The 56,393-nt window shown below is 62.0% G+C and carries 52 protein-coding genes and 1 pseudogene; 23 read left to right on the top strand and 30 right to left on the bottom strand.

The annotated features are described in order from the left end of the window. Positions 1-345: 345 nt before the first annotated feature. From ACFPPB_RS01865 to ACFPPB_RS01855, 3 genes are all read right to left on the bottom strand, one after another. A complete protein-coding gene (locus ACFPPB_RS01865; RefSeq protein ID WP_377323813.1) occupies positions 346-807 on the bottom strand; it encodes a DNA-binding transcriptional response regulator in 462 nt (153 codons plus the stop codon). A gap of 124 nt (positions 808-931) precedes the next feature. Beyond that, a complete protein-coding gene (gene galE / locus ACFPPB_RS01860) occupies positions 932-1,945 on the bottom strand; it encodes a UDP-glucose 4-epimerase GalE (RefSeq protein WP_377323811.1) in 1,014 nt (337 codons plus the stop codon). A 12-nt stretch (positions 1,946-1,957) separates the two neighbouring features. After that, on the bottom strand, positions 1,958-3,034 hold the full coding sequence (locus ACFPPB_RS01855; protein ID WP_377323810.1) for an alkaline phosphatase family protein: 1,077 nt from the start codon (positions 3,032-3,034) through the stop codon (positions 1,958-1,960). Positions 3,035-3,083: 49 nt separating this feature from the next. On the opposite strand from ACFPPB_RS01855, the gene ACFPPB_RS01850 reads away from it, so the two are divergent. The 15 genes from ACFPPB_RS01850 to ACFPPB_RS01780 all read left to right on the top strand — a co-directional run bounded on the left by ACFPPB_RS01850 (position 3,084) and on the right by ACFPPB_RS01780 (position 21,788). Beyond that, on the top strand, positions 3,084-3,521 hold the full coding sequence (locus ACFPPB_RS01850) for a hypothetical protein (RefSeq protein ID WP_377323808.1): 438 nt from the start codon (positions 3,084-3,086) through the stop codon (positions 3,519-3,521). Positions 3,522-3,707: 186 nt separating this feature from the next. Further along, the gene (locus ACFPPB_RS01845) at positions 3,708-4,142 is read left to right on the top strand and encodes a low molecular weight protein-tyrosine-phosphatase (RefSeq protein ID WP_377323806.1); all 435 of its coding nucleotides are present in this window, start codon (positions 3,708-3,710) and stop codon (positions 4,140-4,142) included. Positions 4,143-4,175: 33 nt separating this feature from the next. Beyond that, on the top strand, positions 4,176-6,374 hold the full coding sequence (locus ACFPPB_RS01840) for a polysaccharide biosynthesis tyrosine autokinase (RefSeq protein WP_377323804.1): 2,199 nt from the start codon (positions 4,176-4,178) through the stop codon (positions 6,372-6,374). A 189-nt stretch (positions 6,375-6,563) separates the two neighbouring features. Further along, positions 6,564-7,523: a Gfo/Idh/MocA family protein gene (locus tag ACFPPB_RS01835; RefSeq protein WP_377323802.1), complete on the top strand. Its 960-nt coding sequence runs from the start codon at positions 6,564-6,566 to the stop codon at positions 7,521-7,523. A 12-nt stretch (positions 7,524-7,535) separates the two neighbouring features. Continuing rightward, positions 7,536-8,123: a UDP-2-acetamido-3-amino-2,3-dideoxy-D-glucuronate N-acetyltransferase gene (gene wbpD, locus ACFPPB_RS01830; protein ID WP_377323800.1), complete on the top strand. Its 588-nt coding sequence runs from the start codon at positions 7,536-7,538 to the stop codon at positions 8,121-8,123. Next, positions 8,120-9,214 carry a DegT/DnrJ/EryC1/StrS family aminotransferase gene (locus tag ACFPPB_RS01825; protein WP_377323798.1) on the top strand — a complete coding sequence of 365 codons (1,095 nt, stop codon included), beginning with the start codon at positions 8,120-8,122 and terminating at the stop codon, positions 9,212-9,214. The genes wbpD and ACFPPB_RS01825 overlap by 4 nt, the downstream gene beginning before the upstream one ends. A gap of 22 nt (positions 9,215-9,236) precedes the next feature. Continuing rightward, positions 9,237-10,343: a hypothetical protein gene (locus tag ACFPPB_RS01820; RefSeq protein ID WP_377323796.1), complete on the top strand. Its 1,107-nt coding sequence runs from the start codon at positions 9,237-9,239 to the stop codon at positions 10,341-10,343. Then, entirely contained in the window at positions 10,340-11,584 is a 1,245-nt protein-coding gene (locus tag ACFPPB_RS01815; RefSeq protein WP_377323794.1) for a glycosyltransferase, read from the top strand. Before ACFPPB_RS01820 ends, ACFPPB_RS01815 begins: the two co-directional genes overlap by 4 nt. Before the next feature lie 77 nt (positions 11,585-11,661). Then, the gene (locus ACFPPB_RS01810; protein WP_377323792.1) at positions 11,662-13,119 is read left to right on the top strand and encodes a lipopolysaccharide biosynthesis protein; all 1,458 of its coding nucleotides are present in this window, start codon (positions 11,662-11,664) and stop codon (positions 13,117-13,119) included. Positions 13,120-13,261: 142 nt separating this feature from the next. Next, positions 13,262-14,524 carry a glycosyltransferase gene (locus ACFPPB_RS01805; RefSeq protein WP_377323790.1) on the top strand — a complete coding sequence of 421 codons (1,263 nt, stop codon included), beginning with the start codon at positions 13,262-13,264 and terminating at the stop codon, positions 14,522-14,524. Beyond that, on the top strand, positions 14,521-15,834 hold the full coding sequence (locus ACFPPB_RS01800; protein ID WP_377323788.1) for a hypothetical protein: 1,314 nt from the start codon (positions 14,521-14,523) through the stop codon (positions 15,832-15,834). The genes ACFPPB_RS01805 and ACFPPB_RS01800 overlap by 4 nt, the downstream gene beginning before the upstream one ends. An 11-nt stretch (positions 15,835-15,845) precedes the next feature. Then, positions 15,846-16,916: a glycosyltransferase family 4 protein gene (locus ACFPPB_RS01795; protein ID WP_377323786.1), complete on the top strand. Its 1,071-nt coding sequence runs from the start codon at positions 15,846-15,848 to the stop codon at positions 16,914-16,916. After that, positions 16,916-18,883 carry an asparagine synthase (glutamine-hydrolyzing) gene (gene asnB, locus ACFPPB_RS01790; RefSeq protein ID WP_377323784.1) on the top strand — a complete coding sequence of 656 codons (1,968 nt, stop codon included), beginning with the start codon at positions 16,916-16,918 and terminating at the stop codon, positions 18,881-18,883. Before ACFPPB_RS01795 ends, asnB begins: the two co-directional genes overlap by 1 nt. 79 nt (positions 18,884-18,962) lie before the next feature. Beyond that, positions 18,963-20,120 carry a glycosyltransferase family 4 protein gene (locus ACFPPB_RS01785; protein ID WP_377323782.1) on the top strand — a complete coding sequence of 386 codons (1,158 nt, stop codon included), beginning with the start codon at positions 18,963-18,965 and terminating at the stop codon, positions 20,118-20,120. A gap of 90 nt (positions 20,121-20,210) precedes the next feature. Then, on the top strand, positions 20,211-21,788 hold the full coding sequence (locus ACFPPB_RS01780; protein ID WP_377323780.1) for a glycosyl hydrolase family 28-related protein: 1,578 nt from the start codon (positions 20,211-20,213) through the stop codon (positions 21,786-21,788). 45 nt (positions 21,789-21,833) lie between these two features. Here the strand turns inward: ACFPPB_RS01780 and ACFPPB_RS01775 are convergent, their stop codons facing one another. Continuing rightward, positions 21,834-23,045 (bottom strand): undecaprenyl/decaprenyl-phosphate alpha-N-acetylglucosaminyl 1-phosphate transferase, encoded by a 1,212-nt coding sequence (locus ACFPPB_RS01775; protein WP_377323778.1) that lies wholly within the window; start codon positions 23,043-23,045, stop codon positions 21,834-21,836. A gap of 728 nt (positions 23,046-23,773) precedes the next feature. Beyond that, positions 23,774-24,883, bottom strand: a complete 1,110-nt coding sequence (locus ACFPPB_RS01770) for a polysaccharide biosynthesis/export family protein (RefSeq protein WP_465269339.1) — start codon at positions 24,881-24,883, stop codon at positions 23,774-23,776. A 779-nt stretch (positions 24,884-25,662) separates the two neighbouring features. Here ACFPPB_RS01770 and ACFPPB_RS01765 point away from each other — a divergent pair. The 3 genes from ACFPPB_RS01765 to ACFPPB_RS01755 all read left to right on the top strand — a co-directional run bounded on the left by ACFPPB_RS01765 (position 25,663) and on the right by ACFPPB_RS01755 (position 28,677). Beyond that, entirely contained in the window at positions 25,663-25,785 is a 123-nt protein-coding gene (locus tag ACFPPB_RS01765; RefSeq protein ID WP_377323776.1) for a hypothetical protein, read from the top strand. A gap of 590 nt (positions 25,786-26,375) precedes the next feature. Continuing rightward, positions 26,376-27,653 carry a Vi polysaccharide biosynthesis UDP-N-acetylglucosamine C-6 dehydrogenase TviB gene (gene tviB / locus ACFPPB_RS01760; protein ID WP_377323774.1) on the top strand — a complete coding sequence of 426 codons (1,278 nt, stop codon included), beginning with the start codon at positions 26,376-26,378 and terminating at the stop codon, positions 27,651-27,653. 13 nt (positions 27,654-27,666) lie between these two features. Then, positions 27,667-28,677 (top strand): NAD-dependent epimerase, encoded by a 1,011-nt coding sequence (locus tag ACFPPB_RS01755; protein WP_377323772.1) that lies wholly within the window; start codon positions 27,667-27,669, stop codon positions 28,675-28,677. 213 nt (positions 28,678-28,890) lie between these two features. On the opposite strand, the gene ACFPPB_RS01750 is transcribed toward ACFPPB_RS01755, so the two are convergent. The 7 genes and pseudogenes from ACFPPB_RS01750 to ACFPPB_RS01720 all read right to left on the bottom strand — a co-directional run bounded on the left by ACFPPB_RS01750 (position 28,891) and on the right by ACFPPB_RS01720 (position 33,993). Further along, positions 28,891-29,079 carry an efflux RND transporter permease subunit gene (locus ACFPPB_RS01750; protein ID WP_377323770.1) on the bottom strand — a complete coding sequence of 63 codons (189 nt, stop codon included), beginning with the start codon at positions 29,077-29,079 and terminating at the stop codon, positions 28,891-28,893. Continuing rightward, entirely contained in the window at positions 29,012-29,494 is a 483-nt protein-coding gene (locus ACFPPB_RS01745) for an efflux RND transporter permease subunit (RefSeq protein WP_377323768.1), read from the bottom strand. The genes ACFPPB_RS01750 and ACFPPB_RS01745 overlap by 68 nt, the downstream gene beginning before the upstream one ends. Before the next feature lie 144 nt (positions 29,495-29,638). Further along, a pseudogene (locus ACFPPB_RS01740) lies at positions 29,639-29,857 on the bottom strand (helix-turn-helix domain-containing protein); the annotation flags it as partial. A 284-nt stretch (positions 29,858-30,141) separates the two neighbouring features. Further along, positions 30,142-31,866, bottom strand: a complete 1,725-nt coding sequence (locus tag ACFPPB_RS01735; RefSeq protein WP_377323766.1) for an ATP-binding cassette domain-containing protein — start codon at positions 31,864-31,866, stop codon at positions 30,142-30,144. Between the two features lie 242 nt (positions 31,867-32,108). Then, positions 32,109-32,720: a peroxiredoxin gene (locus tag ACFPPB_RS01730; RefSeq protein WP_377323764.1), complete on the bottom strand. Its 612-nt coding sequence runs from the start codon at positions 32,718-32,720 to the stop codon at positions 32,109-32,111. Further along, positions 32,717-32,956 (bottom strand): hypothetical protein, encoded by a 240-nt coding sequence (locus ACFPPB_RS01725; RefSeq protein WP_377323762.1) that lies wholly within the window; start codon positions 32,954-32,956, stop codon positions 32,717-32,719. The genes ACFPPB_RS01730 and ACFPPB_RS01725 overlap by 4 nt, the downstream gene beginning before the upstream one ends. Next, entirely contained in the window at positions 32,947-33,993 is a 1,047-nt protein-coding gene (locus ACFPPB_RS01720; RefSeq protein ID WP_377323760.1) for a phosphoenolpyruvate carboxykinase (ATP), read from the bottom strand. Before ACFPPB_RS01720 ends, ACFPPB_RS01725 begins: the two co-directional genes overlap by 10 nt. A 307-nt stretch (positions 33,994-34,300) precedes the next feature. Between ACFPPB_RS01720 and ACFPPB_RS01715 the strand changes: the two genes are divergently transcribed. The 5 genes from ACFPPB_RS01715 to ACFPPB_RS01695 all read left to right on the top strand — a co-directional run bounded on the left by ACFPPB_RS01715 (position 34,301) and on the right by ACFPPB_RS01695 (position 39,715). Beyond that, the gene (locus ACFPPB_RS01715) at positions 34,301-35,815 is read left to right on the top strand and encodes a B12-binding domain-containing radical SAM protein (RefSeq protein ID WP_377323758.1); all 1,515 of its coding nucleotides are present in this window, start codon (positions 34,301-34,303) and stop codon (positions 35,813-35,815) included. Then, a complete protein-coding gene (locus ACFPPB_RS01710; protein WP_377323756.1) occupies positions 35,790-37,013 on the top strand; it encodes a nucleotidyltransferase family protein in 1,224 nt (407 codons plus the stop codon). The genes ACFPPB_RS01715 and ACFPPB_RS01710 overlap by 26 nt, the downstream gene beginning before the upstream one ends. Before the next feature lie 128 nt (positions 37,014-37,141). Beyond that, positions 37,142-38,008: a class I SAM-dependent methyltransferase gene (locus tag ACFPPB_RS01705; protein ID WP_377323754.1), complete on the top strand. Its 867-nt coding sequence runs from the start codon at positions 37,142-37,144 to the stop codon at positions 38,006-38,008. 83 nt (positions 38,009-38,091) lie between these two features. Beyond that, entirely contained in the window at positions 38,092-38,790 is a 699-nt protein-coding gene (locus tag ACFPPB_RS01700) for a class I SAM-dependent methyltransferase (RefSeq protein ID WP_377323752.1), read from the top strand. A gap of 1 nt (position 38,791) precedes the next feature. Further along, complete coding sequence (locus ACFPPB_RS01695; RefSeq protein ID WP_377323750.1) at positions 38,792-39,715, top strand: flavin reductase; 924 nt, start codon at positions 38,792-38,794, stop codon at positions 39,713-39,715. Between the two features lie 72 nt (positions 39,716-39,787). Here the strand turns inward: ACFPPB_RS01695 and ACFPPB_RS01690 are convergent, their stop codons facing one another. The 18 genes from ACFPPB_RS01690 to ACFPPB_RS01605 form a co-directional block, all read right to left on the bottom strand. Continuing rightward, a complete protein-coding gene (locus ACFPPB_RS01690; RefSeq protein WP_377323748.1) occupies positions 39,788-40,096 on the bottom strand; it encodes a hypothetical protein in 309 nt (102 codons plus the stop codon). Further along, positions 40,078-40,536 carry a hypothetical protein gene (locus ACFPPB_RS01685; protein WP_377323746.1) on the bottom strand — a complete coding sequence of 153 codons (459 nt, stop codon included), beginning with the start codon at positions 40,534-40,536 and terminating at the stop codon, positions 40,078-40,080. Before ACFPPB_RS01685 ends, ACFPPB_RS01690 begins: the two co-directional genes overlap by 19 nt. 158 nt (positions 40,537-40,694) lie before the next feature. After that, positions 40,695-40,934 carry an acyltransferase family protein gene (locus ACFPPB_RS01680; RefSeq protein ID WP_377323744.1) on the bottom strand — a complete coding sequence of 80 codons (240 nt, stop codon included), beginning with the start codon at positions 40,932-40,934 and terminating at the stop codon, positions 40,695-40,697. A gap of 31 nt (positions 40,935-40,965) precedes the next feature. Continuing rightward, positions 40,966-42,051 (bottom strand): glycosyltransferase family 4 protein, encoded by a 1,086-nt coding sequence (locus ACFPPB_RS01675; RefSeq protein ID WP_377323742.1) that lies wholly within the window; start codon positions 42,049-42,051, stop codon positions 40,966-40,968. After that, positions 42,048-43,184 carry a glycosyltransferase family 4 protein gene (locus tag ACFPPB_RS01670; RefSeq protein ID WP_377323740.1) on the bottom strand — a complete coding sequence of 379 codons (1,137 nt, stop codon included), beginning with the start codon at positions 43,182-43,184 and terminating at the stop codon, positions 42,048-42,050. Before ACFPPB_RS01670 ends, ACFPPB_RS01675 begins: the two co-directional genes overlap by 4 nt. Before the next feature lie 2 nt (positions 43,185-43,186). After that, the gene (locus tag ACFPPB_RS01665; RefSeq protein ID WP_377323739.1) at positions 43,187-44,698 is read right to left on the bottom strand and encodes a B12-binding domain-containing radical SAM protein; all 1,512 of its coding nucleotides are present in this window, start codon (positions 44,696-44,698) and stop codon (positions 43,187-43,189) included. 24 nt (positions 44,699-44,722) lie between these two features. Further along, positions 44,723-45,421 carry a class I SAM-dependent methyltransferase gene (locus tag ACFPPB_RS01660; RefSeq protein WP_377323737.1) on the bottom strand — a complete coding sequence of 233 codons (699 nt, stop codon included), beginning with the start codon at positions 45,419-45,421 and terminating at the stop codon, positions 44,723-44,725. Further along, the gene (locus tag ACFPPB_RS01655) at positions 45,421-46,647 is read right to left on the bottom strand and encodes an amidohydrolase family protein (RefSeq protein ID WP_377323735.1); all 1,227 of its coding nucleotides are present in this window, start codon (positions 46,645-46,647) and stop codon (positions 45,421-45,423) included. The genes ACFPPB_RS01660 and ACFPPB_RS01655 overlap by 1 nt, the downstream gene beginning before the upstream one ends. Positions 46,648-46,651: 4 nt before the next feature. After that, on the bottom strand, positions 46,652-47,455 hold the full coding sequence (locus tag ACFPPB_RS01650) for a class I SAM-dependent methyltransferase (RefSeq protein ID WP_377323846.1): 804 nt from the start codon (positions 47,453-47,455) through the stop codon (positions 46,652-46,654). Between the two features lie 322 nt (positions 47,456-47,777). Next, complete coding sequence (locus ACFPPB_RS01645; RefSeq protein WP_377323844.1) at positions 47,778-48,614, bottom strand: Wzz/FepE/Etk N-terminal domain-containing protein; 837 nt, start codon at positions 48,612-48,614, stop codon at positions 47,778-47,780. A gap of 10 nt (positions 48,615-48,624) precedes the next feature. After that, entirely contained in the window at positions 48,625-49,815 is a 1,191-nt protein-coding gene (locus tag ACFPPB_RS01640) for an O-antigen polymerase (RefSeq protein WP_377323733.1), read from the bottom strand. Continuing rightward, positions 49,812-50,762, bottom strand: coding sequence for a glycosyltransferase (locus tag ACFPPB_RS01635; protein ID WP_377323731.1), 951 nt, complete (start codon positions 50,760-50,762; stop codon positions 49,812-49,814). Before ACFPPB_RS01635 ends, ACFPPB_RS01640 begins: the two co-directional genes overlap by 4 nt. Continuing rightward, positions 50,762-52,012, bottom strand: coding sequence for an O-antigen translocase (locus ACFPPB_RS01630; RefSeq protein WP_377323729.1), 1,251 nt, complete (start codon positions 52,010-52,012; stop codon positions 50,762-50,764). Before ACFPPB_RS01630 ends, ACFPPB_RS01635 begins: the two co-directional genes overlap by 1 nt. Continuing rightward, positions 52,009-53,166: a DegT/DnrJ/EryC1/StrS family aminotransferase gene (locus ACFPPB_RS01625; protein WP_377323727.1), complete on the bottom strand. Its 1,158-nt coding sequence runs from the start codon at positions 53,164-53,166 to the stop codon at positions 52,009-52,011. Before ACFPPB_RS01625 ends, ACFPPB_RS01630 begins: the two co-directional genes overlap by 4 nt. After that, positions 53,166-54,098: a GNAT family N-acetyltransferase gene (locus ACFPPB_RS01620; protein ID WP_377323725.1), complete on the bottom strand. Its 933-nt coding sequence runs from the start codon at positions 54,096-54,098 to the stop codon at positions 53,166-53,168. The genes ACFPPB_RS01625 and ACFPPB_RS01620 overlap by 1 nt, the downstream gene beginning before the upstream one ends. After that, a complete protein-coding gene (locus tag ACFPPB_RS01615) occupies positions 54,085-55,038 on the bottom strand; it encodes a glycoside hydrolase family protein (RefSeq protein WP_377323723.1) in 954 nt (317 codons plus the stop codon). The genes ACFPPB_RS01620 and ACFPPB_RS01615 overlap by 14 nt, the downstream gene beginning before the upstream one ends. Positions 55,039-55,045: 7 nt before the next feature. Then, positions 55,046-55,711 (bottom strand): acetyltransferase, encoded by a 666-nt coding sequence (locus ACFPPB_RS01610; protein WP_377323721.1) that lies wholly within the window; start codon positions 55,709-55,711, stop codon positions 55,046-55,048. Next, positions 55,696-56,133 carry a sugar 3,4-ketoisomerase gene (locus ACFPPB_RS01605; protein ID WP_377323719.1) on the bottom strand — a complete coding sequence of 146 codons (438 nt, stop codon included), beginning with the start codon at positions 56,131-56,133 and terminating at the stop codon, positions 55,696-55,698. The genes ACFPPB_RS01610 and ACFPPB_RS01605 overlap by 16 nt, the downstream gene beginning before the upstream one ends. Between the last annotated feature and the right edge of the window lie 260 nt (positions 56,134-56,393).

Raw genomic sequence — 56,393 nt, 5'->3', positions numbered from 1 at the left:
CGGCTCCTTCATCGCGCCGGCCGTGTTCACCGTGCCGCTGCAATTGCTGGCCTATCACGTCGCCGTGCTGCGCGGCACCGACGTGGATCAGCCGCGCAATCTGGCCAAGTCGGTGACGGTGGAATAAATCCATGAAGTGATAAAAGCCGCGTTCGATACGCAGCTTGTCACTTTCCGATCAAGGCGCGACCACCGAGCCGGAAGTTTTATTGCGGGCGTACAAGGCGCATATTGACTTCCCATCAGCTAAACGATTGCCCAGACTGTCCAATAAGCGCCCTCAGGGCATTGCAGCGACAGATCGAATTGAGCCCTTTCGGCCGCCACGATTCCATTGACATGGGATTAAGGCTGGCGGCGATTCAAACAAGGATGAACAGAACGACTTATCGAACCTTTGGCGGGATTGCCGAGCGGCGGTTTTCGTTGAACCGATTTCGCTTGCGCTTTCGGGCTGATGGCTGCCAGCAATGCGTCAATGCCGAATGGCTTTACCAGGAATTGACTTCGCGCCGGAGCTCCAGCGAATTTTTCCTCGACGGAATCGGAAGTGAGGATAATGCCGATGGATGGGTGTTTCTCAATCGCATGCCGACAAAGATCGGAACTCGATCCACATCCTGCGACATGCGCATCGGTGACCAATACATCGACAATGCCGAGTAGATTCAGGGCAGCCTCCGCGACCGAGCTGTCATGCGCCACGCACACCTGGTATCCGCCATACAACTCCAGTACCTGACGAGTTACATCGAGCGCAATCACGTCACGATCGACAATGACCGCCGTTTTTATTTTTGATTTCACGGCGCTATATCCAACTGAGACCCGCCAGGATGCGTATGACATTCGCTAATTGCGTGGCGCCTTGACGTGACATCATGACGCGCTACCGACAGGACCTGGCATGTCATTCGGTCCTACCGAATCTTCAAGCCCTCGAAGCCGAGGCCAGTGGCGCGGATTTCCGTGCGAGCTGCTTTTCCCACAGCAGAGCCGTGCGGACGATGAAATCAAGATCGTCGTACTGCGGCTGCCAATCCAGGTTCTGCTTGAGACGATCGCTGCGCGCAATCAGTATCGGCGTATCACCGGCGCGACGTGGCAGCTCGACCACCGACGATGGCTGGCCGCCGACGCGCTGCACCGCATCGATGACCTCGCGCACGCTGTAGCCATGGCCGTAGCCGCAATTGAGAGTCAGCGACTCACCGCCATCGCGCAGGTGATCGAGTGCGCGCAAGTGGGCCGAGGCCAGATCGTCGACGTGGATATAGTCACGAATACCTGTTCCGTCCGGCGTGTCGTAGTCGGTGCCGAAGATCGACAAGCTGGCGCGTTTGCCGACCGCGTGCTCGCAAGCAACCCTGATCAGCAGCGTCGCATGGGGCGTGGATTGACCGATGCGGCCCAGCGGATCGCAACCGGCAACGTTGAAGTAGCGCAGGGTTATATGCCGCATCGCCCCGGTGGCGCAAAAATCGCGCAGAATCGTCTCGGACATCAGCTTCGACGCGCCATATGGGTTGATCGGCTGCGTGGGCGTGCCTTCGTCGGCGATACCGTTATCGGTCACACCATAGACCGCTGCGGCGGAGGAAAAGATGAATCGCCCCACGCCGGCCGCCGCGCAACAAGCGAGAAGTCTGTGGGTATTGCAGGTGTTGTTGCCGTAGTACTTGAGCGGGTCGCTCACCGATTCGGGCACCACGGTATGCGCAGCGAAATGCATCACCGCTTCGACATGATGTTCGCGCAGCAGACGGGCGACCAGTGCGCGATCGCCGACATTGCCGACCACCAGTTCGGCGCCACAAACCGCGTCGCGGAAACCGGTACTCAGATTATCGATGACGACGACACGCTCGCCACGCGTGACCAGTTGCTGGACAACGTGACTACCGATGTAACCGGCACCGCCGGTGACGAGGACGCTATTCTTCATCACGATGCTCCTTCACTGCCCACCGGACGACCCACGCCGAGTCCGCACGGCGCGCCCGCCGGCTGCGGTGCTTGCTGACTGGTGGGCTGTTTCCCGCGAGGCGGTAAAGACATCTTCGCCGAATGCGCGCAGTGGCGATGCGGCGGCATAGCCGAGGTGCGGCACACCGAAAATATCTTCCAATGTGCGCAACAGACTGTAGTGGTTGTAAGGCATTGAGGATACCGTGCCAGGCTTGATAAACGGTGATAGCAGCACGGTACCGACGCGACCGCCGCCAGCACCGTACATGCCAGGCGGAGGACCATTTGGCAAACCTTGCTCGCCACAACATGCCGTGGCGTCGGTGCCCTCGTCGAACGTGATGACCAGCAGACCATCCCGGCGGAATGCCGGCGCGGCGACGATACGCGGCACCCATCGGCGTAGAAACGCGTCGGCGGAAATCAAGCCTCCCGGCTCACCGCTTTTGCACGGTGCGTCATGCCCGTCGTGGCATCTGTTCGGCGTGATGAAGACGAAATTCGGCGTGGTGTCGACGTTTTGCAGATCCTTCGCCAGCTGATCGAGATTGACGACGCGTTGCGCGCAACGCGTCGGGTCGTCGATGATCGAATGAAAGTAGACAAAGGGGTTGTGCCAGGTCGCGTATTGATCCTTGGCACTGGGATCATTGGCGTGGTCTTGCGCGCCAATCGCGACATGCCCGCAGGTGGAAGACTCGCGCGTGGGATCCGCGCCCATGTCTTCCATGTAACCCTTCCAGCTGAGGCCTGCCACGTCGAGCTGATCGGCCAGGGTCTTGACCTTGGACGGATAGATGCAACCTTCGCCGAGTACCTGCCCGTTGCCGTCCAGCTCAGGTGCGGTGCTCCGGAAGTCGCTGTAGATTTTGCAGTCGCTCTGCGTAGCCGCATTCGGCGCCTGTCCGCTGATCATCGCGATGTAGTTGCCCAGGCTGTCGTGACCAATGCTGTAATACTGCGGTAGTAACGCGCCCAGTTTCGGCAGCCGGTGTGCCAGGTATGGCGCCTGCGAATGTTCGCCAAACGCGACGTCATACGGCTCGTTCTCCAGCACGATCACCACGACATGGCGTACTGGTGCGGGTACTGTTATCGCAGCAACGACGGGGCTCTTGGCGCACGCCATCAATAACGGCAGCCATGATATCCATGCCATGCCACGACGCTTTCGCGCCGACGATATGGGTCGCTCTGCACGCATGACGGCGGAGCTTCTTGGTGGCCTTGTCATCGGTGGTTCCAGAATGCAAAAAAAGATATCTCGCTGCACCGAGACATGCCCACCGATTGGATCGGCCTCGCTTGGCATCGTCAACCCGGCGAGGGCCGCAAGCTCAGGCAAGATTCATCCCATCATCTCCACGATCAAGGCAAGCTGGCGTGAATTCACATTCGCCTCACCTCCTCATGTGGATGTTGCCCTGCTGTCCGCGAGTGAATGGATCATTTCGCTGCTGTTCACTGTTGGACAATTCGAACATGCAATGATCGACCGCCGTATTTCGATGCTGCATCAGCATCTATTCGCAGCCTTTGAAACAAAAAAGTAGTATCAAGGAAAACGGTGTTCTTACTGTTATCCACCAAACCTTTTTAATTGCGAGGGTACGTGGATCGTGTTGGCGAAAGGCCTTGGACTCTCTGTGACGCGAGTTACAGAAAAAGGAAAAAGTTATCGTTATTTCTTGCGTCATTACCCGACACGTTGATTCGGGATACGGGAGCATGTCGATACCGTGTTTAAACGGATACTCATTGTCTGCATGGGCAATATCTGTCGCAGCCCAACGGCCGAATATCTGTTTCGGCAGCGTCTGGGATCGCGTGACATTGAATTCGGCAGCGCCGGACTCGGCGCGCTGGTGGGCAGTCCTATGGATGCGATTGCACTGCAGTTACTCGCCGAAAATGGCATCGACGGCACGATGCACAAGGCCCGTCAGCTTATGCCTTCCATGTTGCGCGAAGCGGACCTGGTGCTGGGTATGGAGAAAAATCATGTTGCCGCAATGATTCAACTCGCTCCCGAAGCTCGCGGCAAAGTTTATTTACTCGATAAATGGTTGCAAGGAAGTGACATCCCGGACCCTTATCGCCAGCAGCGAGCCGCATTCGAACATGTTCACGAGATAATCACGCAGGGTGTCGGTAGCTGGGAGCCCTATCTGTGATTCCCATCTTCCCTGCCATGAGCTGACCGTCCCATGACCGCCACCCAAGACCCTGTGCAGCGCGATGATGAGATTGACCTGAGCGAACTGCTCGGCACGCTCAACGATCACAAATGGCTGATTGGTACCATCACCGGCATATTTATCGTACTCAGCATTGCTTATGCGCTGCTGACCACGCCGATCTATCAGGCCACCTCGGTGGTACAGGTGGAACACGAGGTGCCGAATCTGCCGGGACTGAGCGCGCTGACCCAGACCTTGGAGGCGTCCAGCCCCGAGGCCACCACAGAGAGCGCACTGATCACCTCGCGAATGGTGATCGGTGCGGCGGTCGACCAGCTCAATCTCACGATTGAAACCCACCCGCAGCGTCTACCGCTGTTGGGCAACTTCATCGCACGTCATTACGCTTCGAAAAATCCCGACAAAGTGTCTCCTGCCCTGTTCGGCATGATTGGCTACGATTGGGGCGGCGCGAAGCTGGACATTTTCCAGCTGGACGTCCCCGACAAGCTGCTGGACAGGCCGCTCAGCCTGATTGCCGGCGAGGGGGGCGCCTATGTCCTGGTGGACGACAACGACAACGTGCTGGTCATTGGCAAGGCGGGGCAATCCGCCAGCGGCCATGGCGTAACCATCCAGGTCAAGACGCTGATTGCCAATCCGGGCACGCACTTCCTTGTATTCCGCCATCGCGAGCTGACTGTGATCAATGGCCTGCAGCGGGCCATCAATGTCACAGAGCAAGGTAAGGACTCCGGCATCCTCCAGATGACTTATGACAACGCCGATCCCCGGCTGGCCACCAACGTGCTCGAACAGGTCGGCGAGCTCTATGTGCGGCAGGACGTGGACCGCAACTCCGCGGAAGCGGCGAACAGCCTGAAGTTTGTCAGGGAGCAGCTCCCCAATGTGCGCCGCGATCTGGAGAAGGCTACCGCGGCGCTCAATGCGTACCAGATCAAGGCGCATTCGGTCGATATCAGCATGCAGACCCAGGGCTTGCTGGATCAGGAAGTCACCATCCAGACCAATATCCAGCAGTTGCGCCTGCAACAGGCAGACATGCAGCGTCAGTACACCCCCGAGCACCCGGCCTACAAGGCATTGATGCAGCAGATCGGCCAACTGGAGGCACAGAAGAACGCGATCGACAAGAAGGTGGGCGGTCTGCCGGACACTCAGCAACAGCTATTGAAGCTGACCCGCGATGTGCAGGTGAGCAATGACACCTACACCGGACTGCTCAATCAGGCTCAGCAGCTGGACATAGCCCGAGCGGGCACGGTGGGCAACGTACGCATCATCGACAAGGCGGCAGTGGACATCACGCGGCCGGTGTGGCCGAAGAAACTCATCGTGGTACTCGGCGGTGCGCTGCTCGGCGGTTTCGTGGCTCTGGTGTACGTCTTCATCCGGCAGATGCTCAATCGCGGCATCGAAGACCCCGCCGTCATCGAAAAGATTGGTCTTCCCGTGTACGCCACTATCCCGGTCAGCCTTCGGGAGCAGGCACTGCACGGCAAACGCATCCGCGGAAGCAGCAAGCAGCATCTGCTGGTCTTGGACGCGCCCGCGGACCTGGCCACCGAGGCCCTGCGAAGTTTGCGCACCAGCTTGCATTTCGCCCGCCTGGAAGCAAAAAACAATGTACTCATGATTTCCGGATCCAGCCCGGATATCGGCAAGACCTTTGTCTCCGCCAACCTCGCCGCTGTCGTCGCTCAAAGCAACCAGCGCGTGTTGCTGATTGACGGTGACATGCGCATGGGCTCGCTGCACAGGGTCGTCGGCGGCAAAGCCGAAGTCGGCCTTTCCGAACTGATTTCGGGTCAGATCGACCTGGTCGAGGCGATGCGCCAGGTCGGTCCGCTGGAAAACCTGCATTTCATCGCTCGCGGCAAGATACCGCCGAACCCTTCCGAGCTGCTGATGAACGCCCGGTTCTCCGCGTTGCTCGATCATTTCAAGCAGATGTTCGATCTGATCATCATCGACACCCCCCCGATCCTGGCTGTGACCGACGCCGCCATCATCGGTCATCACGCCGGCACCGCCTTGCTGGTGGTGCGGTTCGGAGTCAATCAAGCACGCGAGGTCGCCTTGGCGAGGCAACGCTTCGAGCAAAACAAGGTCCCGCTCAAGGGCGCCATCTTCAATGCCGTGGAAAGACGCAGCAGCGGTTACTACTCCTATGCCTATTACGGTGTCGGCAAGCCACCCAAATGAAAAAGCCTGAAGCGGGAGTAACAAGAGTGCGGATTCCGACGCAGTTCGCAGTAAGCGGCATCCAACGAAACAGGGTTGTCGCTCACCGTGAGAAGGAATGGTGCCGGCAGCAACGGCACTGCAGATCGATCGGTAGAAATGCAATCAAATGAACGTCGCCCGGAATCACGCTAGACCAGGATGAGTTCCATGCCAAGCTCGAAGAACTTCGCCCTCATCGGCGCCGCCGGCTACATTGCCCCTCGCCACATGCAGGCCATCAAGGCCACCGGCAACCAGCTGCTGGCCGCGTTCGATCCGAATGACTCGGTCGGCGTCATCGACAGTCACTTTCCCAACGCCGACTTCTTCACCGAGTTCGAGCGTTTCGATCGGCATGTCGATCTGCGCCGGCGCGCGGGAAACGGCGGTCAGATCGATTACGTTTCCATCTGCTCGCCGAATTACCTGCATGACTCGCATATGCGCTTTGCCCTGCGCTCCGGTGCCCACGCGATTTGCGAGAAACCGCTGGTGCTCAATCCCTGGAACATCGACGGATTGCTGGAAATCGAGCGGGAGACGGGCAAGAGCATCAACACCATCCTGCAGCTGCGCCTGCATCCGGCGATCATCGCCTTGCGCAACAAGGTTCAAGGCGAGCAAGGAGGCGGCAAGCACGAGGTGGACCTCGCCTACGTCACTGCGCGCGGCCACTGGTACCTGCAGAGCTGGAAGGGCGATCCTAAGAAATCCGGCGGCATCGCCACCAATATCGGCGTGCACTTCTTCGACATGCTGCATTACGTCTTCGGCGCGCTGCAGATCAATGTGATGCACCTGTCCAGCGACACCAAGGCGGCCGGCTATCTGGAGTACGAGAATGCTCGCGTGCGCTGGTTTCTGTCGGTGGATGTCGAGGATGTGCCCGCCGCGCAACGCGAAAGCGGCCAGCGCACCTATCGGTCGATCACCGTGGATGGCGAGGGAATCGAGTTTTCCGGCGGCTTCGCCGACCTGCACAACCGCAGCTACGAGGAAATACTCGCCGGCCGCGGTTTCCGCCTGGAAGAAAACCGCACCGCCATCGAAACCGTGGCGGCGATCCGCAATGGCAAGGCCGTTCCCTTCACGGACGACGGTCATCCATTCCTGAAACGACAAGCCTGAAGAGCGAACAGCATGGACTACTACCAACACCCCTCCGCCATCGTCGATGAGGGCGCCCGGATCGGCGCAGGCTCCCGCGTATGGCACTTCGTGCATGTCTGCGGCGGTGCCCGCATCGGCAGGGAGGTCTCGCTCGGACAGAACGTGTTTGTCGGCAACAAGGTCCTCATAGGGGATCGCTGCAAGATTCAGAACAACGTGTCGGTGTACGACAACGTGACGCTGGAGGAAGGGGTCTTCTGTGGCCCCAGCATGGTATTCACCAATGTCTACAACCCGCGCTCACTGATCGAGCGCAAGGATGAATACCGCGACACCGTGGTGCGCAAGGGGGCCACACTCGGCGCGAACTGCACCATCATCTGCGGCGTCACCATCGGCGAGTTCGCCTTCGTCGGTGCCGGCGCAGTAGTCAACCGCGATGTGCCGGCCTATGCGCTGATGGCCGGCGTGCCGGCGCGGCAAATCGGCTGGATGAGCGAGTTCGGCGAACAGCTGAACCTTCCGCTGGAAGGGCACGCCGAAGTGGTCTGCGCGCGCACCGCCGCGCGCTATGTGCTGAAGGGCCACACGCTGCACAAGGAGGAGCCCGCAGCATGATCGACTTCATCGACCTCAAGACCCAGCAAGCCCGCATCAAGGATCGCCTCGACGCAGGGATCGCCCGCGTGCTGGCGCACGGCCAGTACATCCTCGGCCCGGAAGTGGGCGAACTCGAGGAAAAACTGGCGGCCTATGTGGGCGTGGCGTACTGCATCGCGGTGGCCAATGGCACCGATGCCTTGCAGATCGCCCAGATGGCTCTGGGCATCGGTCGTGGCGACGAGGTGATCACGCCGGGCTTCAGCTATATCGCCACCGCCGAAACCGCAATCCTGCTCGGCGCCAAGCCCGTATACGTGGACATCGATCCGCGCACCTACAATCTCGACCCTGCACTGTTGGAAGCAGCCATCACGCCGCGCACCAAGGCGATCATGCCGGTCTCGCTGTATGGCCAGTGTGCCGATTTCGACGCCATCAACACCACCGCCGCAAAACATGGCATTCCCGTCATCGAGGATGCCGCGCAGAGTTTCGGTGCCAGCTACAAGGGCCGCAAGAGCTGCAATCTCAGCACCGTCGCATGCACCAGCTTTTTCCCCAGCAAACCGCTAGGTTGCTATGGCGACGGCGGGGCGATCTTCACCAACGATGCCGAGCTGGCGAAGGTCGCGCGCCAGATTGCCCGGCACGGCCAGGATCGCCGCTATCACCACATCCGCATAGGCGTGAACAGCCGTCTCGACACCTTGCAAGCGGCCATACTTCTGCCCAAGCTCGAGATTCTCGACGATGAAATAGCCCTGCGTCAGCAGGCGGCACAGACCTACGGCCGGCTGCTCGGCGAAACCGACGGTGTCGTCGTACCCGTGATCGAACCGCACAACACCAGCGCATGGGCTCAGTACACCGTGCGGGTGCGTGATCGCGATGCCGTGCAAGCCCGCCTGAAGGAAGCCGGGGTTCCAACGGCAGTGCATTACCCGACTCCCCTCAACAGACAGCCCGCCCTGGCCGACGGGAGCGTGCGCCTCAAAGTGGGCGATCAGGCGGCAGAGCAAGTCATGAGTTTGCCGATGTCGCCTTATCTCGGCACAAGTCAACAGGATCTCATCGTCACGACGCTGGCTTCGAGCGTTTCCCTCTGAAGACGGCCACGGACTCCGCCGCATGAAAAAACTCATCTTCGGAAGATGCTATTCATTCTCAAGCGAAGCGAATCAGCAGGCTTTGCTCGCTGAATGTCTGATGTTGTATGCGGATGCGGGAAACATCGACCCGCAGGTCGAGATACGCATCGTGCGGGCGATCTCAAAGCGTGCCCCATCTTCCATCAATCCCAAGGCGCACAAGAAATTCGGTCATGGCATGGTGACTTCATTTCCCGCGGTCGACGTCTATTGGGGCTGGTCAGACGGCGGACGCCTGGAGATCGAGGTCGCCCTCAAGATCCGTCACGGCATGAAGCCTAAAATCCAGAAGCTGCTGTCAATGGAATACGCAAGCGACGTCGAATCGTTCGAACAGATACTGCACGAGTTCGTCCTGGTTCCGTCGGCATATTTCTTCAATGACGTCGCACCGATACATGCGGCATGCGTGACGGTGGACGGAAGCGCCTGCCTATTGGCAGGAACAGGTGGAGCCGGCAAATCGGCGGCCATGCTGGCATTGCGGCAACATGAAAAGGTCGGCTTCGTAAGTGACGATATCGTCATCGTCTCGGCGGCAACCTCGCATGCCTACGCCAACATGGCCTGGCCGAAGATCTATGGTTACAACTGCGCAGGGAATGCGCTTAAAGGCGAAATACTCGCAGGACGCGGGTGGGTCGACAAAGCCCATTTCGGCGTAAAGAGCTGGATGAATTCCGCCAGCGTGCGCAGAAAAGTCCGGCCGGACCGCCTCTATCATCACGTCGAATCGGCATCGGCCCCCCTTTCCCGCTTGTACTACGCGGTCCGTGAGGATGTTACCGATATTCGCATGTCCCATCTGGGCGTATCGAATGCCGTCGAGATGACGATCGACGTCATCAGGGCCGAATACAGCATATTTCATGACCATCTTTATTGGGAGCAATACAACGCGTCGGCGACTGGCACGACCGCCATGTTGACCATGGAAGAGGTGATTGCAAACTGGCGACTTGTTCTATCGAAGTGCCTTGCTGGCGTTGCCTGCTTCAAGGTAAGCATTCCTTTCGACGTGGATCAAGCCGTTTATCGGAACACCATGGTCGAAATCCTCGTCGCCGGCGCGGTCATACGGCCGTGAAAATCGCCATGCTTACCAATGCCTATCCTTACTATCCCGGTGAGCAGTTCATCGAGGATGAAATCGCATTCTGGGCGGACGATCCCTTCGCCAGCGTGACATTGCTGCCAGCGGTCGCCGCCGGAGAGCCCAGGTCCATACCCGATGGCGTATCGATCGACCTGTGCTTGGCAAGCGGCACAAGGATCGATCGATTCTGGTTCATGTTGCTTGCGATGTTCTCCTCGATGTTCCGCCATGAGCTGATCTATCTGTGGCGATCACGGAAAATGGGCATCTACACCACACTGCGCGCGATGCTGCATACATCCAAGGTCCTTGAACAAGCGGAGCGCCTGGAGCAATACGCCAAGGCCAGCGGCAAGATCGATGTGGCGTATTGTTACTGGAACGAAGCTCAGTCCTATGCCGCACTGCTGGCCAAGGCGAGAGGATCCGTGCGCAAGGTCGTCTCCAGGGCGCATGGATTTGACTTGTACGAGACGCGACGAAAGCATGAATACATGCCGCTCAAGCGGCAGTTCATTCATGCCTATGACAGGATATTTACGCTGTCTGATGAGGGCAAGGCTTACCTGGAAGATACATACGGCGCCCCACCTGAAAAAATGAAAATCAGCCCCTTGGGAGTGCCGCTGGCCAACGCACTGTCGCGACCGAGCCCCGCAGGATCCTTGCATGTCGCTTCGGTTTCCTTTTGCGTGCCCGTAAAGCGCCTGGATCGAATTGTCGAGGCGCTGAGTCTGTTTGCCCGTCAGCATGGGCAGATAAAGACCACCTGGACCCATATCGGCGGTGGCCCCCTCTTCGACGAGATCAGGAAGCTCGCAGAGACGCGGCTGGCCGGCATAAGCAATTTGTCTTTCGAATTTCTTGGCGAGCTGCCCAATCAAGCGGTCAAGACATATTACCTTGATACACCCGTCGACCTGTTCATGAATACGAGCGAGTCGGAGGGCATGGGGGTCTCCATCATGGAAGCCATGAGCGCAGGCGTGCCCGCGCTGGCACCCGATGTAGGAGGCGTTTCCAGCCTGGTATCCAACGAGTGCGGTGCCTTGCTGAGCCCGTGCCCCAGCTCTCAGGAAATTGCCGATGCCATCGGCAGAGTCGCGCTTGAAGATGGGAGAAATGCCTTGCGCATGAATGCGCGCAAAGTGATCGAGGCACGTTTCAGTTCCAACAGGAATTACACGGATTTTATTTCGAACGTCCTGGCTATCGGATCGGCTCCGGAATAACCCGGTGTGACGCACCAGGCCCGCTGCGCACGCCACCAGGGACGCTGCGACACAGATCAAGACTGAAAGGTTGACTGGTGAATATAAAAACCGTTTTGGCATTCGCATTTGGCCCTATTACCACCGCCGGACTTGGCCTGGTGACGGTGCCTGTAATTACCTGGATCTTTCCTCCTGCCGATGTCGGCCGCCTGAACATTGTGCAGATCGCGGTGTCTTTCGGCGTACTGTTGTTCAACCTCGGCCTCGATCGCGCCTACGTGCGGGAATACCACGAGTGGTCGGACCGTGGAGCGCTGCTGAAAGCCTGCTTTGTGCCCGGTTTTGCGTTGATGCTGCTGGCGTTCCTTGTCATCCTGCCATTCGACGAGCGCATCGCCACGTGGTTATTCGGCCTGGAACATGTTGTCTATTACTGGATTCTGGTTGCCTGTGTGATTGTGAGTTTCATCTCGCGGTTTCTTTCGCTTATTTTGCGCATGCAGGATCGTGGCGTTGCGTTCTCCATGAGCCAGATTCTGCCAAAGGTAGTTCTCTTGCTGGTCGTGGGCGTGCTGGCGGCGCCCATCTTTTCCAGATCATTTGGTCAACTGGAAGCGGCATACCTCGCTTCCCTGATGTCGGTATTGTTCATTTACAGCTGGAACACCTGGCGTGAATGGCAACCTGCGCTGCACGCACCCACTTCACGTGAGCAAGTCCGCGGGTTGCTCAACTACGGGGTACCCCTGATCTTCGCCGGCGTGGCCTACTGGGGACTGGATGCCACCAGCACGCTGGCCTTGCGTTCGCTGTCCAGCCTTTCGGAGCTGGCGATCTACTCAGTCTCGATGAGCTTCGCCGGTGTGGGCATAGTCTTTCAGACGATCTTCACCGTGCTGTGGGCGCCACTCGTCTACAAATGGGTGGCACGTGGCGTGGATATGCGGCGAGTTGACCATATCGCCCAGCAAGCCCTGGCTGTGGTCTGTGCCATCTGGGTTCTGACTGGAATCTTTTCTTGGTTGACCGACTTTGTGCTGCCTCCGCATTACATCCAGGTGAAGTACCTGATGCTGTGTTGTATCGGCGAGCCGTTGCTCTACACCCTCTCTGAAGTGACTTGCGTAGGCATCGGGATAACCCGCCGGTCCATGTTGTCGCTGTGGTCGACCGTCGCAGCGCTGATTGTCAATGTCGCCATCAGCGTATGGCTGGTGCCCACCTACGGCGCGGCAGGTGCCGTAGGTGCCAACGCGATTGCGTTCCTGGCCTTTTTCGTCGCCCGGACTGAAGCATCGGCATACGTCTGGCGTCCCTTTCCCCGTGCCCGACTTTATGTTTTCGTCACCGCCTGCGTGGGACTTTCCATCGCGACGCTGGTATTCGGTCCGCGTGCTCCGATCCATTTCAGTCTTTTCTGGCTGGCGATGTTGCCAGTCGTCATCTGGTGCTTCCGCGCCGAATGGACCGGCATGTATCGATCGCTGCACGCGGCGATCAGGACAGAGCAGACCTATCCGGAGCCCGAGGGAAGGCCAGGTGCCATGCCATGAGCAATACGACCCTCTCGCGCAGCCGTAGCGGAGGCCGCCGGATCCGCGGCAGGCACCCGTTTGCCATGTTGGACGGCTTCGACGTCGCGGCGGATGACGACGCCGCAGACAGAGGAAGGGTCCGTCGATGAAAAAGACCAATTTGTTCGTCTTTGCGGCACATCATCTCTCCAGCAACATTGCAGCGCAGCGATTCAAGGGCTTGCTGAAATATCTGGATCCGGCGAAATACCGGGTGTTCGTCTTCGCGCGGGAACCCGCAGCGGAGATGACAGCGGATACGGCGCCTTCGAATGCGGACATCCAACTCTATCCGCTGCCCGGGCATTGCGTGGGCAGCGAGTCATCCGCGGCGGCATCGCTGCTGACCCTGGCGGCGGCCTTCATGCGTCCGCTGCCATTCCTGCTGGCCAATGGCCGTGCGGGCACGCACCCATGGCTCGTCCAGGCGCTGGCCGAGGCCGACCGGTTGTGTTCCGAAAAACTGGCCGCGGGCGAGTCATGCGTGGTCATCGGCACCTATTCGCCGGTCGATGCCTTGATCGCTGCAGCCTGCCTGGCCAGCAGGCACCGCATTGGGTGCTTGCAGGATTTCCGGGACGGGCTGGTTTTCGAACCACTGGGCAAACCCGGCCGGCTGCGAGCGTGGATGCGCCAACTTATCGAGCAGCGCGTGGTGGAAACCGCCGATCTGATCACATCCGTTAGTCATCCCCTCGTCGATGATTTTCGACGGCGTTACCCGAACAAGGTCACGGCGATGCTGCCCAACGGTTACGATCCGGCCGACTTCGCTTCGCTCGGCGCTGATTTCGCCGGCGACTCTCGCGCTGCCGCCATCCTCGCCCGGCACGTTCCGGCCGGCGCGCTGCTGATAGGACATTTCGGGCGTATTGGAGCCAGTGACGGATCGGCATCGAAGAGCCTCGATTACCTGGTCGACACACTGAACGACTCCACCGAAACGGCTGCGAACAAGCACGTGATGTTTGTCGGCGAGCTGACAGCATCCGAACTGGCGTCGCTAGAGCGCGCCAGGTTCTCCTTCAGCGTGCTCGGACAGGTCGAGCGTGCGCTGGCGCTGCACCTGATGAAGTGTTGCGACAAATTGTTGCTGCTGACCGGCTCGCGGATCAGTTGCGCCACCGGAAAGCTGTTTGAATACCTCGCTACCGGGGCGGATATCGTCTGCATTTCCGGGGTGCGCAACGAAGCGACAGCCATCCTCGCCGAGACAGGAGCCGGGCAAACCCTATTGACCGGCGAGGGATCGCCCGGAGGTGGCGCGCTGCGGGCGGCACTGTCGCCCTCCTTCGCCGACGCACACCGTGACATAGCTGCCTATAGCAAAGTCGTACAGGCCGACAGGCTCGATCACTGGATTTCAAAGATGGTGCAGCCATGAATCCCGGTGACGATCCGTCGTTGGCGCCCTCGATGCGGACGGCCTTGCCGCCACTGTCGGGCACGACGAGGTATCGGCTTACCGTGCGGCACATGTTCCTGGGTGCCGCTTTCCTGCTGCTGCTGTTTGCCGTCGTCATACCCAATTCGTTACCCATTCCTACCGCAGCCGCCATGGGGCTGGCCTGCCTGCTGGCGCTGCCTGGACTGCGTGTCGGTTCCGGTTTCGGGAATCTGCTGGCGCTGTATGCCTGCGAGGTGGCCGTGACGATCGTCTACATGGTCGTAGGCACCATGCACGATGCGCCGCGGGTCGCCATCGCCCAGGTATTTGCGATCTACATCCTTTCACCACTGGTGTGGATCATCATTGCCGCTGGCCTGATGAGACGGCTGGGAGCCGATCGGCTGATCAACTGGTTCGTCCTGCTCAGCCTGCTGTGTGCCGTCAGCGTCGCCTTGTTCTTTTATCTGTACCTCACGCGCGGCGCGGCGGCGGTATCGTTTTTCTTCCAGGGCGCCAACGTCAATCTCAATGAGGGATTCGCCGGCGCCACCATGCATGTCTACGGTTCGCTGATCTTCTTGTGCGGAGGTTTCTTCAGTTCGCCCGAACTCATCAGGAACCGGCTGTTGCGGTTTGTGCTGCTGGCGGCGTTGCTGGTCTGCGCGCTGACTTCGGGCCGTTCGGCACTGATACTCTCCGTACCGGTAGGCTGGCTTCTCGGCCTGATGCTGGTGTCGCGCACGACGGGCAGCACGCGAAGATCGCCGATCACCCGCGTCATCCGTTACGGCCTGCCGATGCTGGTAGCCGTGGCGGCCGCACTCATTATTCTGCAGGCCTACACGCAAATCAGCCTTTCGAGGGTATTCGACACCGTCTCGACCAAGCTCGCTTCGGGCGGCGGCAGTGCGCGCTCACAAATGAGCCATTCGCTGTTTGCCGGCATTCTCGACAACGATGGACTGGGCGCCGGTCACGGCGTTGGCGTCGGGTTCATCAGTGACCCTGTCCATCCATGGCGCTATGAAGTGGTGTGGCTGGCCACGCTCTACCGGGTCGGGTTGTTCGGCGCGCTGGTCTATGCCTTGCCGTTCCTGATCTATATCGCCGCCGTGCTCCGGATGGCACGCAGCCGGCGCCTGCCGCCTCGGCACAAGTTCATGTTCTGCGGCTTTGTCTGTGCCTTCCTCGCCACCAATACGAACCCCTACATCGAGGCCTTTGCCTTCCAGTGGATGTACGTCATCCCCCTGGTAGCGCTGTTCATCGAAAAGCCGGCGAGCTCGAGGAAGGTGCGGGAATGAGGCGTCTCAAGGTGCTGCTGTTTTCCAGATATTCGAGACTAGGCCCTAGCTCGCGGCTGCGCAGCCTGCAGTATCTTCCCCTGCTGCAGGATCTTGGAATCGATGTACAAGTGCATGCGCTGTTCCCGGATGCCTATCTCGAAGAACTGTATGGAAACCGCCCCGGCGCCGCCCGCTATCTCGCATGGCAATACTGCAGCCAGCGGTTCATGCAGCTCTTGCGCCGTGACGAACACGACCTCGCCTGGATCGAGGGCGAGCTTTTTCCTTACCTGCCGCACTGGATCGAGTCCGTGCTGGCACGATCTGCCAAGCCGTACGTCGTCGATTACGACGACGCGCTGTTCCACAAATACGACCTGTCGCCGAATCCGTTGGTGCGGCGAATGCTGGGCCGCAAAATTGATCATGTCATGCGCGGGGCCACCTTCGTGATCGCCGGCAATCGCTACCTGGCTGCGCGCGCTTCGCAGGCAGGAGCGGCGCGGATCGAGATCATTCCGACGGTGGTTGATGAACAACGCTATGCGGTGGTGGACCACGCGGACGACAGGCAGCCGGTCATCGGCTGGATCGGTTCGCCCGCCACCGAAGACTACGTGCTGGACAACCGCGAAGTGCTGGAGCAGGTCTGCGCCGGACACAACGCGCACCTGCTGCTGGTAGGACCGCGGACGGAGATCGCGGACCAGTTCGGAAGCGTTGTACCGGAGGTGGCGGCATGGTCCGAGGACAGCGAAGCCGCCATGATCGCCCGGATGGACGTTGGCATCATGCCGCTGCGCGATGGCCCATGGGAACGCGGCAAGTGTGGTTACAAGATCATCCAGTACATGGCGTGCGGATTGCCCGTGGTCGCTTCGACGGTTGGCGCGAACATCGACATCGTGCGCCACGGAGAGAACGGCTTTCTGGCGGAGGGAACGGCCGCATGGCGGAATGGTCTTGAGCAGCTGATCCTGAGCCGGCCTTTGCGCACGCGGATGGGTCGGGCGGGTCGCGCACGCGTCGAGAACGAATACAGCCTGGCCGTGCAGGCACCGCGGCTGGCGAATGTGCTGCACAGCGCGGGGCAACGCTGATGTGTGGCCTAGCCGGCTTCTGGCAGCTGCACGGTGGCGCACATGGCGCGCTGCTGCAACAGGTGCAGGCGATGTCGGTGCAGCTGACCCATCGCGGCCCCGACGATAGCGGCGTGTGGTGCGATGAGGCGGCCGGTATTGCCCTGGCGCAGCGACGCCTTTCTATCCTCGATCTTTCGCCCGCCGGCCATCAGCCCATGCACTCCGCCTGCGGGCGTTATGTCGTCGTGTTCAACGGCGAGATCTACAACCATCTCGATCTGCGCGAACGCCTGCTCGCGGAAGGTGCGGCACCGGCCTGGCGCGGCCATTCGGACACCGAAACGCTGCTCGCATGCTTCGTCGCCTGGGGCGTCGAGCGAGCTCTGCAAGCCAGTGTCGGCATGTTTGCGTTCGCATTGTGGGATCGCCAACAGCGCGCGCTCACGCTGGCACGCGACCGCATGGGCGAAAAGCCGCTGTACTACGGCTGGCAGGACGATACCTTGCTATTCGGCTCGGAGCTCAAGGCCCTGAAGGCGCATGCGGCCTTCCACGCGGATATCGATCGCGATGCGCTGGCGTTGCTGCTGCGTCACGACTGCATTCCCGCACCGCATGCCATTTATCACGGCGTATTCAAGCTGCGCCCGGGGCACCTGCTGCGCATTTCCGCCGACGCGCCACGGGATGTGCAACCCGTGCCTTACTGGCGCTATAACGACGCGGTCAGCGCGGGCCTGCGCAACCCGCTCCACGTTACGGATGCCGAGGCCACCGATGCGCTTGAGGCGCAACTGAGCGCCAGCGTGGAAGCACAGATGCTGGCCGACGTGCCGCTGGGAGCGTTTCTCAGCGGCGGCATCGACAGCAGCACCATCGTGGCGTTGATGCAGGCACGCAGCGCTCGGCCCATCAAGACCTTCACCATGGGATTCGGTGAGAACGGCTACGACGAGGCCGTGCACGCCAAGTCCGTGGCCGCGCACCTCGGCACCGAGCACACCGAACTGTATGTGCGACCCGAGGATGCCCTGGCGGTCATTCCGCGGTTGCCCACGATCTTCTGCGAGCCGTTCGGCGACAGCTCGCAGATCCCGACCTTCCTGATCAGCCAGCTGACCCGCCGCCAAGTGACGGTAGCGCTGAGCGGTGATGGTGGCGACGAGCTGTTCGGCGGCTACAACCGCTATCTGGGTGCCCGTACGGCCTGGGAGCGGATGCAGCGGCTGCCGTGGTTTGCGCGGCAAGCCGGCGCCGGCGCATTGCGCGCCATGTCGCCGGCCGCGTGGAACCGGTGGTTCGAACGCGTCAAGCCGCTGTTGCCGAAGCGATGGCGTCTGGCGACGCCGGGCGACAAGGCGCAGAAGCTGGCCGACGTGCTCACGCTGTCGAGCGGCCACGCTTTTTTCCTCAACCTTGCCAGCCAGTGGAAAGACCCAGGCAGCGTCGTGATCGGTGCGCACGAGCCCGTGACTTTGTTGACCGATCCGGCGGCCTGGCCGCACACCGACAACCTGGCACACTGGATGATGGCGATGGATGCGCAGAGCTACCTACCCGACGACATTCTTGTGAAGGTCGACCGCGCCGCGATGGCCAACAGCCTGGAGACCCGCGTGCCGATGCTCGACCATCGCGTGGTGGAGCTGGCGTGGCGCATACCATTGCATCAGAAGATCCGCGGCGGCGAGGGAAAATGGCTCTTGCGCCAGGTGCTGTATCGACATGTACCCAGGGAGCTGATCGAGCGACCCAAGATGGGCTTCGGCATCCCGCTGGACAGCTGGTTGCGCGGACCCTTGCGCGACTGGGCGGAAGCTTTGCTCGACGAGGACCGCCTGCACCGGGAAGGTTATTTCCACCCGGCGCCGATCCGGCAGAAGTGGAAGGAGCACTTGAGCGGCAGGCACAACTGGCAGCATCGGTTGTGGACGGTCTTGATGTTCCAGGCATGGCTGGAGGAAAGCCAGCGGGTGTCTTCGTGACGAGCCCGCATACATGCACGACCTGCCCTGCTGTTTGCGGGCGGCATCGTGCACACTCGGCCTCGCATGAGTTGCGTCCATGAAAGCCGTGCTGTTCGCCAATACGGATTGGTACCTCTACAACTTCCGCCGCGCGCTGGCGCTGGCCCTGTGCCGGGCCGGATACGACGTCCTGCTGATTTCCCCACCCGGGCCTTATGGCGACAAGCTGCGGGCCATGGGTCTGCGCTGGGAGCCGTTGCCGATGGAACGGCGCAGCCTCAATCCGCTGCGGGAGATGGCGCTGTTATGGCATCTGGTCCGGCTGCTGCGGCGCGAGCGGCCGATGCTGGTGCATGGCTTCACCATCAAGTGCGCCGTGTACGGCTCGCTGGCGGCACGACTGGCCGGTGTTCCTGCCCGGGTGAATGCGGTAGCGGGCATGGGTTACGTGTTTACCAGCTCGCAGATGAAAGCGCGGTTGTTGCGACCGGTGGTGCGCGGCCTGTTGCGGCTGGCGCTCGGCGGCAGAGGCGCGCGGCTCATCCTGCAGAATGCGGACGACGTCGAGCTGTTCCAGCGGGCCGGCCTGGTCGAGCCGGCACATATCCGCCTGATCCGCGGCTCGGGAGTGGATTGCGGGCAATTCGCCGAAGTATCCCGAACGGCATCCAGCGATGGGCGCCTGCGTGTGCTGCTGGCAAGCCGCCTGCTCTGGGACAAAGGCGTCGCCGAGTATGTCGCTGCCATTCGGCAACTGCGCGCCCAGGATCGCGCCATCCACGCCCTGCTCGCGGGCACTCCGGATCCAGGCAACCCCGCGGCGGTTCCCGAATCGACGATACGCGACTGGGTGGATGAAGGCCTGGTCACGTGGCTCGGCCATGTCGACGACATGGTCGGCCTGCTTGGATCGGTCGACGTCATGGTGCTGCCGAGCTATCGGGAGGGATTGCCGCGGACGCTGGTCGAGGCCGCGGCCTGCGGACTCCCGCTGATCACCACGGATGTGCCCGGCTGCCGCGAGGTGGTATCCGACGGCATCGACGGCTTGCTGGTTCCGATGGGGGACAGCGAGGCGCTGGCAGAGGCGATACGGCGACTGCAGGACAATCCGGAATTCGCGCGTGCATTGGGTGACGCGGCGCGCATGAAGGCGCGAGCTCAGTTCGATGAACGCATCATCATCCGGCGTACCCTGGACGTCTACGCCGAGTTGTGCTCGCCGGCCACGGCATCGGCCGAGCCCGCCATATAGACGTCCATTTCTCATTGGCGACTGGCACCCGAGACGGCAGAAGTCATGCGCTGTTCAGAGAACAGAACGACATGAGGGTACACTCGACCGATGGCCGCTGACGGCATCGCCGCATTCGCCTGCGAAGTCGCCCATACCTCTGGAGAAATGACCATGCCACCATCGCTGAAAACGATGAACGTGCTGGACTTTCTGCCGCAGGCCGAGCACGCCGCCCTGCGTGCCGGCACCAGCAGGTACGACTGCACGAACGGCATACAGGAAGCCATCGCCAGGGCCGGCAGCAAGGTCTTTGTGCCCGCCGGGGTTTATCCTGTGAAGCGGCTGAACCTGAAGTCGGGCATCGAGCTCTATGGCGAGGGACACGCCAGCGAGCTGAGGGCGTACGACAATTCGCTGGCCTGCGAATTCATGCTTGCCACCCACGTGCGCGACGGCGGCACCATGAACGTTGCCGACAACATGCGCGACATCCATCTGCACGATCTGAAGCTCGACGGGGGGGTGGCGGAGTTCGGCTACCAGCAGTACTTCTACCTGCTCGCCGTCAATGCCACCTCGGACCTGACCGTAGAGCGCGTGGCTTTCTACGGATTTCGTGGAGACGGCATGTATGTCGGCTCCGGCACGCTCCACAACACCGAACGCCACAACCAGCGCATCGTCGTGCGCGACTGCCTGTTCGATGGCGCGGTAAAGGACAACCGCAACGGCCTGTCCATCATCGATTGCGACCAGCTGACAGTCGAGAACTGCACCTTCCAGAACATCGGCAACGCGAAGCTGTCCCACTCCGTGGGCGGCATCGATTTCGAGCCCGATCACAACTGGAGCGTGTACCGCAACGTGACGATCGCCCATTGCAAATTCATCGATATCGACTCGGTGAACACCGCAGGCATCACGTTCTTCAATGGGCATCAGTCGGGAGACAACATCCATGACTGGGTCGTGTCGGATTGCCAGTTCACGAACTGCTACTGGGGCATCGACTCCTCCACGAAAGCCAAGACTGCTGCGGACACGCCGGACAACCTGTCCGTGCTCAACTGCAATTTCCTGAACTCGGTGCGCGTAGACGTGGGGGTCAAAGGCTTGAGCGGCACACGCATCAGCGGCTGCACTTTCCAGCGCTCGCCGCCGGGGTCCGGGCCGGGCGGCGATGCCATACGGCTCGGATTCATCACGGTTCGAACCAGCAAGAACGCTATCAACACGGTGATTACGGGCAACACGTTCATCGGCATACGCCCGCAGATCGGCGCGATCGGCGTGCTGGGCGCAAATGGGCTGGTTTGCGCGGGCAACGTGTTCATCGACATTCGCGGAACCTGCATCAACTTCGCCGAAGACGAAACCTCCGACAATACAAAGGACATCGATTCGGTGATCATCTCCGGCAACGTTGGGAGGCGAGACACGCGCACCGCGGCGGGCGCCGGTTCCATGTCGTTCCTGAGTGCGAGCAATCAGATGCGCACCGGCAAGGGCCGTCTGGTCGCCGCTGCCATGTCGTTCCTGAGCACGAGCAACCAGCTGCGTATCAGCAGGGGGCATCTGCTGCTGGAGCACTCCTTCGAATACGCCAACGATCTCGAAAGCGGCATAACGAGCATCGCGAATGGTGCAACGATCCGGTTCCTGGGGGGCGGGCGGACGCAGTCCTGATATTCGCGATCCCCTACGCGGCGAGTGCGGACTCCGGTGCAGCTGTCAACGCCGTGCGGAACGTCGCATCGAGCGGATCACCTCGGCATCGTCGCCAGCCGACATCACCCTGTAGTCCTGGCGCTGTGCACTCTGCCCGCTCGGTCCGACAAAGTCGGGCGAGCCGGAATGCCCGCGTGCACCCGATGAAATGACGCTCACGTCAATGGCTGATTGCGAATCGGGCGCCCGTCGAAGTTGACGCGCTTCCTGACGCAACCATATTTGCGTGACCGTCAGCACATACACGCCCATGACCAGGCAGAACGTGGTCAGGTTCGAACCGGCCGAGTGAGCCATGCTGCTGATGAATGCACCGGCTAGCGCGAAAGCGGCGGCCAGCGCGATGAGCGCGGCCAGCGTCGCGCGAGGGCCAAGCCCAGCACCGAGCAGGATATGGTGGATATGCCCGCGATCCGGCTTGAACGGCGACCTGCCTTGGCGGATGCGCCGATACATCACGGCGAGGGTATCGAAAACCGGCAGCGCTACGCACCACAGCACATCGACCGGCGACAAGTGCGTCTGAGGTACCTGACTCATCTGGATAAGCATCCATGCCAGCAGATAGCCGATCAACATGCTTCCGGCATCGCCCAGAAAGACCTTGCCGCCCATGAAGCCCAGGTTCGCGGCCAGATAAGGCAGCGAGGCGGAGGCCAGCAACGCCAGCAAGACGATGGCTCCATGCAGCGGGGTGGGAATGGCGAACAGCAGCATGGCAGCGATGCTGACCAGCGCCAGGCTACCGGCCAGGCCGTCGATGCCATCCATCATGTTGAATGCATTCACCAGACCGATGACGGCGACCACCGTGAGAGGAACGCCGAGCCAGCCGAACGTCACTTCGTAGCCAAAGATGCGCCCCAACGTATGGATGTAAACGCCTGTTCTGGCAATGACGGTCAGAATAACGATGGTCTGGATCAGCAGGCGATCGCGTACACTGAGATCGAAGCGGTCGTCCAGTGCACCGAGCAGGACAAGCACCGCTGCGGTTTCAAGCAGCGTCGCCTCGAACCGATGGATTTGACCATAGAAGAGTGCCCCCGTAGCCAAGCCCATGAAAATCGCCAGACCACCCACCAACGGCACATTACCAACGTGCAGCTTGCGTTGATCGGGGCGGTCCACGAGGCCGAGCAATACGGCGAAACGGCGCAGCACTACAACAGCTACTGCCGACGTGCACGTGGCAACCAAACAGTCGAAGATCATCCGCGGTTCCTGCATAACACACTTACCTCCGCCCGACCTCTAAAGGATCCCCCGATCCAATGGGCTTAATTTGTGAGTGGTGCAGATATCGAGCAATGGAAGCCTCGATGGCCTGCGTTTACAGATCCATGATTCGTCGGATCGCTTCCGTCGGATCACTGATCTATGTCGCCTGGAACAAACTTGAAACCGGCTGAAACCAGCGAACAACCGGGCACTTGTTGCGTGCATGGAGATCCTGCTGCTGACTTCAGGTTCTCGAACCTAGCAGCTTTAGATGTCGATTCTTGTGTAGGGCAAAGCGCGCATTCAGCCGGAAACCGTCTAGATGATGATTACGTCAACAGTATGTATAAATCATGTTTTACGGTATCCGGCGAAATCGAAGAAACACTGAACGGAGTTCATGCGGTCATGCTGTTGGAATAGACGTCCAAACGCTGGCGCGAGAAATGCCGATAGGCGCGGGCAGTCACCTGGCGCGAAGTGCGCCAGGTCATCAGGAAATGCCATGAGATGTGCCGAGGTGATGATCGATTGCCGGGCGGGCGATGGCCCCGGACACGATGAGATAGGCACGATATCGATCGCGTGGCGTCCACGCCGAACCGTTGCTGCGCTCCAGTCGTCGCGATCCGAGCGGCCTCGAATCCCGCCATCGCAGCGATCACGCGATGGCGGAAAAATTCGAGGTCCTCATACCCTGCAGCCGGAGACGATGATCGGCGTCAATGCGTTGCACTGTAATTTGCAGTGGCTGCGCTGGTGACCAGGGTGGCCGCCGGAAGCAACTGACTCACGAAGCGATTCCAGCGGGTTATGCCGGCAGCGCCGACAAACACCACGTCGCCCGGCTTAACCCTGAACTCGTCTCCAAGCGCGAACGCCGACGGTGAACGGGCATCAAGCTGAAAAACCTTGGCCGGGGTATTCTCCAAATTCTTCGCGCCGCGAATGACATACACCTCCTTGCCACTGGAGGTGATGGGGTTGAGGCCACCAGCACGACCCAGCACCTGTGTCAGCGACAGGTCGGCGACGCTCCTGAAGGTGACCGCCATCGGGCGCGTAACTTCTCCCATCACATACACTTCCTGGGTGTCGTTATAGGGAAGCAGCAGGCGATCTCCCGGTTTCAGGTAGATATCCTGCGCGATGCCCTGGCCGTTGTTCAACGACGCCAGGTCGAGATGGTAATCCTGGCCGTCGCGGCTCAGTATCAGATCGGACATATTGGCCTGGTCGGCGTTGACGGTTGCCGTGCCGAGCGCCTGCCCCAAGGTCAGCGGAGCCGTGGTGATCGGCTGCGGGTCGGTTTTCATGAAAGCGCCCTGCAACGTCACATGCTGGCTGTTATAGCCGACGACGCCGACGTCCACCTGCGGTCTTTCCACATACTTGGCGATCTTCGCGCTGATTTCCTGGCGCACCTGTTCGAGCGTCATCCCCGCGACTTTCACGGAACCTAGGTACGGATAGAACAGCGTGCCGTCCGAACGTACCATACGGCCGTTAGCCGCCGTCTGCTGTTGCGATCCGGCAGGTGCCGTCAGTTCCGGATGATCCCAGACCGTGATGTAGAGCGTGTCACCGGGTCCGACGCGATAGGGCTCCGGCTTATAGGACAGCAGTGCCTGCGGCACCGCAGCGCTCAAGGTCGCCGCGTGGTCTCCGGCCAACAGCTGCGGAGTAATCGTCACCAGCTGGATCTGACTGCTGTCGGTCGGTGTGCCGCGAACCAGCCCATCGCCAGACATGCGTTGTCCCGGAGACCATACGCAGCCGTTAACGACGAGTAACGCGAAACTCAAAATGAGAAAGGCGGAAATTTTTTTCATGGTTATAGACCCTCGGAAATACGATTCATCACGCACGGGCAAATCGCCGTCAAACAGCACATACCCCTGTAGATGCACTCCTAGTGTAAGCACATACATTTTGCGGATTCGGATTTTCGACTACGCAATCGCGGGATCGGCAAGCGCAAATCTCTTTCGAGAATGACTCCATGAACCTGAGCGCTTATTAACCGATGCGAAAATCAACCACGAAAAGAGTGTCGAGTGATGCCACACATCGCGTGAAAGAAACATCACGAACGACGGAATGCATAGCGGCCGTACGCCTTATCACACCACCGACCGCAGGTCGTGATATACGAGCGACGGCGTGTTTCCGGCGACGAAATCCGCGCGACCAAGGGACGCCCTGCGTCCGCAGTTCCTCGTACCAACTTTGCACCTGTGACCATGGCGGAGACGGCGGCGATGCAAGCTGCATCGATGCGGAATCTCTGATGTTTCGATCGAACGTCGCGGTTCGAAGTCGAGTCCGCCGATTCCCGGTGCCCCTCTGTTCTATGACCATTTTTTGACGCATTCTGACCCGCGACGACACCGCGAGTTCGACGGCGCGCGACCTGCGCCCACGGATCAACATGTCCTGCCCGCACCATCGCAGGCCGGCGCCCGAATCAAACTGCGATATCTATCTCAAACCCGGGCCCCGGAGTCGCGATACACCGCCGCCAATCCTGCCGACATTCCCGATTGGCACGATACTCGCTTCTTCAGTGAGGTCCCTCAACAGCCGATACCAGTCACGGATGCAAAAATACATGGAAAACGACGAGAAGAAGCCGGTCTGGGAAAAAAATTCCCGGGGATTCTGGCTCACTGTCTGTCTGATGCTCGGTGCGGTGGCCGGTTGGTTGATGTTCCACTTGGGCGTTCTGCATTGATGCCGGGAGCGCCCGCCTGTGCGGGCGTAGCGCGAAGCCGCATGTGCAGGCAACGCTTTTGACGATATCGCTTCGATGATCGAGCGCGCCCGGCGTTCCGGCGGCGTCGCACGGACTCCTGCTTGTTGATTGGCGGCCTCATGTAAAAACATGCCCGCAGCCGATTATCGCCCGCCGCTGGTATCAGCTGCTCCCGTCCTTAACTGGAGATAATCATGCAGCGCGCGGACGTGCACGGTTTATGCACGATCCTTCTTGGCATAGTCGGCACTCATGTCGTCACAATAGAAAACGCGCGTCCCGTCGACGTGCGGCGCATGCCGCACGCGCGGAATACTTTCGGAACAGCCATTCCGATGTATGAATCCGGAATTGCCTTCGGACGGAAGCTTTCGTAATACCGGTCTCCTGATGGATACTCGACGGGATTCACCGGCGTTGGCCCATCAACCTACAACACGCGCACTCACTGTCGTCCGGGCTATCGATGCCTTGCGCAACATTGATATGCAGATGCGATCCGGCCAGGATGGCGTCCGGCGGAACAACCTGCGCACAAGATGCGTATCCAAAAATCTCGGGATGGCCCTATGCGAAATCTGGAAGACACCAAACTCGGCATTGTAGGTCTCGGCTACGTCGGCCTGCCGCTGGCGGCGGAGTTCGGCAAGCACTACGACACCGTCGGCTTCGACATCAACAAGGCCCGGATCGACGAGTTGGCCGCCGGTCGCGACAACACGCTTGAAATCGACGCGGAGGAACTGGCCGCGGCGACGCGCCTGCGCTTCAGCGCGGAACTGGACGACCTGCGGGACCGCAATACCTACATCGTCACCGTACCCACCCCGATCGACCTCGCCAAGCGCCCCGATCTGACACCGCTGATCAAGGCCAGTGAAACCCTGGCCAGGGTACTCAAGCCCGGCGACGTGGTGGTGTACGAGTCCACCGTGTATCCCGGTTGCACAGAAGAAATCTGCATCCCGATCCTCGAAAAAGGCTCGGGCCTGATCTACAACCGCGACTTCTTCGCCGGCTACAGTCCCGAGCGCATCAATCCGGGCGACAAGCAGCATCGGGTCACCAGCATTCTGAAGGTCACTTCGGGTTCCACGCCGGAGACGGCCGATTTTGTCGACCGCCTGTACGGCTCGGTGATTACCGCCGGCACGTACCGGGCCAGTTCGTTGAAGGTCGCCGAAGCCGCCAAGGTCATCGAGAACACCCAGCGCGACCTGAACATCGCGCTGGTCAATGATCTGGCCATCCTGTTCAACAAGTTGGGCATCGACACGCTGGAAGTGCTGCAGGCCGCCGGCACCAAGTGGAACTTTCTGCCGTTCCGTCCGGGCCTGGTGGGCGGCCACTGCATCAGCGTGGATCCGTACTACCTCACGCACAAGGCGCAAGAGGTGGGCCATCATTCGGACGTGATCCTGGCTGGCCGTCGCACCAACGACGGCATGGGCTTCTACATCGCCAACGAAGTGCTGCGCCTGATGGTGCGCAAAGGCATCAACCCGGTGCAAGCTCGCGTGCTGGTGCTGGGACTGGCGTTCAAGGAGAATTGCCCGGATCTGCGCAATACCCGCGTGGTAGACATCGTGCTCGCACTGCGCGGCTACAGCGCCCAGGTCGATATCCACGATCCATGGGTCGACGCCGCCGAAGCGGAGCACGAATACGCCATCGTCCCGCTCGCGCAGCCGCAAGCCGGCAGCTACGATGCGGTGATCGTCGCGGTCGGCCATCGGCAATTTGTCGACATGGGCGCCGATGGCATCCGCGCGTTCGGCAAGGCTGCCTCGGTCATCTACGACGTGAAATGTCTGCTTCCGCGCGAGGCGGTCGACGGTCGCCTCTGAAAGGATTCATGCCATGAAAGTGCTGGTTACCGGTACCGCCGGTTTCATCGGTTCCCACGTCGCGCTGCAACTGCTCGAACGCGGCGACGAGGTCATCGGCTTCGATAGCCTCAACGATTACTACGACGTCAACCTGAAGAAGGCGCGGCTGGCGCGCTTCATGACGCACCCGGGCTATACGCATATCCATGCCGACCTGGCCGATCGCGCAGCGGTGGAAAGCGCGTTCGCCACGCACAGGCCGAGGCGGGTGATCAATCTGGCGGCGCAGGCCGGCGTGCGCTATGCGGCCGAAAATCCGCACATCTACGTGGCCAGCAACGTCACCGGGTTTCTGCATATTCTGGAGGGTTGCCGCCAGCATGATGTGGAGCATCTGGTCTTTGCCTCCACCAGCTCGGTGTATGGCGCCAATACGGCCCTGCCGTTTTCCGAGCATCAATCCACCGAACACCCGCTTACCCTGTACGCCGCCTCCAAGAAGGCCAACGAGCAGATGGCGCACAGTTATGCGCATCTCTATGGCATCCCATGCACCGGGCTGCGCTTCTTCACGGTCTATGGCCCATGGGGGCGCCCGGACATGGCGCTGTTCCTGTTCACCAAGGCGATTCTGGCCGGCCAGCCGATCAAGGTGTTCAACCACGGCAAACACAAGCGCAGCTTTACCTACGTGGATGACATCGCCGAAGGCGTGATTCGCGCGCTGGATACGTTGCCGGAAAAGAACAGCAGTTGGAACGGGAATCTCCCCGATCCGGCGAGCAGCGGCGTTGCGCCTTACCGGCTGTACAACATAGGCAATGCGGAACCGGTGGAATTGTTGCGCTATATCGCAGTGCTGGAGCAGTGCCTCGGGCGCAAGGCACAGATGGAGATGCTGCCTCTGCAGGCCGGCGATGTACCCGATACCGAGGCGGACGTGTCGGAACTGATCCGGGCGGTCGGCTATGCGCCGAAGGTTTCGGTCGACACCGGCGTTGCCAGCTTCGTGAGCTGGTACCGGGAATACTACGGCGTGTAGTGGAGTACGCGACGGGCGGCGCCACTCGACGAACCGGTCCGGACTGGTCAGGCAGGCGGAAAATCCTAAGTGGCGGCGGTTTCATTGACGCAACGACCACGTCATCGACGTTGCAAACGATACCTCCAAGTCCTCCGTGAAGTGCCGTTCGACCAGAGGGCCGTGCCTTGCCCGGCCCGTACAGGGTCCTACCCTTTTTCGCGGACAGCCGGGTCAAACCCCAATGGCTGGGAAGCGCAGCCAGCGCCCGGCCAGCACGGGCAATACCAGCAGATTGAGCGCCGTCGAAGTGAGCAGCCCACCCAGGATGACCGCGGCCATGGAGCCCTCTATTTCATTGCCTGGCGCACCGGCGGTCAGCGCCAACGGCAGCAACCCCAGAGCGGTTACCAGTGCGGTCATCAGAATCGGCACCAGGCGTTCGGTGGCGCCGCGCTGAACGGTCTGCATGTTCCACGGCTTCCCCCTCGACCTCGACCAGGTACCGGTAGTGCGACACCAGCATGATCGAGTTGCGCACGCTGATGCCGAACAAGGTGACAAAACCGACCAGCCCGCCCAGGGACAAGGTGCCTCCCATCAGCAGCGCCACCGCAACGCCGCCGACCAGCGCGAATGGCAGATTGACCAGCACCAGTGCCACCGTGCGCATGCTGCGCAAGGCGAGATACAGCAGCAGAACCACGCCGGCCAGGGCGAGCGCGCCGTGCGCCAGCAATTGTCGGGTCGCCGCCGACTGCGCGGCCGCATCGCCACCGAACACGGGATAGACGCCCGTCGGCCACTTCATCTCGTCTGCCAGCGCGCGCTGCGCCATGCGTGTAAACGCGCCGACGTTGACCCCGGCAGCGCCAGGGGAACTCCCGGGTGGTTTAGTAAGGTAAGGCGTACTCTGATGGTGCGTATTCCGCTCTGACTGAACGCTCATCTGTCGCAGCGTGCGGCGCTGCTTGCGGGACTATTGCTGGTTGGTGCAAAGCCAACTGGAAAGCTCGATCGCATACGGATCCAGCTGGCCGGGGTTGTTGCGACGGGGATAGCACGGGCTGGTCCCCCCGCTCGCCAGGTACTTGGCGATGGTGCTGCGTGACAGCTTCGTACGTCGGGCGATCTCTCGGATCGAGACCTTGTCGCGAAGGTGCCGGCGTCGGATCACCCTCAACAGGGCCACGTCGATCACTCCGGTTACTCCCGCTCGTCATGTAAGCGCAGGGTGGTAGGAGGTGGCTCAAAAATTGAACAAGAACGCCAACCGCAGCTTCGTGGTCCTCGGTCCGGCCAACCTGTACCTGTCCTGGCGCGTAGCCGGTTGGCCGCATGAGGGCCCGCGGAGACCAACAACGCGCCCCCGGGCGCGAAAATGATGACATCCGCGAGCAGAAAATCCTGATCTACTCGTCTGTTCAGCGGCAAAACTGATCGGACGTGAAGGTTGGTTGATTGCGACGGCTTATTCAGCGTTGCCTAAGGTGCTGTACGCCGAAGATCAGCTTTCCCGGCAATCGTCGTGACGAGGTTGCTGCCGATGTTCAGGCATTGGTCTGCGATCGCCGCCACGCCGGTTCGGTGCGACACCACGATCAGGATCGTCTGCGGAAGGCGGCGCTTCAGCGCGTTGAGAACCATAATTTCGGAGGCGGCGTCGAGCGCGCTGGTCGCCTCGTCCAGCAAGGCAAGGAAGGGCTGCCGCAGGACGACCTGGGCGAGTAGAAGCCGCTGCAACTCACCGCCAGAAAGCCGGCTCGAAGAGCTGTGCAGTGCCGTGTCGAGTCCGTATTGCGATCCGGCCAGCCGCTTGTCGAGCCCGACGTCCATCAGCGCGCTCTGCAACATCTCATTCGTGGCTTCGGGCGCGGCCCACAGCAGGCACTCGCGTACTGAATGCTGCCAGGGCCGGACATTCTGGCTGACGTAGGCGCCATGCCGCACAAGCTCACGGTACTCGTCAAAATCGATAGATAGTTCGCCTGCGCGCGCCGCAAAAGTCTCTGGTGTCATCATGCCTGCCAGGACATCGACCAGGCTGCTCTTGCCGATGCCGGAGTCACCGGAAATCAGGGTCAATTCGCCAGGCATCAGAACGAGGCCGTCGACATCGAGACCGTCAGCCGGCGGTATCAGCCGCATCCGCTCGATATGCAGTGCACCGCCAGTGGTCGCCGTGCATGTGGGTGCCACGGATGGCTGAGCCGATTCCAGACCCATGTATCGCTGCCACAGTTCGAATGCCGGGGCAGCCGAACGCAGCTGCTGAAAGCTCTGCCGGGTCGACACCAGATATGGCAGCAGGCGTCCGAGCAACAGGCACACCGCGATGAGCGACGACTGATCGATCCCGTGCCAGCGATGGGCAAGCACAAAGACAGCCGCGATTCCCGCAGCGGCCAGCAGCTCGAGCATCAGCCGTCCGGAGGCCACCAGCTCCAGCTGTCGTCGGTAGCCATGGCACAGCCGGGCGGAAATGGCGGCGTAACTGGCTTTCTCCACGTCCTCTTTCCCGAACGAGCGGACGTGGCGCAGGCGCCGCGGAAAATCCTCGCTGTGCCAGAACAGTCGGGTCATGTCCACGACGTACTGACGACCGACCAGCGACTGCTCGCGACCATAGGCACGCGAGGCCAGCAGTCCCAGGCCCGCGAGCAGAGGGGCCGCCAGCATCAGTGGCGGCGACACCCAGAACGCGAAACCGAGACTGACGGCGGCGGTGACGCCGGCGATCAGCAATTGCTGCAAGGCACTGAAACCCTGAACGATGAGCTCGACGTTGTGGGTGAGGACGTTGGCGATTTCCGCGGACGTCGAATCGGCCAGCGACGTCAGGGGAGCGTCGACCAGGCGCGCATGAACCCGGCGGCGCAGGCTCATGCCGTAACGACCTACCAGGCGTGCTCCCAGGCGCGCCGCCTGCCAACGCAACAAGGCAAAGGCGGCCATCGCGACAGCGAAAATGAGCGCTTGCATTTCGACGCTACGGCCTGGGTCGAACAGCACGCTGCCGAACGGCAGCGTGTGTCCGGGCTGAACCAGCGGCACCAGCAGCACCGCCGCGAGGCTGCCAGCAAGCGCTGCACCCAGCGACAGCACGACATACGCCGCCGTTTCGACCAGCTGGACGCCCGTCAGCGTGCGCACCAGCGAACGCAGCAGGTCGTGTGCACGATCAGATGCTGGCGCTGGCTCGCCCGACATCTTTACGAGTTCGCGCTGGTGGGCGGCAGCATGGGCCGCGACTTCGATAACGCTTCATGGCAATTCAGAACGGTGCTGCTCCCTGGCCGGGTTTCCCATATCGGTAAGTGCGGCCGGCAGGAGAAATGGTTGTGCGCCGCCGGCGCAAGGGACCGGCGGCGACAATCAGCGGTGACGTGGACCCTAGGTCTGGCGTTTGGCCACCGCTCTTCCGGGGATCGAATCCGGAGCGTCCTGCCCGGCTACGGTGTCTTGCCCGCCTGCAGGTGTTGCACGATGGCCAGCGACCTTTTCACATGCTCGTCCGGCCGGAGATGATCCGACTCCGAGGAAAGCGCAGCGACGATCTTGCCGTTGCTGGCGATGACGAAGGTCGTGCGGGGGATAAAGGCATGGTCGATCGCCACACCGCGCACATCGTTCATGCCCGGCTGCGCCGCGACGGCTTTCAGATCATAGGAGAGCGCGATCTTGACGTCGGCATCGGAGGCCACGGGAAACTTGCCGGCGCAGTAGTTCGGGTCCGACGAAAAGGCATTGAGCCGTTCGATACTGTCGGCAGACACGCCAATGATGGTCGCACCTGCCGCATCGAATTTGTCCCGATTGACCGCAAAAGTATGCGCTTCGAGATCGCAACCTCCCGTATAGGCCGAGGGGTAGAAGTACACCACCACGGGCCCTTTCTTGAGCGCATCGGCAAGGGAGAAAGTGAAATCCTTGCCTGCCAGGCTTGCCTCGGCGGTGAATACGGGTGCCGCGACACCCGGTCCCAGTGCGGCAAAAGCCGGTATCGCCGAAGTCAGCGCCACCAGCGCGCTCAGTGCTATCGATCCTGCAAGACGTCTTTTCATTTTTTGTGACCCTCATGAAGGAGCATCGACCCGGCGTGGAACACATCCGTGCGCCGGTCCGCTACCCGTTTGACGTTGAGCTGCCCCGGATTTTCCGGGGATCCTGACACTTGAGAAATGTTAAGCACCTCGACAACGCCATTTGCTCCGACACTCTCAGGTTCTTCGCCGCCGGCAAGCCCGTCGTTACCTGCGCGATGCGGCACAACCCCATGACATAGCACGATCAGCGGCATCGGTCGAGAAGCCGGCGCAGCGCATCGACGGAATCCCGTGGATGACGCCCGCGCCGCAGTTGGTGAACACCAGCCTGCATCAGCCGCTGCTCGAAGCAACGCCAGCCCGGCTGCCCAGCGGCATACGACTGATCGGCCGACAACCGTGCGGCGATTTCGTCAGAAGAGACAGGGCTCAACAGGACATCGGCATCATCGGCTGATTGACTGGAGACGAACACCGCGCCGACCAGCTCCAGCGGAGCCGCCGCGAGCCGGCCATGGCCCTGCCGCAAATCGGCTTCAAACTTCTCGACACCGCTGCGGCGGCGGATGATGGGCGCCTGGCTGATCCAGCGCCAGATTGCACCTTCGTCAATGAAGCACAGCGCATCGGCATGCACATGCAGGTAATTGGCGACGCCGGTGGCGAGCATGCTCTCCGGCTGTACGAAGACCGCGTCTTCGGCAAGAAAGTCCAGTCCTTGCAGCAAGCTGTGCAAGGCAAGCGTCGATTTGCCCGAGCCGCTGGCTCCCAGCAACAGAATACCCCGCCCGTCCCTACCGACGCAGGCGCCATGCAAGGGCACCAGGCCGAGCCCGCGCGTCGCCAAGGTGAATACGGCAAATTCGATGAGTTCGTAGCGCAGATGGTAGGGATGACCGAGCATGTCCTGTGAAGCTACTACCAGGCCGCTGTGCTGCCCCGGCGCCAGCACCACGTAGTTCGATGCGTCCATCACGCCGCAAAGAAGGCCTGCACCGGATTGCACCCGAACCGGGGGCGGCTCGGCGGCGTGCGGTGAAACCTGGCGTGGCAGCAGACGTAGCTCGATGCGGAAATCTGGCGCGCCTGTTGGCAGCTGGTGTGACGGCAGGCCGGCGTAAGCAACCTCGACCAGATCCAATAGCGCTTTGCTGGTGCTTTCGAAGCGGAAGCATCCGCCCAGGATCTGCCTGCATACCGAGAAGCGGCGGCCAGCAAGCCGCTCGCAAAAAGGGTCTGCACCGGCGTCTTTAACGCCGGCGCAGAAACCAGGGCCATCGTCGTCGATCAAAAGTTTCAGCCGTCTGGTTGCCACACGCCGCGCTGCGCCAATACGAATAGGTTGGCCAGTAGGTACCGCTACGGCAGAAAAAGGTTGCATCGGCGCCGTGGGCCATCCCGGCCCGGTTCGCCGGGGATTTGCAGCTCGGCATCGACAGCGAGCTGCAGCGCGACACCGGAATATCTCGCCCGCAGGGCAACCGAAGCCGCTCGCCGGAGCACTCACCTCCAGTCAACGCTGATCGTTGAAGCCGGTGCGCCAACACGACGCCGAAGCGCTGCCGCAGCCCACCCCATGGCTTACGAGACCCTTTGCGATGCTAAAGATTCAGGTCGGCCACTCCTATTTTCTGAGTTACGACCCGAAACAGTGGGAGCGCGGCAAGCCCTATCCGCCGCTGGCCACCATCCAGGTTGCTGCACTCCTGAGGCAGATGGGGCATGAGGTCACACTGTTCGACGCGATGCTTGCCGACGGCGTCGAGGACTATCAACCGTCGCTGCTGGCCGCACGACCGGACGTGGTCGTGTTCTACGAGGACAACTTCAACTACCTGACCAAGATGTGTCTGGGCCGCATGCGCGAAGCGGCTTGCCAGATGATCGCCGAAGCATGCGCCGGCGGCGCGCGCGTGATCGTTGCGGGCTCTGACGCTTCCGACCACCCGGATGCCTTTCTCGCGGCGGGTGCGGATGCCGTACTGATCGGCGAAGGCATTGCGGCCCTGGTCGAATTGATCGGGCGGCTGGAACGGGATCCGGATATCGACGCGCAGGGCTGGGTGTCCGGCATCGCCGGCGTCGCAACGAGGATGAACGGGCAAACGCAACTGACGCGAGTCGGCGTGATGCCGCCGGATCCACGGATGACGGGCCGCCCTGCCTGGGATCTGGTCGACATCGAACGCTATCGGTCGAGGTGGCACGAACGGCATGGCTACTTCAGCCTCAACATGGCGGCGTCGCGAGGCTGCCCGTTCCGCTGCAACTGGTGCGCCAAACCGATCTGGGGCAACCACTACAACCAGCGCCGTGCGGAGGACGTCGCGGCGGAGATGACCTATCTGAAACAGACGTTCAAGCCCGACCACATCTGGCTGGCGGACGACATCTTCGGCTTCCACGTGGACTGGGTGATGGAGTTCGGCGCGCACCTGGGCGCTGCCGACGGACCGATCCCGTTCACCATCCAGACCCGCGCCGACCTGATCAGCGAACGGATGGCCGCCGCCCTGGAACGCGCCGGATGCGCGGAGGCCTGGCTTGGCGCGGAGAGCGGAAGCCAACGTGTGCTGGACGCGATGAACAAGGGCACGAAGGTCGCAAATCTTATCGCCGCCCGCACCCGGCTGGGCGAGCACGGCATTCGCGTAGGCTTCTTCATCCAGCTGGGCTATCTTGGCGAGCAGCTGGCCGATCTGCTGGCGACCCGCGAACTGATCGCGCAGGCCGTTCCGGATGACATCGGCGTCAGCGTTTCGTATCCGCTGCCCGGCACGAAATTCTACGAGCAGGTCAAGACCCAGCTTGGCGCGAAGACGCATTGGCAGGACAGCGGCGATCTGGCCATGATGTTCCGCGGCGCCTACGACTCGGACTTCTACCGACACGTGCGGGATCTGCTTCACGAGCAGGTCACGCTGCAGCAATCGAGAGCCATCGAGCCTCCTGAGCACTACAGCAAGGCCAGCGCGGCGCTCGATGCGCGATGGGATGCGCTGCTCGCCGACGAGCGTGCGCATCGCAGCGAAGACGCCACCGCGTCGGCACCCACGACCACCCAAGCCAATGTCCCGACGGCTCACCATGCTGCCACCGCTCAAAATCGTTAAGGCCGGTTTGCGCCGCACCACCGAAGCGTTGGCCATAGAACTGGCGCTGGCGCGACCTGGAGGGGCGGCACCGGAGTGGAGCGATCTCGAATGGCAGCTGGCATCGGCTGCCGCTGCCGCGCACGGGGTGTCGCCGCTGCTGAGCAGGTTTTCCACTTGGCAGAAACCGGAGTGGAGGCTGTTCCTCGCCAGTCAGCGCGAGCATGTAGAGCACCGCCATCGACGCATTGTGTCGCTGCTGGAGCGCATCGACGCCGGCGCACGTGCCGCCGGGCTGGCCATCGTTCCGCTGAAAGGTTCCGCGTTGCACGCACTGGGACTTTATGCGCCGGGCGACCGTCCGATGGCCGACATCGACCTGCTGGTGCGCGAAGACGATGCCGGGCCGGCGATCAAGCTGCTGCAGGAGCTCGGCTATGTGGAGTCGTTCGCGCAGTGGAAGCATCGGGTCTTCAAACCGGCACAGGGCGCGCCCGTAGCGGGCCTGGGCGAGCACCGCGACACGCCGGTCAATATCGAGTTGCATACCCGCATCCAGGAGCGGCTGCCGGTCTCCACGGTCGACATCACCGAACGGATCTATCCGCGGGAGCCGCGAGCGGGTACGAATGACTACCCGTCCAGCGGCGCTCTGATGAATCACCTGCTGCTGCATACGGCGGGCAACATCTGCAACCGCAGCCTGCGACTGCTGCATCTGCACGACATCTCGTTGCTGGCGGCACGCATGGCCGCGAGCGACTGGGACGCCTTGTGGGGCGAGCATGCGGCCGACTCTCCCTGGTGGGCGCTGCCGCCGCTGCGTCTGGTTGCGCGCTACTACAGGAACGCGGTTCCCGAAGCCGTGTTCGACCGGATCGAGCGCAGCTGCCCTCCCCTGCTGCGGGCGATGTCGCGCCGCCAGACCCTGACCCAGCTCTCATGTTCCGAATTGTGGCTTCATGCACTCTCCGGCATCGAATGGTCCCGCTCCGTCGCCGAAGCCGGGCGCTACGTCAGGAATCGTGTCCGGCCGCCGAGAGAAGCCATCAAGGAACGCGCCGACATGGTGCGAACACAGCTGTGGCTGCAGGGACAAAGCTGGGTCAGGCAGAATCAGGGCCGACGCATCCTGACCTTGCTCACCCAACCGGTACCGCGGATGGACACCATGTACGTGGTGCGCGCGGCATTGGAAGTTCCGGCTTCCCCGGCTTAGCGCGTTTCCGCATGGCTCGGCACGCATATGGAGAGCGATCGGCGATGGGCGCGCAGCACACATGCATTGCCGCCGAGGATTCGTCGCCGTCAGCTATCCGGCTGCGGTGTCCTCGGTGTGGAACCGGCATGGATGCCTGGGATTGCTCCGCATGCAAGTTCCGCATCGTGATCTACAACGGTGTCGCGCAAGCGCTGCCACCGGAGTCGATCGCACACCACGCCCGCTTCATGGAAGATTACGAGCGGATAAGAGAGTCGGAGGGCCGCGGCAGTGAAAGCGAAGACTTCTATCTCGGTCTTCCTTACCGGGATACATCCGGAAGGCACCGCGAGCAGTGGCGAATGAGGGCCCGCAGCTACGACTACCTGGTTCGGCATCTGCTGGATGGCACCGATCGCGGCGACAGGATTCTGGACCTCGGTGCGGGCAATGGCTGGATGAGCTTTCGCCTGGCGCTGGCCGGGTACCGACCTTGTGCGGTGGACCTGCTCGCCAACGATCGCGACGGACTGGGGGCCGCACGGCATTATCAGACGCGGTTGCCGAAACTCTTTCCGCGTTTCCAGGCCGAGATTCGCCGTCTTCCCTTCGCGGACGGACAGTTCGACGCGGCCGTGTTCAATGCTTCCTTTCACTACGTCGAAGACTACGAGGCAAGCCTGCGCGAAACGATGCGCTGTGTGAGAACGGGCGGCCTGGTGATCATCAGCGATACGCCGTGGTACGCGCGGGAGGAAAGCGGAGAGCAGATGCTCGCCGAGCGTCGCACGGCTTTTCAGCGAACTCATGGCACAGCTGCCGATTCCATCGCCACTCTTGGATACCTTACCGACGAGCGTCTGCGCAGGATGGAAGACGCGCTATCGATCCATTGGGACGTGCATCGTCCGTGGTATGGCCTGAAATGGGCGGTGCGCCCTCTTGTGGCGAAATTACGTGGCCGGCGAGAGCCTTCGAAGTTTCGACTGTACGTCGCTCGCAAAGGCGCGTGATCGCGGTGGAGGCAGCGAAATGAAGCGTGCCTTTACCTGATCAGCATCTTCAGATGGATACTGGAAAATTGTGCAGTTGAGTAATGACCCGGCACCGGGGATTCGGTGGCAGAACATCAGACAGCGAGCCTGTCAGCAAGGCGGTCGACGACGTGCATACCGGAGAGCAGTACCACAACTTCATCCTGGCCTCGCCACGGGACCGGGTGGTGCGCGACAGGTTTCAGAAGATGGCGCTGGATCTCTTGCCCGAGGGAGCAGACGTGCTCGATTTTGGCGCTGGAACCGGCATCGATGCAAAGGCCTATGCCGCTAGCGGACACCCGACTTTCGTGTATGAACCTGCGGAAGCGATGCACGAGTATCTGGTGCAGTACTGCCGCGACGAAATCGCCCGCGGAACCGTGATCGCGGCTGCGCCGCCGCTCACCTGCAAGGTGCAGGCAGTCACGGCGAACTTTGCGGTCCTGAATCATTTCGCGGATCACGCATTGCTGTTTGAAGAATTGTCGCGCGTGGTCCAGCAGGGCGGTTTTGTCCTGGCCAGCATGCTCAATCCTTATTACCTCGGCGATGCGCGCTACGGCTGGTGGCGGGCGAACGTCATGAATCTTGTGCGCCGTGGTCATTACGCCATCGCCAGCGAAAGCAGCATCCATCGTTTTGCGCCACGTGTCATGGCGCGGGCGGCAGCACCGTATTTCCGGCTGGAACGCCTCATTCCGCGCGGATTCGGATGGGCTACCGATCTCTACATGTTTTTGCTATTTCGGCGGATCTGAGATGTGGAAGAATTTGATGAGGCCGTACGTGCGTCCACTGCCGCAATGGTCCACGGTTGCCGTCGCTCCCCCGCAGCAGGTGGTCACTGCCACCTTGCATTGGGATGGCAAATCGGAAGATGTCACGGAGGATCACACCGTGGCTTCGCTCGTGCCACTCGTGATCGCGACCAGTCTCGATGCTGGCCAACATCCTGTACTCGAGTATCGCGATAGTGCTACGGGAAGGCTTCTCGGCGTTTTGCGTCTGGTAAAGACGGCGTCCATCGCCACCGAAAAGACATCGCTCACTCTCTACCACGTCGCAGCGGGAGAACACCGCTGTCTCGGCTGGCCGCTGCGTCCGTGGAACGCGTGGCTTCAGAACCGCCTCATGCTGAAAAATCGCTCGCCGCACCACTTCGCTCCGGAGCCTGGGGCGGTACAGCAGCTCATGATCGCCTATCTATGTCCGCGACCGGTCGTCCTGGTCTGCGTCGACACGCCAGGCCACCGAAATATCTTTCCGATGGATTTGATCGGCCCGCTGGAGCGGAGCGGACTTTTTTCGCTGGCGCTGCGCAACACCAATGTTTCCGTGCCCGTCATGCGCGAAGTGCGCCGGGTGGCCCTGTCCGGCATCCCCGCAGCAATGAAGGCGGTCGTCTACAAGCTCGCCGAGCATCACAAGCAGCCGCTCCCGGACTGGAATGTGCTTCCGTTTTCTGTTCGACCATCGCGAGAATTCGGTATTCCCGCCGTTGCCGCGGCGCTGCGCATTCAGGAGTTGGCCATCGTGCATAGCCGGGAGGTCGGCTCGCACACGTTGTTCCTCGGCCGCATCGTTTCCGACGAAAATTTGGCGGAAGGCGCCCAGCTGCATCACACGGCAGGTTTTCATCAAGCTTATCGACGCCGGGATGGCACGCCGTTTGCCGAGATCTAGCCCGCGCAGGGCGCGAGGAGTGATGGCGAATCTCGACTGATCGGCGGACAGCCTCGATGATCTGCCCACCATTCACCTGTGCCTGTGGGCTGCGGCCGGCACCGCTTCTTCAAATACTGTCCGCTCTCCATCTGCCACGCCCTGCACGCGTGTGGGCAGTCCGGTACCGCGCCGCAGCCTCCCGCGCAAATGCAGCAACGGGCGCTCGATCAGGAACCAGGATGACAGCGCCGCGAGAAAAACCAGCATGAGGTTCTGCGGAAAAGCATTTGTCCATGCATCGGATCGGTGATCGAAGAAAAGCAATTGCCATAGATGGAGCGAGTAGCTCAGCACGCCGTGAAATACCACGGGTTTCCAGTTCAGGAAGCGTCCGGCCAATGACCCGCATGCCGCGTGCTCGCCTCGATCAGCAACGCGATGCGCACGTTCATCACGGGTGGCCCCAGCAGTATCGCCACGGGTTGGCTACCGATGCGATTGACCAGCAACACCAGAGGTAGCGCCAGCGCCAGCCAGGGACTGGCGGTCAGGCGCAGGTACCACACCCGGGTCAGCAGCCATGGTCGCGGCAGAGCCAGGGCACAACCGGTGGCCAGGTAATCGAACATGGCAGGAAAGCTTGTCAGCATGCCATTGAGCGAATGGGGATTGACATGGAAAATCCATTCGAGGATAGCCACGCGCACCAACGGCCCCATGAAGATCACCGCGACGGCGACGATCAAGGCGCGACGTCCACGCAAGACCAGGAGCGTCAGCGGCCACAGCAGATAGAACTGCTCCTCGACCGACAACGACCAAAGATGCCCTATCTGCATTGCGCGATCCGGCTAGAAATTGGCCGTGTAGGTAAGGGCGAAAGCAAAACCCCGGCCCGTCAGATGTACTACACCCGACATCGCCCCGATGGCCATAACCGGAATGAATGCGTAGAACGCAGGGAAGATGCGCACTATCCGACGCAGGTAGAACCGTTTCAGCGAGATTGCTCCGTCATCTCGCGCCCGCTCATCAGCAGCGAGGTGATCAGGAACCCGGAGATCACGAAGAACACCAGCACGCCGGGATGGGCGACATCGCCGCACCAGCGGCCGTATCCCCCTACAGAAACAGGGTAGTGCCGCGTGCCACTGAGGTGACCGTAGGTCACCATCAGAATCGATATGGCCCGGAGTCCGTCCAGTGATGGAACGCGCTCACCCGTCGGGTTCGACATGCTTGCTATCCCGCGCCGCGAAAGGAAAACGCTATGGGTACAAAGCCTGAAACGCCTGAACGGTGTAATCGGCATCCTCCAGAATCGCGCGACGCTGCGCTTCCCTGGCCAGCCGTAGCCGCAGTCTTTCATTGGCGAGCACTTCGAGAATGGCATTCGCCAATTCATCCCAGCCCCCGACCGGCACGGCCAGGGCCGCCGAAGGCGACCACTCCACGAAATGCCCGACCGCCGTACCGACCGCAGGCACGCCTGCGACCGCGGCTTCCAGCAGGACCAGCGGGCCGGTCTCGTGCAACGAAGACATCACCAGCAGATCGGCCGACTCCATGATCGGGCGCAATTCGCGCTGCGTCTTGAATCCATGAAACCGCACATGGCGTTCCAGTCCAAGCTGGCAAGCCAGTCGCTGCATCTCGCCTTGCAGCGTATCCACGCCGACGATGTCCATCTCGAATTCCAGTCCCGTGTCGACCAGGGCTGCCAGCGCCCGCAGCAGCGTTGGCTGATCCTTCACCCGATTGAGGCTGGCGACGTGGATCAATCGCGCCCGCTTCGCGCTGCGCTCGCGCGGCGCGAGTGACGGCCATGCCCGAAGGTCGACGCCGAGCGGCACACGCTGCGCCTTGAGGCCGAGCGCATGCAGCGAATCGATGATCGGTGCACTGGCTGCCGTGATGACATCGGCGCCGCGCAGTACCCACGCCTCGCGCAGCCGCCCCTTCCATTTCCTCCCTCCGCCGTAGCCGATCTCGTGCAACGCAACGAGTTCGCCACCGGCGACATGCACCAGGCTCGGCAGCCGCAGCAGCTTTGCCGCGGCGACGGCGACCAGGCTGCAGGAACCGGAGAAGATGGCATGGAGCAGATCGAACGGTGCGCGGCGATGCTCGGCGCGAATCGCTGAGATCGCACGCAGCCGGGTCCAACTGTTGCCGATGTTGTGCACCGTGGCGCCGACGAGCTCCCAGCGACCCGCGACTGCTTCCTGATGTAGCGCGAAGACATGCACTTCGTGCGCGCGTGCTAACCGCTCGATCAGGGCCAACAGTACCGGAATCACACGGAACTCGCCGGTGCGGTCCACCCCGCCTGGAACCACCAGCGCGAGCTTCACGATGCCATCCGTCGCCGGTCGTCGTGGACCTGCGCATACGCGTCAGCCCACTGGCGGCCCACGGCCGCGAACGACAGCTTGTCATCGAAATGCGCACGCACCCGCGTCGACGACAGCCGGCTGGCCGCGGCATCGACCAGCGCCTCGGCCAGCCGGTCCGGGTCGCCGCACGGCCACAGGCGGCCGACACGGCTGTCGCCGATCAGCGCGCGGAAGGATGGGATATCCGTGACCACCGGCGTTACGCCGCAAGCCAGCGCCTCCAGCACCACGTAGCCGCAGCTTTCGGCGACGCTGCCCGAGACGAACAGATCCGCGGCGCGCATCAATGTCTCGACGTGCGCGTGCGTAATTTTGCCCAGCAGGTGCACGCGCCCGGCGAGCTGCGGATCGTGCGCGATGCGAGCTTGCACCTCGTCGAGCAGGGGCGCGCTGCCGAAGGCACACCACAGCTGCATGCCGGGCAGCCGCAGCGCCGCTCGCGCCACGCCGTCGAGCACGGTCAGCGGATCTTTGCCGGGGCTGAGATGTCCTACCCACAGTACGCAGGGATCTCCACGAAGACCCGACTCCGCGCGGGCATCCGCGCGACTGCCCGCGGTGAAACGACTGCTGGATTCGGGAATCGCGAAGAGCCGCGCTTGCGGCCCGAACAAACCCGCATGGGTGAACGGTCGCGCCAGCTCAGGTGCGGTGAAGGCGACGCCGGAAATGGCCGTGTACCAACGCCGCCACTGTGGCCGTCGCCACCGGCGCGGCGGCCTATCGGCATGGTCCTGGGCAAGGATGGGCAACTGCGGCAGGCATTGCGACACCGCGAAGGCATCTTCGGCAAAGCCCAGGCCGTGCGCATGCAGCACGTCGGCCTTGATGTCGGCGAGCAGCCCGGCGAAACGGCGGCCCCGGTTTTTAGCCACTTCCGATCCTCTGATATCGATGAAGTGGTAGTCGATGCCGTTGCGCGTGATCAGGTCTTCGCGCGCCGCCGCCTGAATCACCGAAATCCGGGTTCCGGAACTGGCTGCCACCTCGGCGATGTCCACCAGCGAATGCCATTGCTCGAGGATCTCGGTGTGCGTGCGGCCCTCCGGCACGGGCAGGAAGTTGATCTGCGCGGCGTGCAGGGCCGTCATCGCTACGCCCCCGTGATTTGCGGCGTGCGCAGCCGCACGAAATGATTCGCGAGGTTGAGTTCCCAGGGACGGTCATAACGACGATGGCGATATCGCCACGACGCCATCGCGCTCAGGCTGCGCTTGGCCCAGCGGGGCGAGCGCATGTCCTGCACCGTGGGATAGCGGCAGCGCAGTACGGTGACGAAGTCGTAGATGCGCTGGCGCAGCCTGTCCGTGAGCCAGGGAGCATCGGCATGACAGGCATAGTCCACCCAGCGACGCTGCGTCCACTCGTCCGGCGTGGAGGGAAAGACCACCGGATTGCCATGGATGTCGAGCAATGGCGCGGAAGGATGCTTGCCGCGGTCCTTTTCGTGCTTGCTGCCCTCCGGCAGCGGCGTGTAGATGTAGGTGATGATTTCCGATGCCGGGTTGATACGCTTCAGTTCACGGATGAACTCGAACGTCAGCTCGGTTTCCTCTTCGGTATTCACGGGCGGCGCGAGCATGAAGGAGAACTCGGGAATGACGCCATGGCGCTGGCACAGCTCGGCCACCGCCAGTGTCTGGTCCGGACGCGTGCCCTTGCGGATTTCCTTGAGCATCGCGCCGCTTGGCGATTCGGCGCCTATATAAGCCATCCGCAGCTTGCTTTTCCGCACCAGCTCCCAGGTGCTTTCGGAAAGCTTGAGCAGCGCATCGGCGCGCGCGAAGCACCACCAGGGCATTTCGAGCCTGGCCATGATCTCGAGCATCGGGATCATGTCCTGTTCGCGATCGAAGAAGTTGTGATCGTAGAAAAGGATGGAATCGGCACCCAGTTCGTACTTGAGATAGCCCAGCTCGCGCTCCAGGCGTTCGGTCGGCGGCAGCGATGTCGCTCCGCCGAACATGGCCGCCACGCCGCAGAACGTGCAGCGGAAACGGCATCCGATCGATGCCTGGTGCACGGCAGTACGGCGCCCGAGAAAGGTGCTCGTCAGGTACTTGTCCGGATCGCCCAATTTTTCATAAGGCAGCACCAGCGCGGGATCGCCGCGCTGGAAGATGCGACTGGGGTTGTGCACGATCTCGCCATCGCGACGCCAGGACAAGCCTCCGATCCTGGCCAGCGCGTCGTGATCGCCGCCACGGCCCAGCACCGAGATCAGTTCGACCAGGCTTTCCTCGCCCTGCCCCCGCACCGCGTAGTCCACATAGGGCGCGGCCAGCGTGGTATCGGTATAGAGCGTGGGGAAGTAACCGCCCCAGATGATCGGCATCGACGGATGACGCTCGCGAATCGCCTTGGACACGGCAATCGCCGGTGCCACCTGCGGACCGCCCATGATGCCGATGCCGACGGCGTCGTAGTGCTGCTTCCCTGCGGCTGCCAGGGTCGCGGCCACGAGATCCCGATCGATGTTGCCGTCCACGATGTGGCTGTCCCCGAAGCGATCGAGCGCCGCAGCCAGGTTCAGCAGCGACAGCGGAAAGCGCGGACGCGTGGTAACGGTCGGATTGACCAGCAGCGTATTGGGACGGTGAGTCATGGGATGTCTTAATGTAGGCATGGATCAGGCCAGGCGCCGCAGCTGAAACACCAGCGCGACGGGAACCTCCAGCGCCGTGCGGTCGAAGTGCGCGCTGTCGGGAATGCCGGCCGGATCCAGCATCGGCTCCAGCACCTGCTCGATGCGTAGCCCGAGCGCCTGGCAGGCCGCGTGCCAGTGGCTGTAGAGGTGCTGCGTATGCCGCACGGCGTAATGCCGGTCGCCGGATTTGAAATCGCGCACCCAACCCAGCGCATGCCCGATCGGATGCACGTCGCTGCACAGCAATGTGCCGCCGGGCCGGGTCACCCGGCGCAGTTCGGCCAGCGATGGTTCCAGGTTCTCGAGATGCCCGATGACCAGACCGCAGATCGTCAGATTCGCCCGCCCATCCGGCACTGGCAGCGCCGTCAGGCTGCCCTGTACCAGGTCGACTTCGGCACCGGATTGGAACGTGACCAGCTCGGCGCCGGCACGCTCCAGCATCTGTGGCGAAATATCCACGCCGATGACGCGCGCCGCGCCGCGGCGCAGCGCGTGCAACATGTAGCGTCCGCTGCCGCAGCCGGCGTCGAGCACCGCCTGCCCCTGCAGCCGGGAGGGCATCAGCTCCAGCATGGCGCGCTCCTCGGCCTGCATGACCGGATTGTGGGCATGCGCCGGATAACTGGATGCCCACAATGCGTAAGCCTCTGCGGGCATGAGAATCGGCGGGCGCGACATCACTGGCACCGGGCCGCCACGACGACGTCGCGTTCATTCAAATCGGCGGCCAGTTCGAGTCCGGGCTCGAGCGCGACCAGCGCCGGGTCGGCCAGCGGCCTGGCCAACAGTTTCGGTTTGCCGTCCAGGGTTACCGGCACCGCTTCCATGCCGGCGACCGCGAACCATTCGGCGAAATCCGGATCGGCAATGCGGGGAACGCCATTGCGCGCCACGGCACGGATCTGGCTGCGTTCGATGCCCACCAGGCCGCACCTCTCGTCGCCGCCACGGTCCTCGACAATCACCACATCCGCCGGTGCCCCCGCCGCAAGGCTGCCGCCCGCGGGCAGACGCAGAATGCGCGCGGCCTGGGTCGTGACCAGCCCCAGCAGCTGCCTGGGATTGAGCTCGCGGCGAGCGGCGATGCCGCGCATTTCCTCGAGCAGGTCGCGCGCGCCGCTGAGCCGCGAATCGCTGCCCAGCGCAAGCCGTCCGGCCGCGCAAAGGCGACGCGGATCCAGCGACTTCCCGAGCAAGGCGTGGTTGCTGCCAGGACACCAGACCACCGCTGCGCCACTGGCGATCACCCGATCGATGTCCTGCTCACGCAGGCCTACGCCATGGACCAGGACACTGTTCGCGGCCAGGCATCCCAGCTGCTCGAGCTGGGCCAACTCCGACTGCGCCGTCGCATCGGTACCCTCCGCCAGATGGATCAGCCAGGGCCGGTCGGCGGGCGTGGCGGCAAAGCTTTGCTGGACCGGTGGCCCGTAACCAGGCCAGCCCAGCGCATAGCTCCAGCCGTAATCGCGCAGTAACGCGACCGGAAAATTCGTCGCGTCCAGCGCCGGATGCCAGGGATCGTGGTGCACCACGCAAGTGGTGCCGGCAAGCAGATTCTTCAGGGCTCCGTGCTGCAGCCGCAACGCCTTCGGCACCTGCAGCGCGGCGATGACGGCGGGCTTCTCGAAATGCGCCTGAAACGCCGCAATCCAGGCGTAGCTGTTGGGAAAGGGCGCAGCGGCTTTCAGCGGCGGAACGGTGTTGACGTGCAGATGCTCGTGCGCGTTGATCATGCCGGGAAAGATCAGATGGTCGCGCAGATCGACCCGGTACGCCCGCGCGGCCAGCGACGAGCCTATCCGCCCTGCCCGGATCGGCAGCGGTACGCGCGAGCTGGCTTCCGTAGTGACCGAGACCGCACGGCACAAGCTGACGTCCATCGCTGCCTGGAGAATGTCCATGAGCTCAGCGCCGCCGCATCACGATCAGGAAGTGGTCGCCCATGTCGCGCAATAGCGGCATGGCGCCCAGGCGGTCGTCGAGCCGGCCCAGCCGCTCGCACCAGCGGCGGCGACGGCGGTAGTAGTCCACCAGGTAAGGTGGCGGCATGAACAGGCTCAGCGCCCGATAGCTCTGCAGCGAAAAGTGTTCCGCGAAGGCACGGTAGAACTCGCGCGGCAGGTAGTAATGAGTCCAGATCGTATGATGGTTCATCCCTACTGCGGTCGCACCTCGTGCGGCGCGCACGCCGGCCCGCCTGAAGCGGCCGCGCAGCGCGTAGTGCCCCAGCTCCCACGGACAGATCCGTCCCATCACCGAAAAAACCAGCGTGCCGCCGGAGCGGAGCAGGCGCGCGCACTCTGCCGAGACGGCGCGAAGATCCGGCGCACAGTTCAGCGGGCCGAAATTCGAGTAGATGCCATCGAACTCGTCTTGGAGCCGGTCGAGCTGCTGCACGCCAAGGTGCGCCGCCGTTGCGCGGGATTGCAGGCCCGCAGCGGCGATGCGCGCCCGCGTACGCTCGACCATCTTCGGCGACCAATCGGTCGCGACGACATGGAAGCCGCGCTGCGCGAACTCGATCGCATCGATGCCGGTGCCGCATCCCAGGTCGAGCAGACGGGCTCCTGCCGGTACCTCGCTGTGCACGGCGTCCCACATGGTCAGCCGCATGCGCTGGATCAGCTCGTTGTTGCCTCGAGGCCCGTCGTAGTCGGCGGCGACGCTGTCGAAGGCACGCTGTGTTTCCAGCAGTTGCGCATCGTCCAGGGACGCACCTGGCGGGTGCCGACAAACGCCTGCGGCGGACCCCGCCTGGCGCACGATTTCGAGCTTGGGTTGCCCACTCATCTTGATCGAACTCCGCTCCACCGTGATGCGGCCATCCATTCACCACGACGCCGTCCGGCCAACCGCCGGCCGGTCTGCAGCGCCAGTCCCGGCAATTTCATTCGCCTGACCAGTGAGTGCCCGCATGGGCCGTTTTGGTTGAATCGGGCAGGCTGGAACAAGGCTGGCGAGTGGACGTCTCGGCCTTCGCATCGTCATGAACTCGGCACCCTGCTCCCCTCTTGGCGAAAGCGAAGCATTTCTATGCGGGTCGTCGCCTGGCGCCTCGTGCGATGGTTGCGGATGCGCCCAGGAAAATCCCCAGCAGGAGTCCGATTCCCCAGGTCAGCTCGGGATTCGGAAACGCCTGCCTGTCGGGAACATAGACCGGCCACATCATCGACGTTTCATACGTGTAAGTAGGACTGAGGCGCTCGATGAGATCGGTCCTCACCTGCAGCAAGCCGCGGATCTCTTCGTTCTTGTTGGCCAGCAGCAGACTGGCGAGGACCGGGTTCTGGACGTCCTTGCTGGCCGCATCACTCTTGCTCCTCGGCGTGACCGCCTGTTGATAGCGGGCGCGATCGGCTTCGGCTGTCTGCAGGTCGGCCTCGATCTGGGCCAGGCGTGCGCGCGCCGACTTCAGCGGCATCTCTTCGAGATGCTGGTGGACCAGGCGCAACTGGTCGACCGTCGCCGTGGCGAGCTCGCTGGCCTGCTGCCGGGAATAGGCCCGTACCGTCAACCGGATCAGGGGACCGGCGTAGGGCATCGGCTCCAGTTTCAGACTCTTGCGATAGAGCTGGGCCACGGAGGAATCGCGCGCGTAGCCGGCGCTTTTCAGTATCTCGTTTTCGAATGGCACCAGCTGCAGCCGCTCGAGCACACGCTGCAGCGGCTCGACCTTCGGATCCTGCCCCGACACCACCTGCCCGACCTGCCCGATCTGGATCCAGGCGGTTGCCTCCCACTGCCGCTTCACCAGGTGGGCGAAGGCGTACGTGCAGGCCAGGGTCGCGAACAGCGCGGCCACAAACCACATCCACCCGCGGGAGAATATCCGCCAGAGATCGATCAGATAGATTTCATCTTGTTCCATGGTTATGTACTCACTGGAAGGATTGTGGAGACATGGTTTGCGCGGTCGTTGCGTGGGCATCTCCCTGCCCATCGCCTATCGGTTCCCGCAACCTCCTGTTCGGCAGGCATGCCGCGAAGACCTGCATGAAAAGACACAGGCCGATAAAGCCGAAGTTCGTCCATGTGAAGGCCTGCGGCGCGAAGGGTGACATCACGCAGACATAGGAAATACGCAGAAAAATCAGTAAGGAAAACAGCGGAACCGTCGGGCGCAGGCGCTGCACGCTCCACAGCAGCATGCCGTACAGCACGAATACCGAGCACACCGCGCCAAAAGGACCGAGCGCCATCAAGAAGGGAAAGAATTCCGTACCCACGTTGATGTTCGGCGCATCCAGCGGGATATCCGTCCCGGCCGTCACCACGGATCCGGCCAGGGGGACCACCTGATTGATGAGGAAGCTGGCGTTGAAGTAGTGCTTGGCCAGGATGGCGCTGAAGTTGTAAGGACCGGCGCTGCCGTAGAGAAGCAGCCATTTGATGCCTTGCGGAGCGGCGTGGTACATCGCGCTGAAAGGCAGCGCGACATGATCCAGCGGTCCGGACCGCAGCATGCCGAGTACCGAAAAAATAGTGAGGCCCGCAAGCGCCAGGAAACTGACGGCTTTCCATGGCAGCGGCTTTGCCTCGTCCCTGCGCAACATGATCACCAGCGCAAACGAAAACACGGTGGCGAACACCCTGTTCCGGTCGATCACCAGGATGGGAAACAGGAAACCTACGGCGATGAGCATATGGCGCAGCCACTTGCTCCTGGCGCAGAGAAGCCCGATCGGCGGAAGCACCCAGCACATGTCCGAGACGTGCCGGATATGTTCGTGGCCGCCCTCCATCGTGGCGTACGACGATGGTTTGCCCAGCAGCGGAATGGGAAACAGCGCCAGATCGAGCAGGCAGAAAAGAACGATCAGGCCGGCGAAGGCCAGCGCGACAAACGCATCGCGGGTGCCCGCATAGTGACGCGAGCGGAATCGCACGGGCTGCGGAATCCCGACACCTGCCTGCACGTCGAACAACATGATGGCCGCGGCCACCACGGCCAGCAACAGCAGGCCTTGCAGGTAATCGGCGGAGAGATCGTAGGTGAGCAGGGTAAGCCCGCAGGCAAGCAGGATCGGCAGCCCGAGATAGGTCGAGGGAAGACACAGCAAGCGCTTCATGTCGCCTCCGCGCCGTGGTTGGTGGACGGAAACCTGACCTTCGACAGGATCGTCAGCGACAGATACGCCAGCATGTGCACTGCCAGCGCCCCCCACTGTCTCTGCAGGAACGAAATCTTGGCACCGATGTAACGCGACTGCGCCCTGAGCAGGGTTCTGTAGGGCTCGTCGAACAGACACGCCCGGCGCATCGCAACCTGTCTCGACTCGACCAGGTTGATCACCCGTGTCGCCGCGTGCCGCGTCTTGCTGAGATTGGCGCTGTGAATGCGGTAGGCGCAGACACTGACGTCGACGAAGCCAAGCGCATCACGAGCTGCCAGGCGAAGAAAGAGATCCCAGTCTTCGATGCGCAGGCCTTCGCTCCAACGGTCTACGGTGTCGAGCGCGCTCCTTCTCATCAAGGCGACCGGCCCGCCGATGGCCCACTGGCTGATGACGGCACGGCGTATGCCGTCATCCGACCTATAGAGGCGCTTGTCGGCGCCGTGAAGACCGCGCATGCCGCTGTCATGGATTTTGTTCCCGTCCTGATCGACGACGATCGAATCTCCGATCACCGCCCCCTTGTCCGGATGCGCGAGCAGGTAGCGGATCTGGGCATCGAGCCCTCCGGGCAACAGGTAGTCATCGCTGGCGCCGGGGCGCAGAAACTCTCCGCTCGCTCGCGCCACCAGTTCGTTCAAGGTCGCCGCGATGCCCCTGTTGTCCCGGCGCACATACTCGATCGGCAGATCCATGCAATGCGTCGCTACCCAATCGGCGATCCGTTCGCCGGTTTTGTCGGTCGATCCATCGTCGATGATGATGAGCTCCTTGGCTGGATAAGGATCTTCCAGCACACTATCCAGACAGCGCTGCACGAAACGCTCGTGGTTGAACGCGGGTATGAGCACGGAGACCAGCGGCATGGCCGCCGTGTCTTTCGATACGTCAGAGGCCGACATCACAGCCCTCCCAGGTAGCGTCGTACGACCAGCACGTTGAACGCGAGATAGAAGAGGTAGTTGATCGTGAACGCGTACATCGCGCCGACCAGACCGAATTGAGCGGTAAGCACATAGACCAGCGCCAGATAGCTCGCCGCAAACACGAACTCGGATATCACGAACAGCCGCGTCATGGCCTTGGCCAGCATGACGTAGGAGAGAATGAAGGATGCGATCTTGACGACATCGCCCAGCAACTGCGGCCCGTACAATGCATTGGCGGATGCGAAGTCCGCGCTGAACAGCAAGCGCGTCACCCAGCTCCTCATGACATAGACCACGGCCGCCAGCGCGACGACCGCAGGCAGCAGGTAGCGGTAGGCATGGCGCAGCTCGAGCACCAGGGGTGCGCGCTCGTGCGTCGACGCCAGCTTGGGCAGGTAGTAGATATTGATGGCCGTGGTGAGGAACAACAGATAGGCGTCCGACACCTTGCTCACGGCCTGCCAGTAGCCGACCTGCTCCCAGCCGAACCGCACAGCGAGATGGTCGCGTACCGCGATGTTGATCAACGGCGGCAGCAACGCGGAGCTGAGCGTCATCACCGAAAAGGCCGCGAGCCGCCGAGTCATTTCGCGGTCGAAATGCATCCGCAGCATGCTGGACTGGAAGTAGGGGCTTCGCCGCCAGGCGGGCAATCCGACGGCAAGGCACAGCACCTGGCCTGTGACCAATGCCAGCAGCGCGCCATACAGATGCAGCCAGCGCGACAGCCAGACCACCAGCACGATGCTGAGAGCCGATCCCACCACCTGGATGAAAGCCAGCCGGCGTACGTCCATGAAACCGTTGATCACGGCAAGCATGTAGTTGACCAGTGCGATGCCGAGCTGGGCCACTGCTAGCACGCGGATCAGGCTTGCATACCCCGGATCGCCCAGCAGCCAGAGCGCGATCTGCCGGCTGAACAGCAGCGTGACGCCGCCCATCAGGCAGGATGCACACAGCGCGTACCAGAGCGCAGCGGCCAGCAGGCGCGACAATTTCTGCGTGTCGTGGCGGTATTCGGCGACGTACTTGACGATGCCGGCGCTGATGCCGCCGTCGGCCAGCACGGCCAGCAGCGACATGAGGCTCATGAACTGGCCCAGCTTGCCCACACCCACGGGTCCGGCCAGCCAGGCCACCAGCTTGATCACTACCAGACCCGCGAGCAGCCGCGCGGCGGTAGCGAGGGTCGTGTAGAAGCCCGTGCGTACGATGTTCATGGCGGGCACTCGAACGACTGGCAGGCTTCGATCACCCTGTCCGCGGCGTCCTCGCTCATGGTCGGTCCCATTGGAAGACTCAGCACCTCGTCATGCAGCCGTTCCGTCAGCGGCAGATATGCGTTCCGCAAGGCGACATAAGCCGGTTGCCGGTGCGGCGGCACCGGATAATGCACCTGGGCCTGGATGCCATGCGCCAGCAGATGCCGCTGCAAGGCATCGCGATGAGCGCAGCGAACCACGAAAAGATGCCAGACGTGCTGTTCTTCTCGCGCCACCGCCGGCAACTGGATGCGCGCATGGCGGATGCCCTCGCGATAGCGGCGCGCCAACCGGCGGCGCCACGCGATGTCCTCGTCGAGGTGCTTCAGCTTTACCCGCAGCATGGCGGCCTGCATCTCGTCGAGCCGCGAATTGAGCCCCTGGAACAGGTGGCGATACTTCACATCGGAACCGTAATTGCGCAGGGCTGCGATCCGCTGCGCCAGCACGGCGTCGCCGGTCACCACCGCGCCGCCATCGCCCAGTGCGCCAAGATTCTTGGTGGGAAAAAAACTGAAGGCCGCCGCATCGCCAAACGCGCCAGCCTTGCGTCCACCACTGATCGCCCCATGCGCCTGCGCCGCGTCTTCGATCAGCAGCAATTTGTGCCGTCGGGCCAAGGCTGTCAAAGCCGACGTGTCGGCTAACTGGCCATACAGATGCACCGCCATGATGGCGCGTGTGCGTGGTCCGATGGCAGCCTCCACGCCAGCCGGGTCCAGGTTGAAAGTCACCGGATCGGGCTCCACGGGAACCGCCGCGAGCCGGTTTTCGGTAATGGCGAGAAAGCTGGCGATGAAGGTATTGCCCGGCACGATGACCTCGTCGCCTTCTTCCAGGACACCGAGCTCCTTGTAGCCGCGCAGGATCAGCGAAAGTGCATCGAGCCCGTTTCCCACCCCCACGGCGTGACTCGCGCCGCAATACGCGGCGAACTCGCGCTCGAAGGCAGCGACTTCATCGCCAAGCACATACCAGCCTGAATCGATCACTCGCGCCGCGGCGGCTTTCAGCTCGTCGGCGTATCGCGCGTTGACATCCCTGAGGCTGAGGAACGGGATGTCCGTCAGAGCGGCCTCCATCGGAACGAGCTTCATCGGGTCGACTTTCATCACAGCGGCCACTCGTAGAAATCGTGCACGACGGCGCGCGCGCCGAAATATTCCTTCTGCGCGATCAGGCCGCCGTTGAGCACCCGCCCTTCCTGTTCGGTCGAAATGCCGAAGCTGAAATACGCCCTGTCCGCGTAGACGCCGACTATCAGTTCCGCCAGCAGAAAACTGAGTGCGTCCACACGCCGCCCCTCTTCCGACGCAGCCATGTATTGGGTGTGCACGACCCTGCCGAAATCGTAGGCAAGAACGCCCGCCAGCAAGACATCCTCGCGGCGTGCCTCGTGCAACACGATTTGCTGCGGAAAACTCGCTTGCAGCATGCGCAATTCATGCAGGCTGTGGGCCGGCCGGGTATCGTGCCTGCCCAGCACTCCCGAAAGCAGTGCGTGAAAAGCTGCCGGATCGGCGCCGACCTGCAATCGGACGCCCGCCTTCCTCGCTTTGTCGACGGCGTGCTTGCGCCCCTGCGTGAAGTGAAGCGTTTCCCGCAACGGGATAACCGATGAGAGATCGCGGCGCTTCAGCCGTGCTCCCAGCCGATGCAAGGCGTACAAATCCTCCTCGGCGGGGTAGGCGTGAAACACATGCGGTACCGCCTTGTAGATGACTCGTTCCACGCCGAGCGCACGATAGTGATCGCCGATCTGCTCGAATACGGCAAGCGTCGATTCGGCGCGCAAGGCTTGCGTCGTTATAAGCCCGGCATAGGTAAGGCCGCCGTGACTTGTCACCAGATTTTCACGGATATCCGCGGGAAAAACGGCGACAACCTCGCCGTCCCGCTCGGCGATCAACGAGCAGTCGACAAAGCGATCGGCGTGGTAATCCATGTAGCCGCGCCGATGCAGAAGGTTGCCGTTGCGGGATCGCTCCACCAGCGCATCCCAGGCGTTCGCGTCGGCCTTGGCGTAGGGCCTAACCGTGAACATCCGCACCACCGCCGAAGTGGGCACCGTCAGCCTCGGCCACGCCGAATCCATCCACCCCCATGTCGTTGCCGTTGTAGAACATCAGCAGCTTGTCCCGCTGCGGGATCAGCGCGGGGTAGCAGATGACCTGCGAATCCCAGCCGCTGGCAGACAGCGTCATGCCCAGCGCCTCGTCGCGGCGTTCCCAGCGGACGCCATCCTCGCTGTACGCAACGCCGGGAAAGTATTCGCCGCCCAGATTGCCCCGCGTGAAGTACATGACGTACTTGCCGCCCTGCCGATACACGCGCGGCCGGCCGATTCGATACTCGCTGCCGCGAGGCTGCACGCAGACCTGGTCTCTGCGCGGCAGGGATTCCAGATCATCCGTCTCCACATGGCGAATGTGGTAACGCGGAAAAGGTTGGCCTCCGATGATTTCCCAATCGTCGCCGGCGGCGTACCACAGGCGCCAATGGCCGTTTTCATGGATGACCGAGTGCACCGCGCCGATGGTGCTGCGACCGGGTGCGCGATCCAGGATCGGTGTCTCCTGCACGCGCCGGAAATGATCGCCGCCATCGGTGGAAACCGCCAGGCCGGTGAAAGCCAGGAACTTGGCTTTGGCCACGCGCTGAAAGCCCACATAGAACATGTGAAGGCCGCCCGGAGCATCGACGACATCACCCAGGATCACGCCATTGTCATCGAAGCAGCCATCCCGACCGATGTCGAGTACGGGTTCGGTACTGACGCGCACGATGGTGGCCGGATAGTCCGCCCGCACGTCGACGTAGCCGATACGGCTGACGCCATCGGCGTCGCGAAACCCCGCGTAGACGCGGATGCGATCATCGTCGATGCGATACGGGGTCGGCGTAAGCGCGGAGTGACACATCCAGCCGCCCACGCCATCCCGCGCGGTTTCGAATACCAGCCCTCTCTTGACCCATTCGGACATGTGCGTTTCATAGCCTCACGTCGAGGCTGGATTTGTCGGGCACCGCGCGGGCCGGCGACCCGACGTAGATCCGCCCCGGCTCCGTATCGCGTGTGACCAGCGCACCGGCGCCAATCACATTGTCCGGCGCAATTTTCACGTGATCGTTGAACGTGGAGTTCACGCCGATGAAACTGCTCTCGCCAATCTCGCAATAACCTGAAATGACCGCATGCGAGGCGACGAAGACGTTGTCACGCACGACGGTGCGATGCCCCACGTGATTGCCGCTCCAGAGAATGCAGTTGTTGCCGATGCGCACGAAGGGCTGAATCACGTTGCCTTCGAAGATGAAGCTGTTCTCGCCCAGTTCGGCATTGCGCCACACGAAGGCGCGCGTGCTGACATACGTGGCAAGCCGGTAGCCCCTGCGCTTCACATCCTGGTAGAAGCGAGTGCGCAGACGATTGAGTTGGCTGGACGGGATGGCGACAAATACGTCGACGTCTGCCGGCGGGTAATAGGCCTCCAATGTCTCGTACGCCACCACGGGACGACCTGCCAGCACCGGCTGCGCGAGATAGTCGCGTTCGACGCTGAAAGCCGCCACGTCATAATCGCTGTCGTGTTCGAAATATTCGCAGGCGATCTGCGCGAACTCGCCTGCACCGACCAGGACTAGCGGCCTTGACATGCCACCATGTCCTCCGGATACATGGAGCCGCCGACCTCGCGCAGAAAATCGGCGTAGTCGGTGATGTAATCGCTCTGGTCGTACAGCTGGTCGGCCAGCACCATCAACACGCAGTCGTCGCTGAAGTCGTACAGCTCGCGCCACACCATGCGACCGAGCATCAGGCCATGCGAGGGATCGTCAAGCACAACCTCGACCGGCCCGCTGCCATCGTCCAGCAGAAAGGTGACGGAGCCACGCACCGCCACCGCCAGTTGGTGGAGATGCCGGTGGGCGTGCCGGCCGCGATGCACGTCGTTCTTCGTGGCGAATATGTAATACACGCGCCGTATCACGAATGGCACGTTCCGCTCCTCCTCCAGTGCGATGAGCATGCCGCTGTTGTCGCCGTGCTTCTGCAACTGGATTCGTTCGATTTCCATGTTCCAGGCCACCCCGTCAGTCCTGAAGCTGATCCACCTACCTGAGTGCCGCGCCTGGGTGGAAAGGTTGCGCCGGAATTCGAATGACCAAAGAGCCGGCTCGCTCTGAATGACAGCGTGACCTTTGCCTCCTCGCTGCGCAGGGCCGACGGGAAGCGGCCTCCCGGTCCCGTGCAGCGGGTGCAACCTTTCGTGACTCAACCGGCACCCAGTTCACGGGGCTCTCGGCGGCATCGCGCACAAGCGCATCGCTTTGGGCA

This window comes from Rhodanobacter terrae (assembly GCF_042657005.1).
Classification (GTDB): domain Bacteria; phylum Pseudomonadota; class Gammaproteobacteria; order Xanthomonadales; family Rhodanobacteraceae; genus Rhodanobacter; species Rhodanobacter terrae.
The sequence above is the reverse complement of the archived record's forward strand: the minus strand, read 5'-3'. Positions and strand labels throughout refer to the sequence as shown.

Coding starts and splice junctions, on each gene's coding strand:
- galE (WP_377323811.1), bottom strand. CDS start 1,945: ATGAAGAATAGCGTCCTCGTCACCGGCGGTGCCGGTTACATCGGTAGT.
- ACFPPB_RS01840 (WP_377323804.1), top strand. CDS start 4,176: ATGACCGCCACCCAAGACCCTGTGCAGCGCGATGATGAGATTGACCTG.
- ACFPPB_RS01835 (WP_377323802.1), top strand. CDS start 6,564: ATGCCAAGCTCGAAGAACTTCGCCCTCATCGGCGCCGCCGGCTACATT.
- wbpD (WP_377323800.1), top strand. CDS start 7,536: ATGGACTACTACCAACACCCCTCCGCCATCGTCGATGAGGGCGCCCGG.
- ACFPPB_RS01825 (WP_377323798.1), top strand. CDS start 8,120: ATGATCGACTTCATCGACCTCAAGACCCAGCAAGCCCGCATCAAGGAT.
- ACFPPB_RS01820 (WP_377323796.1), top strand. CDS start 9,237: ATGAAAAAACTCATCTTCGGAAGATGCTATTCATTCTCAAGCGAAGCG.
- ACFPPB_RS01800 (WP_377323788.1), top strand. CDS start 14,521: ATGAATCCCGGTGACGATCCGTCGTTGGCGCCCTCGATGCGGACGGCC.
- asnB (WP_377323784.1), top strand. CDS start 16,916: ATGTGTGGCCTAGCCGGCTTCTGGCAGCTGCACGGTGGCGCACATGGC.
- ACFPPB_RS01785 (WP_377323782.1), top strand. CDS start 18,963: ATGAAAGCCGTGCTGTTCGCCAATACGGATTGGTACCTCTACAACTTC.
- ACFPPB_RS01780 (WP_377323780.1), top strand. CDS start 20,211: ATGGCCGCTGACGGCATCGCCGCATTCGCCTGCGAAGTCGCCCATACC.
- ACFPPB_RS01775 (WP_377323778.1), bottom strand. CDS start 23,045: ATGATCTTCGACTGTTTGGTTGCCACGTGCACGTCGGCAGTAGCTGTT.
- ACFPPB_RS01770 (WP_465269339.1), bottom strand. CDS start 24,883: ATGAAAAAAATTTCCGCCTTTCTCATTTTGAGTTTCGCGTTACTCGTC.
- ACFPPB_RS01765 (WP_377323776.1), top strand. CDS start 25,663: ATGGAAAACGACGAGAAGAAGCCGGTCTGGGAAAAAAATTCCCGGGGA.
- tviB (WP_377323774.1), top strand. CDS start 26,376: ATGCGAAATCTGGAAGACACCAAACTCGGCATTGTAGGTCTCGGCTAC.
- ACFPPB_RS01755 (WP_377323772.1), top strand. CDS start 27,667: ATGAAAGTGCTGGTTACCGGTACCGCCGGTTTCATCGGTTCCCACGTC.
- ACFPPB_RS01750 (WP_377323770.1), bottom strand. CDS start 29,079: ATGACCGCACTGGTAACCGCTCTGGGGTTGCTGCCGTTGGCGCTGACC.
- ACFPPB_RS01745 (WP_377323768.1), bottom strand. CDS start 29,494: ATGGCGCAGCGCGCGCTGGCAGACGAGATGAAGTGGCCGACGGGCGTC.
- ACFPPB_RS01735 (WP_377323766.1), bottom strand. CDS start 31,866: ATGTCGGGCGAGCCAGCGCCAGCATCTGATCGTGCACACGACCTGCTG.
- ACFPPB_RS01730 (WP_377323764.1), bottom strand. CDS start 32,720: ATGAAAAGACGTCTTGCAGGATCGATAGCACTGAGCGCGCTGGTGGCG.
- ACFPPB_RS01725 (WP_377323762.1), bottom strand. CDS start 32,956: ATGCCGCTGATCGTGCTATGTCATGGGGTTGTGCCGCATCGCGCAGGT.
- ACFPPB_RS01715 (WP_377323758.1), top strand. CDS start 34,301: ATGCTAAAGATTCAGGTCGGCCACTCCTATTTTCTGAGTTACGACCCG.
- ACFPPB_RS01710 (WP_377323756.1), top strand. CDS start 35,790: ATGCTGCCACCGCTCAAAATCGTTAAGGCCGGTTTGCGCCGCACCACC.
- ACFPPB_RS01705 (WP_377323754.1), top strand. CDS start 37,142: ATGGATGCCTGGGATTGCTCCGCATGCAAGTTCCGCATCGTGATCTAC.
- ACFPPB_RS01700 (WP_377323752.1), top strand. CDS start 38,092: ATGACCCGGCACCGGGGATTCGGTGGCAGAACATCAGACAGCGAGCCT.
- ACFPPB_RS01695 (WP_377323750.1), top strand. CDS start 38,792: ATGTGGAAGAATTTGATGAGGCCGTACGTGCGTCCACTGCCGCAATGG.
- ACFPPB_RS01685 (WP_377323746.1), bottom strand. CDS start 40,536: ATGCAGATAGGGCATCTTTGGTCGTTGTCGGTCGAGGAGCAGTTCTAT.
- ACFPPB_RS01680 (WP_377323744.1), bottom strand. CDS start 40,934: ATGTCGAACCCGACGGGTGAGCGCGTTCCATCACTGGACGGACTCCGG.
- ACFPPB_RS01670 (WP_377323740.1), bottom strand. CDS start 43,184: ATGACGGCCCTGCACGCCGCGCAGATCAACTTCCTGCCCGTGCCGGAG.
- ACFPPB_RS01665 (WP_377323739.1), bottom strand. CDS start 44,698: ATGACTCACCGTCCCAATACGCTGCTGGTCAATCCGACCGTTACCACG.
- ACFPPB_RS01660 (WP_377323737.1), bottom strand. CDS start 45,421: ATGTCGCGCCCGCCGATTCTCATGCCCGCAGAGGCTTACGCATTGTGG.
- ACFPPB_RS01655 (WP_377323735.1), bottom strand. CDS start 46,647: ATGGACATTCTCCAGGCAGCGATGGACGTCAGCTTGTGCCGTGCGGTC.
- ACFPPB_RS01645 (WP_377323844.1), bottom strand. CDS start 48,614: ATGGAACAAGATGAAATCTATCTGATCGATCTCTGGCGGATATTCTCC.
- ACFPPB_RS01640 (WP_377323733.1), bottom strand. CDS start 49,815: ATGAAGCGCTTGCTGTGTCTTCCCTCGACCTATCTCGGGCTGCCGATC.
- ACFPPB_RS01635 (WP_377323731.1), bottom strand. CDS start 50,762: ATGTCGGCCTCTGACGTATCGAAAGACACGGCGGCCATGCCGCTGGTC.
- ACFPPB_RS01630 (WP_377323729.1), bottom strand. CDS start 52,012: ATGAACATCGTACGCACGGGCTTCTACACGACCCTCGCTACCGCCGCG.
- ACFPPB_RS01625 (WP_377323727.1), bottom strand. CDS start 53,166: ATGAAAGTCGACCCGATGAAGCTCGTTCCGATGGAGGCCGCTCTGACG.
- ACFPPB_RS01620 (WP_377323725.1), bottom strand. CDS start 54,098: ATGTTCACGGTTAGGCCCTACGCCAAGGCCGACGCGAACGCCTGGGAT.
- ACFPPB_RS01615 (WP_377323723.1), bottom strand. CDS start 55,038: ATGTCCGAATGGGTCAAGAGAGGGCTGGTATTCGAAACCGCGCGGGAT.
- ACFPPB_RS01610 (WP_377323721.1), bottom strand. CDS start 55,711: ATGTCAAGGCCGCTAGTCCTGGTCGGTGCAGGCGAGTTCGCGCAGATC.
- ACFPPB_RS01605 (WP_377323719.1), bottom strand. CDS start 56,133: ATGGAAATCGAACGAATCCAGTTGCAGAAGCACGGCGACAACAGCGGC.